The sequence below is a fragment of the Bacillus sp. YP1 genome (assembly GCF_000877815.1).
Lineage (GTDB): Bacteria > Bacillota > Bacilli > Bacillales > Bacillaceae > Bacillus > Bacillus subtilis.
The window spans coordinates 2,461,642-2,519,312 of record NZ_CP010014.1; the positions used below are offsets into that span (position 1 = coordinate 2,461,642).

A 57,671-nucleotide genomic window follows, 5' to 3' on the forward strand; every position below is an offset into this window, starting at 1 on the left:
GGTTTTTGGATAATATGCTCTGCTGCCCTTTTTCCAAATACCAGCGCTTCCAATAAAGAATTGCTTGCAAGCCGGTTTGCTCCATGTAAACCGGAGCATGCTGTCTCGCCAATCGCATAAAGTCCCGGCACTGTCGTTTCTCCCCAGCGATTAACTGAAACACCTCCCATTAAGAAATGCATTCCCGGAGCAACAGGAATTTTTCCGCTTTGAATATCAACCTCTGCTTTTTCACAAATAGCGGTGATGGTAGGGAAACGTGTTTCAAAATCAGAAATCGCACTGAAGTCTATATAAACGCGATTTCCTTTTGCCATTTCTTCGTGAATAACCCGTGAGACAATATCTCTTGGAGCCAGGTCACCTAAAGGATGCCGTTCAGCCATAATCCTGCGGCCGTTTTCGTCTACTAAACATCCGCCTTCCCCTCTGACAGCTTCTGAAACAAGCCCGTAGGAAACACCATTTTTCACAAGCAGTGTCGGGTGAAACTGAGTAAACTCCAAATCCGTTAATTCCGCCCCGGCCCGGTAAGCCAGAGAAAGACCGTCACCTGTGACAGTAGGATCATTTGTATGGTGAAGAAACAGGTTTCCACAGCCGCCGGCAGCCAGCACAACTTCGTCTGCGTGCCTTACCTTGAGCCGCCCTTTGCTGTCTTTTGTCATGACGCCGATACATCGTCCGTCCTCTATAAGTAAATCTGCTGCCATTTCATTCTCGATTAACTTGATTTTGCTGTTGATCCGTTTGAGCAAATAATCGATAAGCAGCCTGCCTGTTGCGTCTCCGCCTGCATGAAATATACGGTTGTATGAGTGGGCCCCTTCTTTTCCAAGACAAACACCGCCTCGTTCATTGCGGTCGAATGGAAATCCACGCTCCAATAGGCTTTGAACCATCATTTTTCCATCATGTAAAATGTCTGCTGCAATAGCTAGATTATTATGGCCGCACCCTGCGTATAACGTATCCTCCAGATGGGCTTCAATCGAGTCATCTTTTGCATAGGCCGCAGCAATCCCGCCTTGTGCATAGACAGAATTGCTGTTTTTGACGCTTTTTTTTGTGATAACAGTCACTTCGTATGAGGGCGGGAAAGCTGCAGCTAAGGAAAGTGCCGCCGCCCCTGAACCGATGACTGCAATCGTCTTTTTAGACATATGCCATCCTCCTGTTGTTTACACCTGTCTTGACACCTATATTTACACAAGGATAAAATAAACTCAAGAGTTTTTTATGGAGAACGGATGGAGGAAGACCGGATGATTTATTTAGATTATGCAGCGACAACGCCTATTTGTGAGGAAGCCCTTACCGTATATCAGAAGCTTAGTATGGATATGTACGGAAATGCCAGCAGCCTGCATGATGCAGGAGGAAAAGCAAAGCACATACTGGAGTACTGCCGTGAAAAAATCGCCAACATCATTGGCGGAGAAGCAAGCGGCATCTATTTTACAAGCGGCGGCACTGAATCCAATTTTCTGGCCATTCAATCATTGCTAAACGGCCTGCCAAAAAAGAAAAGACATTTTATTACAACTGCCATGGAGCATCAGTCCATTCACAATTGCGCTGCTTTTTTGGAACAGCAGGGATATGATGTAACAGTCATTGAACCGAATGAATACGGGCTTATTACCGAGGAAATATTACTAGCCCATATCCGGCCGGAAACAGGCCTTGTATCTATTCAGCATGCAAATTCTGAAACCGGGATCATTCAGCCCATTCAACGCCTGTCTTCATACCTGCACAATAAGGGGATTCTTCTTCATTGCGACGCTGTTCAAACGTTTGGAAAGATCCCGATCAATACAAAAAATCTGGGAGTAGATGCACTCTCAATGTCTAGCCATAAAATCCACGGTCCAAAAGGAGTAGGGGCGGTCTATATCCATCCGGATGTCCCTTGGAAACCAGTTTATCCTCTGACTACTCATGAATACGGATTCAGAGCCGGCACCGTAAATGTTCCCGGGATCGGTGCCTTCACTGCCGCTGCAGAATTGATCGTAAGCGAAATGGAAAAACAGATATCCCGCAATGAGGCATTAAGAACTTACTTTCTAGACCAAATCCGTATTCGGTCTCTCCCTGTAACCCTTGCGGCAGAGACTTCGCAAGCAGAATGTCTTCCGCATATTATAGGGTGTTTTTTTCACTCATTTGAAGGACAATATGTTATGTTAGAATGTAATCGGAGTAACATTTGCATTTCAACCGGCAGCGCTTGTTCTGCAGGTTACCACGGTCCGTCTGAAACAATGAAAGCATTAAGAAAAACCGAACAAGAAGCTCTGCAATTTATCCGCATCTCTTTTGGCAGGCATACAACAGCTGAACAGCTGGAACAGTTATTACATACGTTTACAGTGCTTTGGGAACAAAAGAAAGGAGAATTTGATATTGACCGAAGAATTAAAGCTAATGGGCGCCAACAGGCGTGACCAGCTTCTTCTGTGGCTGAAGGAATCTAAATCACCGCTGACAGGAGGAGAACTCGCAAAAAAAGCGAACGTCTCAAGACAGGTTATTGTACAGGATATATCGCTCTTGAAAGCGAAAAATGTACCGATTATCGCCACAAGCCAAGGGTATGTATACATGGATGCAGCCGCTCAGCAGCACCAGCAGGCAGAAAGAATCATAGCATGTCTGCACGGTCCTGAACGGACAGAAGAGGAACTGCAGCTCATCGTCGACGAAGGCGTTACAGTAAAAGACGTAAAAATCGAGCATCCCGTATACGGAGATTTAACTGCAGCCATCCAAGTAGGCACCCGGAAAGAAGTTAGCCATTTCATCAAAAAAATCAATTCTACGAATGCTGCCTACTTATCACAGCTGACCGACGGCGTGCACCTGCATACACTGACAGCACCTGATGAACATCGCATCGATCAAGCCTGCCAAGCCCTCGAAGAAGCCGGCATTTTAATTAAAGACTAAAAAAAGCCCTCTAGAGGGCTTTTTTATAATTGGTAAGACTGGTATGCACCCAGAAGCCTCACTTTGCAGCCGAGCGCTTCAAGCTCCTGCATGGCTCCTGGGATCAATACATCATCAAACGCTTTCTCAATATCAATAATAAAGAAATAATGACCTAATCCGGTTTTAGTCGGACGTGACTCAATTTTTGACAAGTTTAAATTTCTCCAAGAAAATGCAGACAGCACTCTATGCAGCGCCCCGGACTGATCATCCTGCGGCAGCATGACCATTAAGGTCGTTTTGGGCCTAGAACTCAATTTTGAATTCACTTCAAAAGATATGTTTTCATCAGGAGACAGGATAACAAATCTTGTATGATTGTCCCTATAGTCCTGTATATCCCGTTTCACGATTTTTAATTCGTATGTAGAAGCTGCCATATCATTGGCAATGACCCCGATATTCAGCTCGGGATGGTCACTGACAAACTTTGCTGCCGCCCCGGTAGAATTGGCGTATTCATATGGAACGGAAGGAAAATGTCGATGGAGAAATTTATGGCATTGCGCAATCGCGTGTGAATGCGAGTAAATTCTGTCGAGCTCTTTCCATGCATTCTCTCTTGAGGGATGAACGAGCAAGTGCTGATGAATCGGCAACGTCATTTCACCCACGATTGGCAAAGGCTGTTCATGTATTAAATAGTCTATTGTTAGATTAACAGATCCTTCTAAAGCATTTTCCAAAGGAACAAAAGCAAAATCAACTTCGCCTGCAACGGCTGCATCTATACACTCCGGAATGGTGCGGTAAGCAACATGTTCGGCGCCGTTTTGAAAACAAGAACTGACTGCTAGATGTGTAAATGTAGCTGCTGGACCTAAATAACCGACTTTCATGACGATTTTCTCTCCCTTATGCACCTGAACCTAATATTTCAACCTTTTCTACAAAATCAAACTTCCTGAGCTTATTCATTAATGTATGAATGTCTTCTTCCATTGCCGACGTACTGATAGACAGTGTCACATTTGCTCTGCCTTGAAGCGGAATGGTCTGATGAATGGAAAGAACGTTGCTTCCAGAATCAGCTACCGCCTGAAGAAGCTGAGATAACGCACCTGACCTATCCTCTAAATGAAAGAAAAGTGTGATAATTTGTTCTTTTACCATGGTGTAGAATGGAAAAACAGCATCTCTGTATTTATAAAACGCACTTCTGCTTAAATCGACCTTTTGAACGGCATCTGCTACTGAATCTGCTTTTTTTCGATCAAGCAGCTTTTTGACTTCCAATGTTTTTCTCATTGCATCGGGCAATACATCTTCACGGACAAGATAAAATGTCTCCTCTTTCATTTGCATCCCCCCTTTAAAATAGAGAGCCTGACACCAGGCTCTCTTTTCAGCCAACATTCATTAATCAATAAATTCAAATTCAAATTCCAGAAGCCTGATTATATCTCCATCCTTGGCTCCGCGTTCTCTGAGTGCTTCATCAACACCCATTCCGCGCATCTGTCTTGCAAACCGTTTAACCGATTCATCACGTGAGAAATCAGTCATCTTGAATAACCGCTCAAGGCTGTCTCCTGAAAGCACAAATACACCGTCTGGATCGCGTGTAATGTTAAATGGCACTTCTTCATTTTCCATTGTGTACATGACACGGTTTTGTGTAAGCTCTTCCTCGTCATACAGCGGGAATTCCGGTGTGTTCTCAAGCTGATTAGCAACCTCAAACAGAAGCTCACGCAGACCTTCTCTTGTCACCGCACTGATCGGGAATACTGGATAATCATCCGTCAGCTTTTCTTTAAAGGCTTCGAGATTTTCCGCAGCCTCCGGCATGTCCATTTTATTTGCAACGATAATTTGCGGACGCTCGGTGAGACGCAGATTGTACTCGCTCAGCTCCTGGTTAATCGTAAGATAATCCTCATACGGATCGCGGCCTTCTAAGCCTGACATGTCAATGACGTGAACAATAACCCTCGTCCGTTCAATATGGCGCAAAAACTGGTGGCCCAGTCCGACGCCTTGGTGTGCGCCTTCAATCAGCCCCGGCAAATCGGCCATGACAAAGCTGCGTCCGTCATCCGTTTCAACCATGCCGAGATTCGGGACAAGCGTTGTAAAGTGATAGTCCGCAATTTTCGGTTTTGCAGATGAGACAACAGACAGCAAAGTAGATTTTCCCACACTCGGGAACCCGACAAGTCCGACATCTGCAAGCACTTTTAATTCAAGAACAATGTAGCGTTCTTTTCCCGGCTCGCCGTTTTCTGAAAGCTGAGGCGCGGGATTAGCCGGTGTAGCAAAGCGGCTATTCCCTCTTCCTCCTCTTCCGCCTCTTGCAATGACAGCCCGCTGTCCGTGCTCTGTTAAATCAGCGATGACCTGTTTTGTATCATCGTCTGTCACAACGGTGCCCGGCGGAACTTTAATGACCATATCATCAGCATTTCGCCCGTGCTGGTTTTTGGACATGCCATGCTCGCCGCGAATCGCTTTAAAGTGTTTTTTGTATCTAAAATCCATCAGGGTGCGGAGACCTTCATCTACTTCAAAAACGACGTCTCCTCCCTTTCCTCCGTCACCGCCGGCAGGGCCGCCTTTCGGCACATATTTTTCACGGCGAAACGCAACCATACCGTTGCCGCCGTCGCCGCCTTTTACATATACTTTGACCTGATCTACAAACATAATGTCCTCCGTTCTAAACCGTTAAAAACTCCGCTAGTCCAACCCAATTTCAATCAGACATTCGTGACTCGTGATTTCAAAACGCATGATATCAACGTCCTCATATCCATTCTGCCGAATATCATCAAAAGCAGATGGATCGGCAAAGGCGCCGTGAAAATCAAGGTACAGAATCAGCTGTCTGTCAGGATGATCCGTTTGAAGCGAAACCGTTAAATGATTTTCACTCTCTCTGCTGACTGCTTGATCAAACAGATGAAACAGCTTTCTCATCAGTTTCGCCAGCTTTTGATCATAAGCCGACAAATCCTTAATTTCTCCGAGAACTTCATATTCAAGCGTCATATAATGGGTTTTCCAATTAAACGTAAGAAAATCAAACGCCAAATGCGGTGTTTTCAGGTTTGAGAGCTTTGATTCGTGCTTTGCGTCTATAACCATTTCTTCAATCATTTCAAAGACACGGTCATACTTCTGTAAGCTTAAGTTTCCTTTAATCAGCTGCAGCTTATTCATCCAATCATGCCGGGAATGGCCAAGCAGATGAATCAGTTCGTTTGTTAATGCCGTGTCGCTTATATTTTCTTCTTGATTTTTTGAAACATCCTTCATTTTCGCACTCCCAATCATTTAATTTCTTATTTAGGAGTCTGTATAAGTGTGTATTATGAATTATAACAGAGAAGGCTTTGTTAGAAAAACAATTGTTTTTCCCAGAAATATCATGTTCCTTTTTTCTGGCTTTGGTTGATTTGCAGCCAGGCAGAACATTTTATGTATTACTGCTTGGGGAACATATCCAGTGGGTTTGAGATGTTTATTCTCATTCTTGGCGGGGTCTGCTCGCACATACTCTGCATTTCATTCTAGGTGTTTACTCCGCATATTGCAAAAAAAACTCCAGTCATCATCGACCGGAGTTTTTTGAATCATTATTGAGCTACAGGATATACGCTCACTTTTTTGCGGTCACGGCCGAAACGTTCGAATTTAACAGTTCCGTCGATTTTCGCAAATAGAGTGTCATCTCCGCCGCGGCCCACGTTTTCACCTGGGTAAATTTTTGTTCCGCGTTGACGGTAAAGGATAGAACCGCCTGTTACGAATTGACCGTCAGCACGTTTAGCACCTAAACGTTTAGCCTCAGAGTCACGTCCGTTCTTTGTAGAACCTACTCCTTTTTTAGAAGCGAAAAACTGAAGATCTAATCTAAGCATGTAGCTCACCTCCTATATTATGTTTGTGGTCACACGCAAGTTGTCTTTGTAATCCCGTTCGATTGTCTCCAGCGAAACAATCATGCCTTCAATCAGCAGCTGAGCTTTTTGGCGTGCCTCTGGATCAAGAGATTCAGGGAATTCAAAATAAAAATAACCCCCGTCCTCCCCTATATCAAGAAGCGGCTCGAAGCCCGCGAGCACAATGACCGCGTTAACGGCTCCAAACACAACGGCTGTCACTCCGGCACAAACAAGATCTTGTCCATGTTCAGCAAAATTCGCATGGCCCGTCATTTCAAAAGACAGTATGCCTTTATCATGAGACCTCCTGATTGTTGCCTGAATCATGCTTACGCGTTGATTTTTTCAATCGTCACTTTAGTGTAAGGCTGACGATGACCTTGTTTTTTATGAACGTTTTTCTTTGGTTTGTATCTGAAAACAGTGATTTTTTTCGCGCGGCCTTGTTTTTCAACTTTAGCCGTTACTGTTGCGCCTTCAACTGTAGGGTTGCCGACTTTCACGTTGTCTCCGCCAACAAACAAAACGTCTTCAAAAGTAACTGTTTCACCTGCTTCAGCAGCAAGTTTTTCGATGTAAACAGTTTGGCCTTCTTCAACTTTGATTTGTTTACCGCCTGTTTTAATGATTGCGTACATTCTCTGCACCTCCTATTAGACTAAGACTCGCCAGATACCAGGGGGCTGTAAAAGCTCTTAACACCTGTACTGAGCGGTTGTAGCAATGGTGCTACATCCATAACATTAAAAAATATACCAAAATACAAGGCGTTTGTCAATCAGTTTTAGTAGGGCAGAAGCAGTTCCTCCATGGAAGAATTCGTCCGCTTATCGGCAAAGTAAGCGTGCAGCACTTCATTCTCGTCAAGCTGGCTGAGCTTTTGGCCTGATTTTTCTATAATAATCGGATGCTTACAGCCACGTTTGAACTCGGCCATCACATGATAGACTTTATCCTCCGCCTTTACTGTCAGCGGCAGAAGTTTCTCAAGCTCCCTGTTTTTTCCGTAATACCTTTCGAGGAGAAACCTCACATGGATATAGTGCCTTTGCCGATATTCCTCAAACAAGGAAACAGCCAGAAATACAAACAAAACCCATGCGCTGATCTGCAGAGGAATCACGAATAAAACCCAGCACCCGAGCAACAGGCAGAAGCAGAGCGACGTTTTTAGATTAAGCCGGTGAGCCTTTTGAAAAGGCAGCTGTTTGGAAAACAACAAAAATAACAGTTTTCCTCCATCCAGCGGCCAGATCGGCAGTAAATTGACAAATAAGATAGAAAGATTATAAAAGGTGAAGAGTTCAAAGGTATGCTGATGAATCACTGAGACTTCTGCAAGCATCCAGGCGGCAAACTGAAGCCAGATGTGCTGAAGAGGGCCGGCAATAATGACTGCAAACTCTTCCTTTAACGGCCGATTCCCGTGCTCTTCCACTTCGACCGTTCCCCCAAACGGCAGCAAAAAAACACGCTTGATTCTCCAAGAAAAAAATACGGCCAGAGCAGCATGCCCCAGCTCATGAATCAATACAATCAGGAGCAGACATAATAATGCTTTCATATGGCCTGTGAGCAAGCCCAGCGCCGCGATAATCCAAAGAAAAGGATGCACATGGATCTTTAAGATAAGGTCGAGCCATTTATTCAAATGTAATCACCTGAATCGGATCAATAAATTTATCGCCGTCTTTCATGGCAAAATAATAGACCCCTTTATTATGATCATCAAGCTTAATCGAACCGAGCTTTTTGCCTTTATCCACAAAATCATATAAAGCAACATCCACATCTTTGAGCTCGCCATAGATACTATAGGTGTTGTCAGCATGCTGCACCTTAACCGTCAGTCCCGTCTGGCTGTCTTTGCTGACTTCAACCACATAGCCTTCTTTTACACTATCAATCTTATCGCTGCTTGTTTCGACTTTAATTCCTTCCCCATTGTCCTGAAAATCCTGCTGTACTTTCCCAGATGCAGGCGCGATCAGATCTTTGCCTACTTCAATTTGCTGTTCCTTATTTTTGTGTTCAGGAGCCAGGAAAGCAAGCGGATTTCCGAATTTGGTTTCGAACCAATGGCTTGCTGAGGCAAATTGAAATTCAGTTTCAAAGGTTTTGGCTACGGCGGGTTTAATCTGACTGACGGGTCCAATGTTTGTTTTATAGGCTATAGCTGAAACGAGAACAAGGCAGGCCGACAGAAGACATTTCAGGATAATTGAATCTGTTTTCACCAATGGGTGTTTTCCGTTGAATGTTGGCATGTTATCTTCGTAGACCGGAAGTGTTCCATGCTTTTCCTGATCCGTTACCATCACCCAGGACGGGGGTTTCTGCTTTTCAGAAACTGTCTGAGTAGAGAAACGTTTTGAGCCGGAAAGCTGCTTTCTTCTTTTCTCTAATCGTTTTCTGATTTCATCTGCTCTGTGACTCATTGCCATCATCCTTTGCATTCGTTGGGTTTGTACATCATATGTCTTGTCCATGGCAAATATTCGGTTTAGTCAAGAACAAAGCAGGCAAAAACAAAAAACCTGACACAGCATATGCTTTGTCAGATTCTTCTCTTTGATTCTATCACATTAAGATCTTACTCCGAAAAATGACTTAATCTTAGCCATCATTCCTTTGTTTTGCTCTTCAAGCACCTGTAAAGGAACAGATTCACCTAAGATGCGGCGGGCAATATTGCGATATGCAATGGAAGCGCGATTTTTCGGGTCCATCGCAATCGGTTCACCATGGTTGGAAGCTTTGATGACTTCATCATCATCAGCCACGATTCCTAGCAAATCGATCGACAGATGCTGTACGATTTCATCGATATCCATCGTGTCACCGTTTTTCATCAGGTGATTTCTGATTCTGTTTACAACGAGCCGCGGCGGTTCAATATTTTCCTCTTGCTCCAGCAGTCCTATAATACGGTCAGCATCACGAACAGCTGAGATTTCAGGCGTAGTGACCACAATCGCTTTATCAGCTCCGGAAACGGCATTTTTGTACCCTTGCTCGATTCCGGCAGGACAGTCTATGATGACATAGTCAAATTCCTGTTTGAGCTCTTGGACCATGTTTTTAATTTGTTCAGGAGCAACAGCTGTCTTATCGCTCGTTTGAGCAGCGGGCATTAAATAGAGCAGATCATCGAAACGTTTGTCTTTTACGAGCGCCTGATGCATTTTGCATCTGCCCTCTACAACGTCTACCAGATCGTAAATAATTCTATTTTCAAGACCCATTACAACATCAAGGTTGCGCAGTCCTATATCAGTATCTACTAAGCATACGCGCTTCCCTAAAATGGCTAAGGCGGTACCGAGGTTCGCAGATGTTGTTGTCTTACCTACTCCGCCTTTTCCCGAAGTTATTACGATAGCCTCACCCAATTCACATTCCTCCCTCAAGCCTTGTTAGATCAGGTCTTAAATGAGCCAAATGTTGAAGGCGTTCAATGACCATATTTCCGTCTGTATCTAAATAAGCACATTCCATTTCGTTCCCTTTTTGAATGTGGTCTGGGGAGCGATTTAACACATGATTGATTCTTAATTGTGTCGGAAGCATTTCAGAGGCGGCGATGACCGCTTGATTATTTCCATTAAATCCGGCATGCGCGATTCCTTTCAGTGAGCCCAGAACAAAAATGTTCCCTCCGGCCCTGACTGTTCCGCCGGGATTCACGTCACCGATCAGGAGCAAGTCGCCTTTTACCTGCAGCACTTGGCCTGAACGGACAATTTTTGAAACAGAAATAATTTCGGCTTCCTCTCTTATCTGCTGTGCTTCTTTTTTAGTAATGACTTCACTGTCAATAGAATGAACAAACAAATCTTTCTTTGACGCAATCAATTCGGTTAGCTGTTCCTCTTGCTCCTTATATAAAAAGCGATTTCCCAGCTTAACATGAACGCTGATTTTCTGGCCTTTTCCATCGGTATATTGTTCAATTGACAGCATATTCTGAAGACCATCGAGAAGCTCATCAAAAGAACACGCATCATCCAGATGCAATGTTAGTCCATTCTTTGTTCCTTTTATTGTTACATATTGCTGCTTTTTGGTCTTCACAATATTCACCTCAACAACATACTCATTTCGTCAAAAAAAGATAAAATCCTTTTTACTCATCTCTCAATTCTTTCTTTAGACTCATAAAAAACAATCTAAATGGCAGAACAAGAATAAGAGCTGCTGCAATATTTAATAAAATTGTCGGTATAAACCGGTCAAGCACAAATCCGTTAAACGTCATAATGTCTTTATGAATCAAAGACTGAATGCCGAATACATAAAATTCGAGCAGACAGACAGCCAGAACTGCTATCAATATCACTACAAATGCGTTTGTATGTAACACTTTAAACGCTTTTGAAGCCAAATAGCATAGCCCTGCAAAACCAAACATGTAAACGCCTAATAGACTTGTATAGTTCATGTCATATAGAAAACCAAAAATAAATCCGTAAATCATCGCGTGTTTTTGGTTGATAAAAGCCGACATGAATATCAATACAAGCATCAAAAAACGCGGGGCGAGCACTTGGTCATCTGTAACGAAAGGAAAATGCACCAAATCTGTAAAAATGCTTTCCGCAGAAAAAACAAGCATCATAACGAAAGGGAGAAGGAAACGTTTCACGATCCTTCCTCCTCTGTATCGACAGTCGGCACGTCACGGTTAACAACGATCACATTATTTAAATCTGTAAGGTCAGCCGCGGGTTTTACATAAGCAACCTTCGTTAATCCATAGGAATCTGACTCGATATCAGTCACTTCACCGATTGTCAGCCCTTCTGGGAAAACACCGCCTGTCCCTGATGTTTCAATAAGATCGCCTTTTTTCACGTCTTGTTTATCCTTACGCTCAATAATTGTCATCTTAAGACGTTTTTTCTCTTTGTCATATCCTTCGATCAAGCCGTAGCCTTTGCTGCCTTTTTTTCCGGAAATTTTTGTCGCGACTCTGTTATTGCGGTCAGTATCGCTTAAAAGCTGAACAGCAGACGTAAAATTGTTAAGTCCGGAGCTTTTGATCTTGCCGATTAATGCGCCTTTTTCGTTTGTAACGGCCATATCTTTCGCTACGTTTTGCTGAGTCCCCTTGTTAATGGTGACCTGTTTCGCCCAGTTATCAGGGCTTCTGGCGATGACCGTTGCTAAAATCGGCTTGTAATCTTTAATCGATTTGACATGGCCAAGCTCGTCACGCAAGGATTTGTTTTCTTCTTCAAGCTCTTGAAGCTTGGCTTCATATTGTGTCTGTCCGTCAAGTTTTTCTCTTAGACGCTCGTTTTCTTTGTATGTGTTTTTTAAATCATTGATGTTCTCAAATATTCCTGCAAAAAATTCGGCAGGCGTATGAAAAATATTTTGAAATACTCCCGTCGTATCGCCGATCACTTTCTCAGGCCAGGTGGTATTGCGGCCGCCCTTCAGCGAAAATCCAATCATAGCCACCAATATGATAATACACAGAAGTAATAGCATTAACCGCTTATTCGGCATCGTGTTACACCTCTTCTATTGAACTCCCGATTATCTAGTTTTCCCTTTGAAAAGATGGATGTGCTCCAGTGCTTTCCCTGTTCCGATCGCTACACAATCAAGCGGGTCTTCGGCGATAAGGACCGGCATTTTTGTTTCTTCGCTGATGACTTTGTCCAAATTGCGCAAAAGCGCTCCGCCGCCGGTTAACACTATACCTCTGTCCATGATATCTGCTGCAAGCTCAGGCGGTGTTTTTTCGAGTGTGCTCTTCACTGCTTCGACAATTGTAGATACAGTGTCGCGTAGAGCGTTAGAAATCTCTTTTCCTGTAATTTCAATTGTTTTCGGCAAACCTGTCAGCAAATCGCGTCCGCGGATTTCCATGTTGTCGGATTCTTCAGGAGCTTCTGCGGATCCGATTTCCATTTTAATCGCTTCAGCCGTACGGTCACCGATCATCAGATTGTACGTTTTTCTGATGTAGTTGATAATCGCGTCATCCATCTCATCACCGGCTACACGGATTGACTGAGACGTTACGATGCCTCCGAGGGAAATAATCGCAACTTCTGTCGTACCGCCCCCGATATCAACAACCATGCTTCCAGTCGGTTCCCAAACTGGCAAATTGGCTCCGATTGCTGCGGCAAAAGGCTCTTCAATCGGATACGCGTCACGCGCTCCCGCCTGTCTTGTCGCATCGATAACAGCGCGTTCTTCAACAGCTGTAATGCCTGATGGGACACATACCATTACATATGGTTTTCTGGCAAACATGCCTTTATTTTTTATGGCCTGATTGATGTAATATTTCATCATCGTCGCCGTTGTTTCATAATCAGCGATAACGCCGTCTTTCATCGGGCGAAGAGCCACCACGTTGCCCGGTGTCCGTCCAATCATATTTTTCGCATCATTTCCGACAGCGACAATCGATTTCGTATCCGTCTGCAAAGCGACAACTGACGGCTCTCTCACAACAATTCCTTTTCCTTTTACAAAAACAAGCGTATTCGCAGTTCCAAGATCTATACCAAGGTCTCTAGCACCAATTCCAAACATATGTATGTATCTTCCTTTCTTAAAGCAAAAATACCCTAAAGGGAAAAACTCATAAACTCTATTATAGCTTAATTCGACGAAAAAAAAAGTGTTACAAATATCCTTTTTCCTTTAAACTCACAAATTTTTTATCCCCGATCACCAAATGGTCAAGCAGCTCGATGCCAATCAGGTTTCCGCATTCAAACAGCCGTCTTGTCACTTCAATATCTTCCCTGCTCGGCGTCGGATCTCCAGAAGGATGATTATGAACACAGATAAAGGAAGCGGCAGATCGTTTAAACGCTTCTTTAAACACCTCTCGCGGGTGGACAATAGATGAATTCAGGCTTCCGATAAATACGGTGCGTTTATGGATGACTTGATTTTTTGTATTTAAGTATAAACAGACAAAATGCTCCTGGGTTAAAAAGCGCATATCCTCCATGACAAGATTAGCGCCGTCTTCCGGGGAGCGAATAACGAAATGTTCTTCGTTGGCTAATTTATGAATCCGGCTTCCAAGCTCAACTGTAGCCAGTATTTGAATCGCTTTTACCATACCGATTCCCGGGATGCTTGACAGCTCTTCAACCGATGCTTCCTTGAGCAGACGCAGCCCGTCAAATGAGCGCAGCAGCCGGTTTGACAGGTCCAAAACAGATTCGTGTTTAGTCCCTGTCCGCAATAATATAGCCAAAAGTTCATGATTCGCTAAGTTCTCGGCTCCGACTTTCAGGAGCCGTTCTCTTGGCTTTTCTTTCATTGGGAAATCTTTGAGTTTTAATGGCAGATCTTGTATGACCAAGCACTCCTTTTCTTTCCCTTCCCGTTTATAGAACCGTCATGCCCTTATATCAAAATGGCGAAGAGCTCTCATTGTTTTTGATATAGGAAGGCCCATGACTGAATAATAATCTCCGTCTATTTTCTTTACAAAAAGCGCGCCTCTTCCTTGGATGCCGTATGCACCTGCTTTATCCATCGGCTCTTTTGTTTCAATATATGTCCAAATCTCTTCTTCACTGAGGGACCAAAACGCAACTTCTGTCTTATCATAAAAAGTCTCGCTGTGATTTTCAGCTTGAATGCTGACCGCGGTTATTACTGAGTGACTTCGGCCTGAAAGCCTCCGCAGCATAGAAGCAGCTTCTTCTTGATCCTGCGGTTTGCCAAGGCATTCGCCGTCAAGGCATACCATTGTATCAGCACCGATAACGATTGCATGCGGGTGGAGATCAGCTACAGCCTTAGCTTTTTGTTTTGCCAACCATTGGACGTTTTCTTCTGGTGAAAAGTTTCGATTTAATTTTTCTTCTACTTCACTGACAATAATGGAGTAGGGCAGCTGGAGAAGATCGAGGAGTTCTTTCCTGCGCGGAGATTGGGATGCAAGTATTAGCGGTTTTGTCATGTTCGTCATCCTTTCAGGGTTTGCTTAAGAAAAAAAGATACTCGTTTATCCTACCAAATCACGAGGCTTGTCACAATTTCAGAAAAATAACTTTTTCATGACAAAATAAAAAAAGCCTGTCACTAAAAGGACGAAGGCTCAGGGCACTATCTCTTATTTAACGACGGCTAACAGCTCCTGCTGAGCCTTCCATCCGGCTTCAGCACTTGGATCCTCTAATTCCTTTAAAGCCTGCAAAATCGCTTTTTTCTCTCCTGTTTCTGACGCTTTTGTTTCACCAAGAGACTTTTCTATTTTCTCTACACTCGCTTTTGTAATGTCTTCGCCGAGAATCGCCTTTGCTGCAAGCTCCGCTGTTTCCTTAAAAGAATCTGTCATATCTGACTCTATTGATAAGGAAAGCTCCTTGCCTCCCCAGGCTTCAAAATCACTGTCGATTAAAACCTGTCCTAACTGCTGTGAGACATCCTTATCACTGGCTAAGCCCGCGATGACATACGTATACCCGTCATCCTTTGACAGTGACACGGCGGAATATCCTTTTTCGGTCAATTGTTCTGTTAACGTTTCGGCACCCTTTTCATTTGAAAATTTTCCGGCTTGTACAGCGTATGTTTTATATGTACCTTCAGTTTGCGCCGCTTGTTTTTCTGTGCCTGAGGTTTGTTTATCAGCAGAAGTATCTCCGGCTTTTGCCGTTTGGCTGCCCAGAGAATCCTCTAAAGAGGCCGGTGCTGACGCTTCTTTATTCCCCGATATGCTTAACGCGAATAGCCCTAATCCAGTGCCAATGACAGCCGCGAAGGCAATCGTCGCAGCCACTCTTTTTACCGGTTTGGCAGCCCCGGTCTTTCCTTTTGCATAAAGCTTTGTTTTTTTCTTTTGAAAAGGAGGAACAACTTTAGGGTCCTCTTTAAACACCTTGTCCTCCTCGGAATCCCAATTGAATTCATCTTCATCAGGGTGTTCCTGGGATGCCGCAACCTCTTGTTCTGCCTGTCTTTTTTCCTCCCAATTTGAAAATGTCATGCTTTTATTCGCCTCTGTCTCAGGCGTCTCTTGTTCGTAAACCGTCTCTTCTTTTCCATTAATCGTCACCTTGAGGGCTTTTTCTGCGGCTTTACTGTTTTTTTTATTCTTTCTTTTTTTCAATTCCGCTTCCTCCCTTCATTTGCTTGACCGTTCTTGTCGGCTTTTCATGCTACACACTTTAGCACAGGCAAAGAAAAAAAGAACAAGACTTTTGTCGCCTTGTCCAAAAAACGTTCGTCAAATTTTTCAGCAGTCAGCCCAATGCCATTTTGATATAAAAAGAAATGATAGAGTCACCGTATAAATAGGCTAAAATGCTCCCTGCGGCTATAGCGGGGGCGAAGGGAAGCGGCTGCCTTTTAGCGAGTCTACCAGTCAGAACAGCTGCCGCTCCATATAATGCACCTATCAAAACAGAAAAGAAAAAGGCAGCTGCCAGCATCTTCACACCAAGCACAAAGCCAATCACCGCAAATAATTTAATATCTCCTCCCCCTACTCCCCCATGGGTGATTGCGGCAATTACAGCCAGAAACAGAAATCCGGCTGCCGCACCTAACAGGCCTGCATACCAGGTATCAAGCGGAGAAATCAATCTCGCGGCCGCCAAAAAGGGAAGAAAGAAAATCAATATTCGATTTGGAATCAGCATAAAATGAATATCTGTCACTGCAACAATAATGAGAAGAGAGATAAACACCACAGCGGGAAACAGTTCCAGCGACGTGCCAAAGCGTATTCCTGCGGCGGCAAATAAACACGCTGTCACAAGCTCTGCTGCGGGATACATAAAAGAAATCCTATGCCCGCAGCTTTTACATTTACCTTTTTGAAATAGGAATGACAGGATGGGAATTAATTCTGCAGGAGTTAATGTCCGCCGGCAAAACGGGCATGATGAACGGGGCGCAATAATAGATAGATGTAAGGGGATACGGCACCCGGCCGTATAGTAAAAAGAACCAAGGATCAGCCCGAAGATAAAAAGAATGGATAGCATAGACAACACACCTTTACTCACTGAGTTCTGGTATGGATTGTAGCAAAATGAGCATCCTGAGCTCCAATTGGGGATATTCAATTTTACACATAAAAAAAACGGCAGAATCTTTTTTTGATTCTGCCGGAGCCGGATGCTTTTATTTCAACCTTTTTCGAATGTCAGAAATAAAGTAAAGAGATCCGGTAATCAGCACAATTTCATTTGAGCCCTTTTTACTTTCTATGAATTTGATCACATCGTCTGGATCTTCACTCCAGCTTTTATTGCTGATTTCACTTGCATCATAGAGATCTTTTGCAAGGGAAGCACGCGGGAAATCAAAAGAAGCAAAATGAATCGCATGAGCAATGGTTTCCAGTCTTTTAATCATGTTCTGATACGGTTTGTCCTTTAACGCGCTAAACACCACAGAAATGCGTGAATTGGCGAAACGCTGCTTCATCGTTTCCGCCAGCTTTTCAACACCTTCTTCGTTATGCGCACCGTCTAAATATACCGGAGGATGTTCCTGAACAAGCTCTAACCTTCCCGGCCAAGCAGCCTTCACAAGCCCGCTCCTTAACGCTTCGTCACTGATATGGGCGATATTCTCCTTATTGAGCCACTCCGCAGCCAAAATGGACAAAGCAGCATTTTGTCTTTGATGGGTGCCAATCAGAGATGTCCGAATATCTTCATAGCATTTCTCTTCCGTTTTGAATGAAAACTGTTCTCCTGCAGGCAGAGCCTCTTCATTGAAAATAACACATGCATCATGCAATGACTGGAACGGCGCAGCATGCCGTTGAGCTTCATGGCGGATGACCTGTAAAGCTTCCGGCTGGGTAACTGCTGTAACGATTGGAATACCTTCTTTAATAATACCGGCCTTTTCTCCTGCAATTTCTTCAATGGTGTTTCCCAAAATGTTCATATGATCGTGTCCGATGCTTGTAATCACAGTTAAGAGCGGTTCAACCACATTAGTAGAATCGAATCTACCGCCCAGACCTGTTTCAAAAATAACAAAATCGACCTTATGAAACTCTGCAAAATATAAAAACGCACAAGCTGTCATAATTTCAAATTCTGTCGGCTGTCCGTATTCCGTTTGATCAAGGGCTTCAACGTGCGGTTTCATTTGATTGACGAGTGCTGTCCATTCCTCATCTGAAATCGGTATCCCGTTTACGCTGATCCGTTCATTAAACGTAATAATATAAGGCGATGTAAATGTTCCAACCGTATATCCGGCTTCCTGCAGCATAGAACGGATAAAAGCGACAGTTGACCCTTTACCGTTTGTTCCTGCGACGTGGAACGCTCGGATTTTTTTTTCAGGATGTCCTAACCGCGCCATCAGCTGTTTCATTCGACCAAGTCCGGGCTTCACCCCGAATTTTAGCCTCCCGTGAATCCAGCTGCGCGCATCTTGATATGCAGTAAACAATGATAATCCCCTCTTTTATAAGACAAGGCGGTTTCTCTAGAAACCGCCCCGGCTTTTCATTAACCCTTCAGCTCAGCCATTCGTTTTTGAACAGCGTCACGCTTCGCCACATAATCTTTTTCTTTTTCACGTTCTTCATCAATTACGTGTGCAGGCGCTTTTTTCATAAATCCTTCATTTCCAAGTTTCTTTTGGACACGCTCAACTTCTTTTGTCAGTTTATCAAATTCTTTTTGCAGACGGGCAATTTCTTCATCAATATTGATTAAGCCTTCAAGCGGAAGAATAACCTCTGCTCCTGAGACAACGGCCGTCATCGCCTTATCAACAGCCTCAATATCGGTGCCGATTATAAGCACGCTCGGATTCGTAAAGCGTTCAACATATGAACGGTTCGCTTCGAGGCGGGCTGCTATTTCGTCTGTGCTTGTTTTAATGTACAGTTCAACCTGCTTGCTCATTGGCGTATTGACTTCACTGCGGATATTGCGCACAGAACGGATCAGCTCAACAAGAAGCTTCATGTCAGCTGCCGCTTCAGTATCGGTATGCTCCGGCACTACTACAGGCCATTGACTTACTGTAATCGATTCCCCTTGGTGAGGAAGGTGCTGCCAAATTTCCTCCGTTAAGAATGGCATAAACGGATGGAGCAGACGCATCGTTTGATCAAGTACGTAAGCAAGGATGGAACGGGTAGTTTTCTTAGCCGCTTCGTCTTCTCCATAAAGCGGAAGCTTCGCCATTTCAATATACCAATCACAGAAATCATCCCAAATAAAGTTATATAAATGGCGTCCTACTTCACCAAATTCATATCGATCAGCAAGCTGGGTCACGTGCTCGATCGTTTCATTTAATCGCGTTAAAATCCACTTGTCAGCGACTGACTTTTCGCCTGACAGATCAAGTTCATCGTACGTCATGCCATCCATATTCATTAATGCAAAACGGGAGGCGTTCCAAATTTTATTGGCAAAATTCCAGGTCGATTCCACTTTTTCATAGCTGAAGCGCAGATCCTGGCCAGGAGAGCTTCCAGTCGCAAGGAAATAACGCAGAGAATCGGCTCCGTACTTGTCAATCACATCCATCGGGTCGACACCGTTGCCAAGAGATTTACTCATTTTCCGGCCTTGCTCGTCACGGATTAAGCCGTGGATTAAAACATCTTTGAACGGGCGCTCGCCTGTAAATTCAATGCCTTGGAAAATCATGCGTGATACCCAGAAGAAAATGATATCGTACCCTGTCACGAGAACATCTGTCGGATAGTAGCGTTTAAAGTCTTCAGCCGTTACATCAGGCCAGCCCATTGTGGAGAAAGGCCATAGCGCAGAACTGAACCATGTATCCAGTACGTCTGTATCCTGTTCCCAATTTTCGCTGTCTTCCGGCGCTTCAAGCCCGACATATAGCTCGCCTGTTTCTTTATGATACCAGGCAGGAATACGATGGCCCCACCACAATTGACGGGAGATACACCAGTCGCGGATGTTTTCCATCCAGTGTAAATACGTTTTTTCGAAACGGTCAGGCACAAAATTGACCTTTTCTTCTTTCTTTTGCAGCTCAATCGCTGCATCAGCAAGCGGCTGCATGCGCACAAACCATTGTGTAGAAAGATAAGGCTCCACAACAGCCCCGCTTCGTTCACTATGGCCGACAGAGTGCATATGATCCTCGATCTTGAAGAGAACTCCCGCCTCCTGTAAATCTTTCACGAGCTTTTTGCGGCATTCAAAACGATCCATGCCTTGATATTGCAGAGCATTTTCATTCATCGTGCCATCTTCATTCATGACAAGAATGCGTTCTAAATTGTGGCGGTTGCCAAGCTCGAAGTCGTTCGGATCATGAGCAGGCGTAATTTTCACGGCACCTGAACCAAATTCCATATCAACATAGTCATCACCGACAATCGGAATTTCACGATTTACAATCGGCAGGATCACCGTTTTTCCGATAAGGTGTTTATAGCGCTCGTCTTCAGGGTGAACGGCAACAGCTGTATCACCGAGCATTGTTTCAGGACGTGTCGTCGCAATTTCAATTGAGCCTGAACCGTCAGCAAGCGGATAGCTCATATGATAGAACGCGCCTTGAACATCCTTGTAAATCACCTCAATGTCGGATAGGGCTGTTTTTGTCGCTGGGTCCCAGTTAATAATATATTCGCCTCTGTAGATCAGGCCTTTTTCATAAAGCTTAACGAATACTTCTCTTACCGCTTTGCTCAAGCCTTCATCCAGCGTAAAACGTTCACGGGAATAATCTAGGCCAAGACCTAATTTCGCCCACTGGCTGCGAATAAAGTCAGCATATTCTTCCTTCCACTTCCACGTTTCTTCGAGGAATTTTTCACGGCCTAAATCGTAGCGGGATTTGCCTTCTTCACGAAGTTTCGCCTCCACTTTAGCCTGTGTTGCGATGCCGGCATGGTCCATGCCTGGAAGCCACAGCACATCATAGCCCTGCATGCGTTTCATTCTTGTTACAATGTCTTGCAGCGTTGTGTCCCATGCGTGGCCAAGGTGAAGTCTTCCTGTTACGTTTGGCGGCGGGATGACAACAGAGTATGGCTCTTTTGTCTGGTCACTACCCGCTTCAAAAAATTTGCCTTTTAGCCAAAAATCATATCGGTCTTTTTCAACCGCTGCCGGATCATATTTCGTCGGCATTGTTTGTTCATTCGTTTCCATCATAACCCTCCAGCATGTTTAAAAATGGCTGAGAACGAAAAAAGAGCTCTTCATCCCTGTAAAAGGACGAAAAGCTCTTTCGCGGTACCACCTTTTTTCATGAACTCTATCAGTTCATGCACTTATAACGGATAACGGGTGTTTCCCGAATTTCTCTACTCTTCTTTCAAGAAATTATGCTCCCGGGCGACCTTCCAATCAGACAACATAAGAAGCCTTTCAGCAAACGGCTTCTCTCTCTGCATGCGCCTTTTTTGTACTCTTCCCGTTCTAAGCAGGTGTATTTATCAGCTCATTGTATACATTATTTATGTTCTTTATTATAGTAAAAGTGTTTTTGATTCGTCAATCATCTTTTCCAAAAACACCGCTTTCTATACAGATGGGCAGGCACCTATTGCCCAAGTTTACATATGATGCTTGTAAATGCGTAGAGGAGGATGCACCGTGAAGAAACGTTTCAGCTCTTATTCGCTGCCGCCATGGGTAAGGCAAATTCGGCTTGTATCCGCACAAGTGATTATTCCCATTACGATTTTTCAAGGAATCAGAACCATTTTCTTTCCGACAACCTTTGATGTTTTGCTGCTCGCAATCCTAATCTTTTTAGCTTGCGCCCTTCATTTAGAATGGATATAAACAAACAAGTCCGCGCCATTAAGACGTGGACTCGTTTTCAGCCTGAAATTTTTTCTCTTGTTCAATCTGATGGATTTTCATCACAAACGGCTCTATATTTTTCATTTGCCAATAAGCCTTTAATAATTGTGTACATTCCTCTTTTTCATGCTGTCTTTTCCCAGTTTGATAACCGTTCAGCACCTTGTACATGGCTGCCGGATATGCCATATAGCTGAGAAAAAGACTGACTTCCGCTTCACGCAAAGGGAATGATTTCGTATATCCATAAAACCATTCGACGCATTCCGGACAAGCTTTCGGAAAGCCTCTGAACATTTTTGTATAAAAGCCGAGCAGGTCGTTTTGCGGCGGACCGACAGATGCTCTTTCGAAGTTTGTAAAATATCCGGTCCCAGCATCATTATACAGAAAATGGTGTATAGACAGGCTGCCGTGGTTCATTACAACCCTTGAAACGTCCTTTTCCTTTGCAGACTCATACCAGTCCTCCAGCCGTTCCAGCGCAAAATTCACCGCGGAAATGGTTTCAGAAAAATAGGTTATGGCCTGGAGTTCAAAGGGAGAAAGGTACCATTCCTTCTCCGCTCTATCCACAAACTGCTCATAGAAAATTTTATCTTGTTCCCACTTTTTTTTCGTTTGCCCGTAATAACGTTCAATCTCATCACGTCTAACCTTTAGTTCCTGTGCAGTTCTCTCGTGAAGACGGGCTGTTTCCCTAAATAAATAAGCATGTTTCTGATCCCGTTCTTCCTCTTGGTCAAATTGGAGCCAAGGCATTAAATAGTAGGTATCTCCGTATTGTATGCCTGCTGAGAAAAACTCACCGCTATTTGTTCTGTACACGGGAACGAATGAACGAAAGCCTTTTTCCTCAATCGCCACCATATGATCTGTAAAATGCTTGCCGCGACCCTCTTTCAATTTTTTCAGGGCAAATACGCCGTAGTCTGTATACACTTTCCAAACAAGAGGACTGACAGGCTCAATAAATTGAGCAGTCAGTCCGTATTCCTGAAGAACCGATTGGGTATCTTCCATTTCATTCACCACATTTTCCGATCGCTTACGGTTTACGCATGGCTATTTTTATATTGAGGAATATAGAGAATCTGTCCTGCTTTTAATTCATCATCCAAGGCTAAAGAATTCATCCTGATCAGCTGCTGGGATGTAATTTCATACCGTTCGCATAAACGCTCGATCGTATCTTCCTGCTGCACAATACAAATTTTCATTCTCGAAAACTCATCCGCTTCTTTTGTAAAGAGTTTTGTTAAATAAAGAGAATTATCACTTTCCTTTGTTTGAGGTTCCTTCGTTTCAGCAGCAGGAGCAACCCTAGGAACAGCATCCGTTTCCTTCCTTTCAGTCTCAGAAGATTCAGGCAGCTGGAAGGATTGAAAAGGTGTTTCTTCCTTAGGCTCTTCAGGTGATGGTGTTTTTCTCACTTCAATTTCGAAGCTCTCTTCCTCTTGTTCTTCCTCCTCCAGCAGCTTAGGCGCTGAATAAAAAGAATCCTCCTCTTCTTGTTCAGGCAGGAAGGTACGGTATGCCGGTTCAGGCAATTCTTCTTGAGATGCCTCCTCCGAGCTTGTTTTTTGATTGAAATGGAAATGTAAATCGGCATTGTCATTCTCCATATATACAGCTGAAGCTGTTTCTCTGCTATCTTCTACGGAGAGAGCGGCCTCTGATACACTCTCCAAAGCTTCATCCGGTTCCGCCTCTTCTTGGCAAAGCGCAGGATCAGCCTGATCCGATTGAGCTGCTTCTTCATTTTGAGCCTCTTGGCGCAGCGCATATTCATGATTAGGAGACACTGTTGTTTCCGCTTTTTCCTCTGCAATCACAGTCTCTGAATGAAGCTCAGCTTCCAAAGCAGGCGATTCTTCTGCTCCAACGTGTTCACGAAGCTCAGTCTCCGCTGGAGAGTCTGCTTCTTCACGAACATCCGCTATTGCAGCTGCCGGCTCTGCCGTTTCTTTTTTTGCTTTAACGATCTCTTGAATCTCTATTTCTGAAGGATCAGGTTCTGGCTCAGATTCTTCTGTTTCCGATTCAGCACGAACCTCCGTTTCCGGCACAGCAAGCTCTTCTGACTCTTCTTCCTCTTTCACATCTTCTCTGGCCTCTGGTTCTGAAGCAACCGATTCAGGCGGCTCAGATTCTGCTTTTTCTGTCTCCAGTTCTTCACGGAGCCCCGCTTTCGAGATAAAAAGTTCTGGCGGTTCGGCTGGCGGTTCATGCTGAAGAACTGCTTCCTCTGCCGATGATGCACCCGGTTCTTCTACTACACTATGTGCCGGCGGCTCTGAAAGCTCTTCCTCCCTGAATGCCGCAGGAGCTTCATATAAAGGTATCTCCGGCTCTTTGTCTTGCGTATCGTCCAAAAGCCCTTCGATCGCTAAATCAGCTTGAATTGTTAAAATGCGCGAATCCGTCAATTGATAGTCAAATGCGTCAATAAAGACGAAGACATCCTGTAAATGGCTCACTTTATTTTTCGGAATGGTAATATCCACAGGAAAACAGTGAGTCAGTTCCGCACTTCCATCCTCTCTCTTTCTGACTTGTTCAACAAACCGCTTATCTGTATAAATCTCTTCGGTATGTTTGTTTTGATCTATGTTGTACTCACCTGTAAGTTCAAGCGATCCTATGATTGATACATAATCATTTACTTCCTGAACCCTAATATCAGGATCTAATGAAATAGAAAGCAGTTCAGAAACTTCCTGTCCTTTTTGGAAACAGATCGATTCTTCTACAGAAAATTGCAATCGATGATTTTGCGGCAAGTTCATATCCTCCTTTCATCTAATCCTTAAAATTAGATGTCACTAAAGGTGTATGTATGAACTGGAGAAAATATGAGTGGCAGAGCACGAAAAAACCGGCACAAGGAGTCCTTGAACCGGTTTTCACTCTTATCTGCGGCTGATCTCAGCAAATACTTTCTCAGCTGCCTGGATTGTGTTTTCAATATCTTCATCAGTATGGGCCGTTGAGAGGAAAAGACCTTCGAATTGTGATGGCGGAAGGAATACCCCTTCATTTGCCATCCCTTTATAATAGCTTGCGAACAGCTTCAAATCAGATGATTTCGCCGTTTCATAATTGATGACTGGTTCGTTTGTAAAGAAGAAACCGATCATCGAACCTGCACGGTTAAAGGTATGCGGAATGCCATGAGCCTCGGCGGCTTTTGAAATTCCTTCTTCCAGTCTGTCGCCTTTTTTGATGAATTTCTTGTAGGAATCAGGTGTCAGCTGTTTCAATGTCTCTAAGCCAGCCGTCATCGCAAGCGGGTTGCCTGACAATGTACCAGCTTGATAGATCGGGCCGCTTGGAGCGATCTGCTCCATGATTTCTGCCTTTCCGCCATAAGCGCCGACAGGAAGTCCGCCCCCGATTACTTTTCCTAAACAAGTCAGATCAGGCGTTACGCCGAAGTAGCCTTGAGCGCAGTTATAATCGACCCGGAAGCCAGTCATCACTTCATCAAAAATCAGCAGGGAGCCGTACTGCTCAGTGATATCACGCAGACCCTGCAGGAAACCTTCTTGCGGCGGAACAACACCCATATTTCCGGCAACTGGCTCTACAATGACTCCCGCAATGTCTTCACCGAATTGCTGGAAAGCAAGCTTTACACTTTCTAAATCATTGTACGGAACGGTGATGGTGTTTTTCGCAATGCCTTCAGGCACCCCCGGGCTGTCAGGCAGACCGAGAGTGGCAACACCTGAACCAGCTTTAATCAAGAGAGAATCGCCGTGTCCGTGGTAGCAGCCCTCAAATTTTAAAATCTTGTTGCGGCCCGTATAGCCCCTTGCCAAACGGAGGGCACTCATTGTAGCCTCTGTTCCGGAGCTTACCATTCGTACAATTTCTACAGATGGCACACGATCAATGACGAGCTTAGCCAGTTCATTTTCTACTTCAGTCGGAGCACCGAAGCTTGTCCCGTATTCAGCCACTTTTTTGAGGCTTTCTACGACGCGGTCATTTGTATGCCCTAAAATTAAAGGCCCCCATGACAAGACGTAGTCAATATATTCATTCCCGTCAATATCAAAGATTTTCGAGCCTTTTCCGCGCTCCATAAAAATCGGGTCCATGTCTACCGATTTAAATGCGCGAACGGGACTGTTCACACCGCCCGGCATGAGTTTTTGCGCTTCTTTAAAAGCCGTTTTTGATTTTTCATAGCTTCTCATCTGCCTCAACTCCTGTCAACTGAATAAAATTACTCCGCAAGCCATTTCGCTGCGTCTTTCGCATGATACGTAATAATCAGGTCGGCACCCGCGCGCTTCATGCTTGTCAAAATTTCCAACACAATTTCTTTTTCTTTGATCCAGCCGTTCTGCGCTGCAGCCTTCACCATTGAATACTCTCCGCTTACATTATAAGCGACGAGCGGCAAAGTAAACTCATTTTTTACGTCACGCATGATATCCATATAAGAAAGCGAAGGTTTGACAATCAAAAAGTCCGCGCCTTCCTCGACATCTGATTGTGCTTCGCGGAGTGCCTCCATACGGTTGGCAGGGTCCATCTGATATGTTTTGCGGTCTCCGAATTGCGGTGTGCTGTTTGCTGCATCACGGAACGGACCGTAAAACTCGCTAGAATATTTCACAGCGTAAGACATGATTGGAATATTGACGAATCCTTCTTTATCAAGTGCTTCTCTGATCACTGTAACAAATCCGTCCATCATGTTTGATGGCGCAATGATATCCGCACCTGCTTTCGCTTGGCTGACAGCTGTCTGCGCCAAAAGTTCCAGCGATTCATCATTGAGGATGACCCCGTCTTTGACCAGTCCGCAATGGCCGTGGTCTGTATATTCACACAGGCACGTGTCAGCGACAACAACCATTTCAGGGAAGTGTTCTTTAATTTCTGTGATGGCTTTTTGGACAATTCCGTGATCATGGTACGCTTGTGTTCCGCAATCATCTTTTTCTTCCGGGATGCCGAACACGATAACAGATTGAATGCCCAGTTTGACCAGCTCCGCTACTTCATCCTTCAATAAATCTAATGATACATGGTAAACATCAGGCATTGACGGAACAGCTTTTTTGCCTTCCAGCCCTTCAACGACAAAAATCGGATAAATAAAATCTGATGGATGCAAACGTGTTTCCTTTACCATTTCCCTCATTGCTTTTGATGTCCGCAGGCGGCGGTGTCTATTAAATGATTGACTCATATTCTCTCTTCCTCTCTTGACATGCTGCACATTAACTCAAGCATGCCATCTATTGTAAATGTATCAGGCGTATGCGATGTGATGCCGTACGTCAGAAGGGCATCATTTGTTAAAGGCCCAATGCTGATACAGGCCGTCCCATTCGCCTTCCACTTTTTTAATTCTTCTCCCAAGACATGCATAAACGTATGTACGGTTGATGAACTCGTAAATGTTACATAGTCAAAGGAATATTGACCCGCAGCGTCTTTCAGTGCCTCAATGCCTTCTTCATCCGGAATCGTTTCGTAGAGAACCCATTCCTTTACTTCAAAACCGAGCGGGACAAGCTCTTGTTTTATCACATCACGTGACAAATTCCCTTTCATCACGGTAATGGGCTCCCCCGGTTCAGCATGCTGCTTAAGAGCGTCAGCCAATTGTTCAGCAATATACTCCTGTGGCATCACATCAACCGATACGTTATGCGTTTTTAAACGGCGGGCGGTTTTTTCACCGACGGCTGCAATTTTTTTATGCGCAGGGAGAATAAGCTGATTTTCCTTCAGATAAGAAAAAAAGAAGTCTGCCCCGTTCACACTTGTAAAAACAAGCCAGCCTGGCGCGGCAAGATCCTCTCTTACCTGTTCCGCAACATCATTCGGCAAAGCGCGGCGAAACGTAATCAAAGAGGTTAAAACCGCTTTACCGCCAAGCGCCTCCACTTTTTGCTGAAATGATGTTGCCTGTGCCTTATTCCGGGTGACAAGCACTGTTTTTCCTTTCAACGGAAAATCATTTTCCATCCTCATCAAGCTCCCGTTTTACACGATCAATTAAATCTTTTGCTCCTTTGTCAGCCATAAGAGCGGCACAGCGCTTTCCTACTTCCTCCGGATCGTTTCCGGTGACGGTTTCTTTAAAAATGATTTTGCCGTCAGGTGAAGCGACAAGACCTGTCATTTCAATTTCATCCTGTCCATTTAACACGGAGTAGCCCGCGATCGGAACCTGGCAGCCGCCCTCCATCGCGTTTAAAAAAGCACGTTCTGCTAAGACAGTCCGTTTTGTATATTCATCTGTAAACTGAGAAAACAACGCCAACAGCTCTTCATCCGATTCTCGGCACTCAATCGCCAGGGCTCCCTGCCCCACAGCAGGCAAACAGCGCTCAGGCTCAAGGAATTCGGTTACGACATCTTGCTTCCAACCCATTCTAGAAAGGCCGGCAGCCGCTAAAATAATCGCGTCATAATCCTCTGTTTCCAGCTTTTGAAGTCTTGTATCTATATTACCTCTAATCCATTTAATTGTAAGGTCAGGGCGCTCAATCAAAAGCTGCGCGCTTCTTCTTAAACTGCTTGTGCCAATGACAGCACCTTCCTTCATTTCTGAAAGCTTTACGCGATTCTTTGAAATAAGGGCATCACGCGGGTCCTCCCGTTCAGGAATACAGCCGATCACAAGGCCTTCAGGCAAAACAGCAGGCATGTCCTTCATGCTGTGCACCGCCATATCAATCTCTTCGTTTAAAAGCGCCTGTTCAATTTCTTTGACAAACAGCCCTTTTCCACCCACTTTTGAGAGTGTAACATCGACAATCCGGTCGCCCTTTGTCACGATCTCTTTAATTTCAAAAGCAAACGAAGGATTGATTTCCTTCAGTTTTTGAATAACCCATTTTGTTTGAGTCATAGCGAGTTTGCTCCGTCTGGAACCTACTTTAATCGTTCTCATCATTTCTTTCCTCCCGAATCTGCTTGGGACATCGTTTAACTGAACCAATGGAATTGCGACAGGCTTCCAAGCAGGAAATAATTGATCATCAGCACCAGAAAACAAGCCGTATTCCACAGTGCTGCGACCTTTCCTTGCAGCTCCTTAATCAGCCTGATATAAAGATAGTAGCTGTACAGCAGCAGGACGACAAACGAACCAAGCACTTTGGCGTCAAACCAATACAGCGTTTCTAGTGAGACATACGCCCAAATGACGCCGAGAATCAAACTCAGCAGCAGCATCGGAACCCCAATGACATTTAAAACATACGCCATATAATCAAGCTTAGATAAATCTTCTATTCTCAACAGCCATTTTCCCCACTTTTTCTTTTTCAGCAGATGATATTGAAACATATATAGCACAGAAAAAACGAAAGAAAGGGAAAAAGCGCCGTATGAAAGAATCGCCATTGTAATATGAATCACCAAAAGCTCGGATACAAGCTGCCCGGAAAAAGCAGCTGACTGCTGCTCTGTCGGTGAAAATGTGTGAATGGCGATCATAGAAAATCCTATAACATTTGTAAAAAACACGATAAAGTCAACACGTAAAAGCTTTGTCAGTACAAGTGACAGCGTGACAAGCACCCAGGCATAAAAATAAAGCGCCTCCGTCACATTTAATACCGGAAACCGCCCCGTCACCCACATAAAATAGGCCAAATACACGGTTTGCAGAGTCCAGACAATAGAAAGCAACCAGAAGGCCATTTTTCCAGCCTTCCGGTTGTGTTGAAGAAAATCTATAAAATAAAAGAGTACACTTAACGCGTAAATGACGATTGTCCCCTCATTAAGTCTTGCCATTGCAGTATCAATCATTCAGCTTTCACTCACTTACAAGTGGGCTAAAGCCCGCTTTTGATTCAGCCTTCTTAAAAGAGTGGACCTTCTGGCTGCTTTCAACGGTTTTCATCATTTGACGGCCCGCAGCTTCTTCAATATCAAAAATCTGCATAAACAACGCGAGCTTTTCTTCAGAATCAGCATCTGCCGCAAGCTCTTTCACCTTTAAAATCGGATCACGAAGCATTTGGTTAATAATACTTTTGGTGTGTTTGTTCAACAGTTTTTTCTCTCTTGTGCTTAAGTGAGGCAGCTTACGCTCAATGCTGTCCATCGTTTCTGACTGGATGGCAAGCGCCTTTTCGCGCAATGCAGAAATAACAGGCACAACACCAAGTGTATTCATCCATTGTTTAAATTCCACAATGGTTTCTTCAATTAACAGTTCAACTTTTTCAGCTGTTTCTCTCCGCTCTTTCATGTTCGCTTCTACAATGCCTTCCAGATCGTCGATATCATAAAGAAAAACACCTTCAAGATCATTCAGCGCCGGATCAAGATCTCTAGGCACGGCAATGTCGACCATAAACAGCGGACGTCCCTTGCGAAGCTTATTCGCGTTTTCCATCATCTCTTTGGACACGACAAATTCACTTGCACCGGTTGAACTGATTAAAATATCAGCCTCCGCAAGCGCGCTTTCAAGCTGATTCAAGCTTCTCGCTTCACCTGAGAAACGGTCTGCAAGCTCCTTCGCTTTCAAGTATGTTCGGTTAATGACAGTGACCTTGCCGATTCCCTGTCCGTGCAGGTTTTCCGCAGCAAGCTCGCCCATTTTTCCCGCACCGAGAATCAATATGTGCTTGCTTGAAAGATTTCCGAAGATTTTTTTAGCAAGTTCAACTGCAGCATAGCTTACTGACACCGCATTTGAGCCAATGTCTGTTTCGGCGTGAGTCCGTTTGCCCACTGTAACTGCCTGCTTAAACAGCTCATTAAAAATAGTCCCGATCGTTTTTTCTTGCTGAGCTGTTTTAAAGCTGTCGCGTACCTGTCCGAGAATCTGCGTTTCGCCAATCACCATAGAGTCAAGTCCGCAGGCTACACGGAATAAATGCTCAACAGCGGCATCGCTCTCATAAAACGTTAAGAACGGTGACAGCTCTTCTTTGCTTAATTGAAACCAATCAGCTAAAAACTTTTTTATATAATAACGGCCGGTATGGAGCTGGTCGACTACCGCATAAATTTCAGTGCGGTTGCAGGTTGAGACAATGATGTTTTCAAGAATGCTTTTCTCTTCTTTCAGCTGCACCATTGCTTCCGCCAGCTCATTCGGCTGAAAACTTACTTTTTCACGTATCTCAATAGGGGCGGATTTATAATCTACTCCCACAACAAGTATATGCATCGCTCTAATTACACCCCCAACACCCAATCTTAATTTATAATCATTCTAACATAGAACTCATTATTTATAATAATTATAACATAGTTTCTTTCACAAAATGTGAACAGATTTTAAAATTCTTATGCTATATTAGAAAAAGCTTCAGGAAAAAGAAGCATTCCTATTGACAATACCAAAAACAGCAGAAATTTACTACACATCAGCTCTAAAAAACAAGAAGGTGATATGCATGAAACAAAAATCAATTTTATTCCCTTGTCTGCTGCTTGCCGCTTCTGTATATGCATGGCTAGAAAGCGGTCAAGCCGAACTGTTTTCAGGGCAGGATCAATGGCCTGTTCTCCTCATGTTATTAGGCGCAGCCTTTGTATATCAAGGAAAAAAAGAAGCCGTTACACCCCATTTTTTTATTGGTTTACTTCTCTTCGGGATCGGTTTACACTTTTTTTCCAAGCCGAAATGGGTATGGTGGCCGGATGATTTTGAAATGCTCCTCTTTATGATCGGCTTCTCACTTCTCGTTTCAACCGTTCAAAAAAAAGAATATGTATATGAAGCTGTGTCGATGATTTGTTTTTCCCTGTTTTTGTACTTTTTCAAACAAATTATGGCATGGCTTGAGTCTGCGCATATTCCAACAGCGCTTCTGAAGGAGTATTGGCCGTTTGTCTTTATTGGAATCAGTTTATTGTTATTATTGATAAAACGAAAAAAATCTATACGATAAATAAAACCGGTAGAGGATCCTCTACCGGTTTATCATTTTTTTGATCGCTCCCCAAGCTTCGTCTTTTCCCTTTTTCGTTTCTGAGGAAAAGAGAATCAGCTCGTCTTCCGGATCAATATTTAATGTTTGTCGGACAACCTTCGCGTGTTTGTCCCATTTGCCTTTCGGGATCTTATCCGCCTTTGTAGCGATAACAATAACAGGAATGCCGTAATACTTTAAGAATTCATACATCTGTACATCATCATTAGATGGCGCATGCCGCAAATCAACGATCTGCACCACAGCTTTTAATTCCTCGCGTGTCGTGATATAGGTTTCAATCATTCTCCCCCATGCTTCACGCTCAGACTTTGACACTTTGGCAAAACCGTAGCCCGGCACATCCACAAAATGCAACTCATCATTGATAATGTAGAAATTAAGCGTTTGTGTTTTTCCCGGCTTTGATGACGTTCTCGCAAGATTTTTGCGATTGATTAATGAATTGATAAAAGACGATTTTCCTACGTTCGATCTTCCGGCCAATGCGATTTCCGGAAGCCCCCCTTCAGGGTACTGTTCCGGTTTTACTGCACTGATCACGATTTCTGACTTTGTGACTTTCATTTCTTCTCTCCTACTAAGGCATGTTCCAAAACCTCGTCTAAGTGGGACGCCAATATAAATGTCAGCCCCTCCCTGACGCTTTCCGGAATATCCTCTATATCTTTTTCATTATCTTTTGGCGCAATAATGGTCGTTAATCCCGCTCTATGTGCGCCAAGCGCTTTTTCCTTTAAGCCGCCGATCGGCAGCACGCGCCCGCGAAGCGTGATTTCCCCAGTCATGCCGACTTCACGCGAAACCGCCCGTCCCGTTAAAGCAGAAACAAGCGCTGTTGCCATCGTAATACCGGCTGACGGACCATCTTTTGGCACCGCACCCTCTGGTACATGTATATGAATATCATACTTCTCATGAAAGTCAGGTTCAATGCCAAGTTCTTCTGTTTTGGATCGCACATAGCTGAATGCAGCCTGAGCAGACTCTCTCATAACATCTCCGAGCTTTCCTGTCAGGATTAATTTCCCTTTCCCCGGAGAAAGCGATACTTCAATCGACAGCGTATCTCCGCCAACGGTTGTATAAGCAAGCCCTGTCACTACACCAACCTGATCCTCTGTTTCAGCTTGTCCATATCTGAAAATACGTTTTCCGATAAAGTCTTGAAGGTTCTTCTCAGTAACCGTAATCCGTTTTCGCTCTTCAGCAACAATGGCTTTTGCAGCTTTACGGCAAATCGCGGCAAGCTGGCGTTCAAGGCTTCTCACACCAGCTTCTCTCGTATAGTAGCGGATAATATCAAGAATCGCCTGATCACGCAGCTGCAGGTTGCTTTTCTTCAGCCCGTGTTCTTTGATTTGCTTTGGAAGCAAGTGATCCTTTACGATTTCAAGTTTTTCTATTTCTGTGTAGCCTGCGATATTAATAATTTCCATTCTGTCTCTGAGCGGACCCGGAATTGTGGCCAAATTGTTCGCCGTTGCGATAAACAGCACTTTGGATAAATCAAAGGTTTCTTCAATATAGTGATCACTGAAGCTGCTGTTTTGCTCTGGATCAAGCACTTCAAGCATAGCGGATGATGGGTCTCCTCTAAAATCAGATGACATTTTGTCAATTTCGTCTAATAAGAAGACCGGATTCAGCTTGCCCGCTTTTTTCATCCCTTGAATAATCCGTCCAGGCATTGCTCCGACATAGGTCCGTCTGTGTCCGCGTATCTCTGATTCGTCCCGAACTCCTCCGAGTGAGATTCTGACGAATTTGCGTCCCAAGCTTTTTGCAATTGATTTGGCTAAAGACGTTTTTCCGACACCTGGAGGTCCTGCCAAACAGAGAATCGGGCCTTTCAGGGATTTGGTCAGCTTCTGGACAGCCAAATATTCTAAAATACGTTCTTTTACTTTTTCAAGCCCGTGGTGCTCTTCGTCCAAGAGACGTCCTGCTTCTTTCAAATCAAGCTTATCATCTGTTTCATCCGTCCACGGAAGAGCAACCAGCCAGTCGATATAGTTGCGGATCACAGAGCTTTCCGCAGAACTTGACGGAATTTTTTCATATCTGTTCAATTCTTTAAGCGCTGTTTCCTTCACATGATCAGGCATGCCTGCTTCTTCGATTTTTTCCGTCAGCGTCTGAACTTCGCCAGTTTTGCCTTCTTTATCGCCAAGCTCTTTTTGAATCGCCTTCATTTGTTCTCGCAAGTAGTATTCCTTCTGCGTACGCTCCATCGAACGTTTGACGCGCTGGCCGATTTTTTTCTCAATCTCCAGCACTTCTTTTTCATTATTAATAAAATCAATGACCTTGTTCAGCCTGTCTTTGACATCAGCCGTTTCTAAAATATCCTGCTTATCCTTTAGTTTAAGGGGCAGATGAGAAGCAACGATGTCTGCCATTCTGCCCGGCTCTTCGATATCAGTAACCGCGGCGTACGTTTCGGCCGAGATTTTTTTAGAAATTTTTATGTACTGATCAAAGTGGTCTAGCAAAGTCCGCATCAATGCTTCGTCTTCTGTATCTTTTGAATCATCTTCATGAATAAGTTGAATGTCGACCGACGTGTAATCCTCGTGTTCATTGTATTTGACGATATGGGCGCGCTTGAGGCCCTCCACCAACACACGAATCGTACCGTTCGGAAGCTTCAGCATTTGCTTAATTTTTGTATAGGTGCCGACAGTGAAAATCTCGTCTTCACCAGGTTCGTCTATCGAAATATCCTGCTGAGTGGCTAAAAATATCATATGATCATGCATCATTGCCTGTTCAAGAGCTTGAACCGACTTGTCACGTCCTACATCTAAATGCAAAACCATCGTCGGGTACACTAATAAACCTCTTAAAGGGAGGAGCGGGATGCTGCGTTTTAATTCTTCTGCCATGTGACTGACACCTCCGTGACTTTAGTATGAACCATTATAATACAACTTTTTCATCCTTGTACAATAAACGGCATGGTTCCATTTTCTATAAAACAGTCTCCTCGTAGTATACCCTTTCTTTCTGATATGAAAAAGGAAAAGATGTCCTTCATGAAAAAAACCCTATTATCAAAATAGGGTTTAAACAGATTCTTTATTGATTTCAATATGAAACGGTTTTTGTTCCGTTGGCGGATTCACTAAAATTTCATCAAGCACTTCTTGGAACGTCTTCACTGCAATAATCTCGATCCCGTCAATCTGCTTTAAGATGGCCTGCTGATTTTCATATGGGATAATCACCTTTTTCGCACCGGACTGCTTGGCCGCTTTTATTTTCGGAATGACGCCTCCAATGGGTTTCACAAGACCGTTCAGGCTGATTTCGCCCGTCATCGCAACGGTATTGTCAATAGGAATTTTGTGTATCGCCGAGAAAATCCCCGCCGCCATCGCAATGCCTGCTGACGGCCCATCAATCGGAATCCCTCCTGGGAAATTGATGTGAATATCATAATCAGAAGGCTTCATTCCCATTGTCCGGAGCACGGTTAATACATTTTCAACCGAACCCTTCGCCATGCTTTTTCGTCTGATTGATTTTGATTGGCTGCCGATGCTTTCTTCTTCAGCTATTCCTGTGATGTTAATTGATCCTTTATCTTGAGCCGCGGTTACACTCACTTCGATTTCCAGAAGCGATCCGCTGTTAGGCCCATAGACTGCAAGCCCATTTACAATGCCAACCTGTGGTTCAACACCGATTTTTTGCTCGTGCTTTGGAGTAAGCTGACTGGAGTGAATGACCCATTCGATATCCTCAATCGTAATGTCCTTCCGATTCTCCGTTACAGCCATCCCCGCTGCGATTTGAATCATATTGACGGCTTCCCGCCCGTTCCTCGTGTAGCTGGTCAAAAGATCTAGGCCTTCTTCGGAGATATTTTTTTCAATTTTATCCGCTGCTGTTTTAGCAACCGTTTTCAGCTCGTCCTTTTCAAGCTCGCGGAAAAAAACCTCCAAACAGCGGGACCTGATAGCTGGCGGAATCTCGTTTGGCATTCTCGTGGTCGCGCCAATCAAGCGAAAATCAGCCGGCAGCCCATTTTGAAAAATATCATGAATATGATTCGGAATTTGTGTATTTTCCTCACTGTAATACGCACTGTCTAAAAAGACTTTTCTGTCCTCAAGCACCTTCAGCATTTTATTCATTTGAATAGGATGCAGCTCCCCTATTTCATCAATAAACAGCACACCGCCATGGGCATGGGTGACAGCCCCCTGCTTCGGCTGCGGAATCCCAGCCTGTCCCATCGCTCCGGCCCCTTGGTATATCGGGTCATGGACAGAGCCGATGAGCGGATCGGCAATTCCTCTTTCATCAAAACGGGCTGTTGTCGCATCGAGTTCCACAAAAACAGCCTGCTCTTTAAACGGTGATTGTTTATGTTTTTTTGCTTCTTCCAACACAAGCCGCGCAGCAGCCGTTTTCCCAACTCCCGGTGGCCCATAGACAATCACATGCTGAGGATTTGGCCCGCATAAAGCCGCCTTTAATGCTTTTATGCCGTCTTCCTGTCCGACGATATCTTGAAAGCTTTTGGGGCGGACCTTCTCAGATAATGGCTCGGACAAGCTGATAGCGCGCATTTTCCGAAGCTGCTCCATTTCCTTCTTTGATTCTTTATCTATCGTGACCTTTTGTGTCCTTTGATTTTTAAGCAAATTCCAAAAATACAAACCAATGATGATCCCAAAAAACAGCTGAATAAATAACGCGATCCCTGTCCAACTCATGGTGGTCCCTCCTGAAAAACAATTTATGTATCCAATTCATTCCTCTGATTGCTAGTATCTCCCATAGGAGGCGGGAATAAACGTTTTTCCGGAAGAGTTTGCATGCAAAAAAAACCTCCTGAGTGTTACCACTCAGGAGGTTTGTGCTTATCTTTATGCAGATGTTTTATCTTGGCTTACCTCAGTGCCGTCTTTTAATAAGAGGCGAGGAGGCTCTCCGTGTGTCACAGTTGCCCCGGTAATTACACATTTTTCAATGTCATCACGAGAAGGCAGCTCAAACATAACATCAAGCATGATGCCTTCAATGATAGAACGGAGTCCGCGTGCTCCAGTCTTGCGTTCAATTGCTTTTTTAGCAATTTCAGAAAGCGCTTCTTCTTCAAACTCAAGCTCAACGTTGTCAAGCTCAAGCATTTTCTTGAATTGCTTAACAAGAGCGTTTTTCGGTTTTGTTAAGATCGCAACCAATGCTTCTTCGTCAAGCTTTTCAAGGCTTGCAATAACCGGAAGACGTCCGATAAATTCAGGAATTAACCCGAAACGGAGCAAATCTTCAGGAAGCACTTTTGAAAGAAGATCTTCTTTCTCAAGATCAGCAGCTTTATTGTCGGCACCGAATCCAATCACTTTTTGGCCTAAACGGCGTTTGATGATTTGTTCGATACCATCGAAAGCTCCGCCGCAAATGAACAAAATATTTGTTGTGTCAATTTGAATGAATTCTTGATGAGGATGCTTACGTCCACCTTGAGGCGGCACGCTTGCCACTGTACCCTCAAGAATTTTAAGCAATGCCTGCTGTACACCCTCACCTGACACATCACGTGTGATAGACGGGTTTTCAGATTTTCTAGCCACTTTATCGATTTCATCAATATAGATAATGCCTTTTTCGGCTTTTTCCACATCATAATCAGCAGCTTGGATGAGCTTCAAGAGAATATTCTCTACATCTTCACCCACGTATCCAGCTTCAGTCAAAGATGTAGCGTCTGCAATCGCAAACGGCACATTTAAAATGCGAGCCAATGTTTGCGCCAGAAGGGTTTTACCGCTTCCCGTAGGGCCGATTAATGAAATATTACTTTTTGAAAGCTCAACATCATCAACTTTGCTGTTAGAGTTAATGCGCTTATAGTGGTTATACACAGCAACAGCAAGTGATTTCTTCGCTTGATCTTGGCCGATGACATATTCATTCAAAATTTCGCGAATTTCCTGAGGCTTTGGTACGTCTTTAAATTCTACTTCTTCTTCTGTTCCGAGTTCTTCCTCTACAATTTCAGTGCAGAGTTCGATACATTCGTCACATATATATACACCAGGTCCAGCTACAAGCTTACGAACCTGATCTTGTGTTTTTCCACAGAACGAGCATTTTAATTGTCCTTTTTCCTCGTTAAATTTAAACATTCTTTCACCCCTTAATCTTGTCTCACTTTTTCTTTTACCGGCAGAGCAAAAGAAAATGATTCTTGAAACGAACGAGTATGTATTGCATTTTACCATACTTTCCAAAAAGACGGTAACAATGTGTTTCTGACTTGCACATTCTATATGTATGACAAAAAACAGCCCTGCATTAACTATATTGCCCCAAGAAAAAGAGATAACTCATAATTGTACAAAACAAGGCACGAATGATTCGCGCCCTGTTTTATTAGTACTATTATTATGCACCATATTAACGGTTTTCTACAAGAAAATCAATTGCTTTGCGAACTTTTAAATCTTCTTTCATCGCGTCAGTAGAACCGATGGCTTGTTTAATATTTTCAACAGGCATGTTGTATGCTTCAGCCATTTTAGTAAGCTCAGCATCAACTTCCTCATCTGATACTTCAAGGTTTTCCGCTTTCGCAATCGCCTCAAGAGTCAGGTTAGATTTTACGCGTTTTTCAGCATCTTCTTTCATTTGCTCTTTAAGCGCAGCTTCATCTTGACCTGAGAATTGAGTGTAAAGCTCAAGGTTCATGCCTTGCATTTGCAGACGCTGTTCGAATTCTTTCAGCATGCGGTCAAGCTCAGTGTCGACCATTGCTTGCGGAACATCGATTTCAGCATTTTCAGAAGCTTTCAGAACAAGCTCTTCACGCAATTTAGCGTCAGCTTCGTTTTCTTTTGCTTCTTCTAAACGTTTCTTAGTTTTTTCAGTTAATTCAGCGAGTGTTTCCACTTCTTCATCGATATCTTTTGCGAATTCATCGTCAAGCTCAGGAAGCTCTTTCGCTTTGATTTCGTGAATTTTCACTTTGAACACAGCTGGTTTGCCTGCAAGATCTTCAGCGTGGTACTCCTCAGGGAATGTCACTTCAACATCCTTCTCAGCACCTGCTTCAAGGCCAACTAATTGATCTTCGAAGCCAGGGATGAATGAACCAGAACCTACTTCTAGAGAGTAGTTTTCAGCTTTTCCGCCTTCGAATGCTTCGCCGTCAACGAATCCTTCGAAATCAAGAACAACTGTGTTTCCTTCTTCAACAGCGCCTTCTTCTTTTACAACAAGCTCAGCTTGACGCTCTTGAAGCGCTTTTAGTTCGTTTTGAACATCTTCGTCAGTTACAGTTGTGTCGTCTTTTTCAATGCCTAAGCCTTTGTAGTCGCCAAGCTTCACTTCAGGTTTTACTGTTACTTTCGCAGTGAAGATTAAGCTTTCGCCTTTTTCGATTTTTTCAACATCGATTTCAGGACGGTCTACAGGCTCGATTCCAGCTTCTTCAACCGCTTTAGGGTATTCTACAGGAAGAAGAATATCCAAAGCATCTTGGTAAAGAGCTTCTACGCCAAAGCGCTGTTCGAATAATCCGCGAGGAATTTTACCTTTACGGAATCCAGGAATTGAAACTTGTTTTACTACTTTTTTAAATGCATCATCAAGTGCTGTTTTAAACGTTTCAGCATCAACTTCAACCGTTAAAACGCCTTCGTTGCCTTCTTGTTTTTCCCATTTTACAGACATGTGTTTCCCTCCAAAAATCTATTCAGGTTGTCTCGGTCTTCCATTCTAAAGCAATCATACGGCTTCGTCCAACAAAAACAAAGCTGCCAAAGATCAGAATCATTATGTATAGATATTAATAATGAACTGCAAAGCCTGTCCAACCGTATTTCTTATAACCCGTTATACACAAATACAACCACTATATTATAACATAACACATAGCGCTTTCAACTATATGGCGCGATTTACAAATAAGAAATTTCTTCAATATCTTTTAACATTGTGCAAGCTTCATCGAGTTCTCTGTCGGTAAATTCATACATCATATGAAGTTCTTCGCTTTCAATTTCAATCCCGTGCATCTCGTAACCGACTTTATGAAGGGCAGCCGCCCAAAGGTCAGCCGACAGCAATTTCGGCTGGAACGGATATAAAACGTACAAATGTCTTCTCCACAATTCCTCTACTGCTGCATATAAGGTTGGATTTTCATTTCCAAGTGTCTCATCCAGCACCCTGAGAACACGGTGCAGAATCGGCGCGGCATCAGGCGGAACAATCTCAGACGGTTCAATTGTCAACGACTCGCCAAATTTACTAATGTGTACAGGCTTACTGTACTCATGCTCAGCCAACAGCATGACAATCATCGTTTTGATAATCGGATGGGCTGAGGGGTCTTGGAGGATTGTTTTGAGCAATCCTGTATACTTTGCTACGTTACGGTCTTTTAAGGAATGAATGAGATTCATTTGCTCCTCAGGGCTTGCCAGCACTTTCTCGGTGTCAATTGTATCCTCATATTCTTCGGCCCAAGCCTCGTCCTCACGATCCGGATCGGTCATTTTCCGGCTGAAATCCAGCAGCTTATAAAATTGCTCGGCGCTTTCTGCCGGCAGCTGATTTTCTTCCAAAACGGCTTCAATGGTGCTTTTGACTTCCTCGTATTTTTTGAGCTGAATTAAGATGGTCATGTACACCTGCAAAACCGTAAAATAATGGCCATAACCTTCTTTGAGCATCTTCTCGCACACGCTTTTTGCCTCTTCCAACTCGCCCAGCTCTAAAAAGCAGATGGCCATCCCTAAGTGAAGATCGGCTTCAGTATCATCATATTTCATCGCTTCTGAAAACAGTTCGAGCGCTTCTTGATACTTTTTTTCCTTTAGTGATGACATCCCTTTTTCCACAAGGCGGTCTTTCAGATGAGGAAAAGGAATAATTTTTGCGTTCTTCTTGTCATGCGTCATACCTATATTCCTTTCAGGCATTTATTTTGTTCAAGTGTATCAACACCTGTGAACAAAAACAAGAAATGAAAGGTTTCACCAGGCAAAAAAAGCCGCCGGACAAATACCGGCCGCTTTTTCAGTCTTGAAGCCAAGAGCTTCTTTGTGATTCAAATTGCTTGATTTCATCTTCCAGCAGCAGCGTTAATGAAATTTCATCATATCCGTTGATCAGCATCTCTTTCCAATGCGAGTCAACTTCAAATGAAATTTGATTGCCTTCACTGTCATGAATCAGCTGATTTTCAAGGTCAACAGTCATTTGCAATGACTTGTTTTCATACTGGCCGACAAGCTGTTTCCAATTGTCATATGGCATGCGGATCGGAAGCATGCCGTTTTTAAAGCAGTTCTGATGAAAAATATCAGCAAATGACGGCGCAATGATAATTTTAAACCCATAATCATCAAGTGCCCACGGAGCGTGTTCACGCGATGACCCGCAGCCGAAGTTTTCTCCTGCTATTAAAATGGAAGCTCCTTGATAAACAGGCTGGTTTAATTCAAATTCAGGGTTCGGTTCACCATTCGCATCATATCTCCAGTCAAAGAATGCAAAACGCCCGTAGCCTGTTCTTTCAATCCTCTTCAAAAATTGCTTAGGAATAATCTGGTCTGTATCCACATTGATCCGATTTAATACGGCCGCTTTCCCCGTATGTGATTTCAAAGGTTCCATCTCGCGCACTCCTTACACAACTGTTTTTTCCTGATAAAACTTTCTGACATCAACGAAGTGTCCGTGAATGGCAGCCATCGCAGCCATTGCCGGGCTGACGAGATGTGTTCTTGCACCTTTTCCTTGTCTGCCCTCGAAGTTGCGGTTAGAGGTTGATGCACAGCGCTCTCCCTCAGGAACAACATCATTATTCATACTCAAACACATGCTGCAGCCTGACTCTCTCCATTCAAATCCAGCTTCCAAGAAAATCTGGTCAAGCCCTTCTTTTTCAGCCTGAAGCTTCACGCTTTGGGATCCGGGCACCACGATGGCCCTTACGCTGTCAGCTACCTTCTTCCCTTTGATCATGTCAGCAGCCTGTCGAAGGTCAGTCATGCGGGAATTTGTGCAGGAACCGATAAATACGTGCTCCACTTTAATGTCTTCAATTTTTTGGTGAGGAGTCAATCCCATATATTCATAAGCACGAATCGCTTCTTTTTTATCGTCTTCTGCAGAAAAGCTTTCCGGCGCAGGAACTTCAGAATCGACAGGAAGAACCATTCCCGGGTTAATGCCCCATGTCACCATAGGGGAAATTTTGTTGCCGTCAAGGACGATAGATTTATCATAAACAGCGCCCGGGTCTGTGCGCAGCGCCTTCCATTCCTCTACGGCCTTGTCAAATTCTTCGCCTTTTGGCGTGTACTTGCGATTTTTGCAATATTCAAACGTCACCTCGTCAGGTGCAATCAAACCTGCTCTTGCTCCTGCTTCAATTGACATGTTACAAACAGTCATTCGTTCATCCATCGTCATATTTCTGAATACTTCCCCAGTGTATTCAATGACGTAGCCTGTGCCGAATTTCACACCGTATTTGCCGATGACAGCAAGGATGACATCCTTTGCCGTTACCCCTTTTTGAAGCGTTCCATCTACGCGCACTTCAAGTGTTTTTGGACGCTGCTGCCAAAGTGTCTGTGTGGAAAGGACATGTTCGACTTCACTCGTCCCGATTCCAAATGCAAGAGCGCCGAAAGCGCCATGTGTTGATGTATGACTGTCACCGCACACAATCGTTTTCCCTGGAAGCGTTAAGCCCAGTTCAGGGCCGACGACATGGACAATCCCTTGATCCACGCTGTGAAGATCGGCAAGGCGCACGCCAAATTCCTCACAGTTTCTTTCAAGCGCCGTTACCTGGCGTTTCGCAACTTCATCCTTTATCTCAAAACGATTGACAGTCGGGATGTTGTGGTCCATTGTCGCAAATGTGTTTTGGGGTCTTCTGACCTTTCTTCCCTTTTGTCTCAAGCCTTCAAATGCCTGAGGAGACGTCACCTCATGAATGAGGTGCAAATCAATATAGAGAAGATCCGGCTTTCCCTCACCATGTTTTACAATATGCTGATCCCAAATCTTTTCGATGATTGTTCGAGGCATCATCTTTTATTTCCTCCCTCTACCTAGAGCTAAGACCGCTTAACGTAAGCTGTCACACATTAGAAATTGTATTTTCACTCATGATTGCTGCCTTAACTTCCTCTGTAATGGCCTGAGTGCTGCTGAACTCTTCACCCCGTGCCAAGTCTCTTGTTCTTTTTCCGGAAGCCAAGACTTTGTTTACCGCATCTTCTACAGCTTTCGCTTCCTCTTCAAGCCCGAAAGATGTTCTCAAAAGCATTGCCGCTGACAATATGGCTGCGAACGGATTTGCCATCCCTTTACCAGCAATATCAGGCGCGGAGCCATGAACAGGTTCAAACAGATGAAGACCAGAGCTTGATAGGCTGGCTGACGGGAGCATTCCGAGCGAGCCTGTAAGCATGGACGCTTCATCGCTTAAAATATCACCGAACATATTTTCAGTCACCACGACATCAAATTGATTCGGTGCATAAATTAGCTGCATGGCCGCGTTATCCACAAGCATGTGCTCAAGCTTCACATCAGGAAACTCTTGTGCAACGTCCTCAGCCACTTCACGCCACAGCCGGCTTGATTCAAGAACATTCGCTTTATCTACAGAGGTCACTTTGCCTTTTCTGGCTGCCGCCATTTTAAAGCCCTCTCTGATCACTCGTTCAATTTCCGTTCGCTTATAAAACAGTGTATCTACTGCTTCCTGCTCACCTTCAGTGTTTACATAACGTTTGCTCGGCTGGCCGAAATACAAGCCGCCTGTGAGCTCACGAACGATAACGAAATCAACATTATCTATATATTCTTTTTTCAAAGGCGAAGCGTCAGAAAGGCTTTCAAATACCTTCACAGGCCGCAAATTCGCAAACAAATCAAGCTGTTTTCTGATGCTGAGCAGCCCTTTTTCCGGTCTCAGTTCCGAAGGATTTTGATCCCATTTCGGTCCGCCAACAGCACCAAGCAATATCGCGTCTGCATTTTTACAAGCAGCAACGGTTTCCTCCGGGAGGGGGTTATGATGTTCATCAATAGCCGCCCCTCCAATCAGGCCATATTCAAATTCAAATTCATGGTTAAAGCGTTCGGCAACACTTTTCAGTACGTCTGTCGCTGATTCTAATACTTCAGGGCCGATCCCGTCTCCGGGCAATAGAGCAATACGTTTCTTCAAGTTAACCGTTCTCCTTTCTTTTATGATCCGACAGCTGTGTGGTTTTTCAACCCACTCATATTCGACTGGAAAACCAATTGACGGTTTACTGCGTTCAAATAAGCTTTCGCTGATGCTTCTAATACGTCTTGCGCTATGCCCCGCCCTGCTGATTCTTTTCCATTCACCAAAACTCTTACATACACCTGGGCAAATGCATCTTCGCCTTTTCTGTTAGACTGGATGCGGTAGTCTAAGAGCTCCACGTCCTTATCGATGCAGCGCTCAAGCGTATTGTAGATTGCTTCCACGCTTCCAGCTCCAGTTGCAGCTTCCTGAATAAGCTCTGCGTTTTCTTGATTTTTCAACGAAAGAGTAGCCGTAGGGACCTGACTTGTTCCGTAATGTACTTGCAGAGAAAGAAATTCATACCCAATCTTGCGATCTGTTACTTTTTCTTCTAAAATAAGAGAAACAAGATCCTCATCAGTGATTTCTTTTTTCTTCTCAGTCAACTCTTTGAACATCGTAAAGAATTTATTAATCTCTTCACTGTCAAATTGGAATCCTAAAGCAGTCAGCCGATCTTTAAATGCGTGGCGTCCGGAATGTTTACCTAGAACAAGCGCATCTGCGGTTACACCGACAAGCTCCGGTGAAATAATTTCATAAGTCGATTTTTCTTTTAAAAAGCCGTCCTGATGGATGCCTGATTCATGAGCAAATGCATTATCTCCAACAACCGCTTTGTTGCGCGGGACAGCCATGCCTGTCAGTTTGCTTACTAAATCACTTGTTCTCTTAATCTCGTTCAGTGTAATGCCTGTTTCGACTTGGTAGAAATCTTTTCTGGTATGGAGGGCTACGGCAATTTCCTCTAATGCCGCGTTTCCGGCTCTTTCACCGATCCCGTTCACAGCGCATTCGATTTGATCAGCGCCGTTTTCAATCGCAGCAAGAGAGTTTGCGACTGCCATTCCTAAATCATCATGACAGTGGGCTGAAAGCTTTGCTTTGTGAATGTTCGGAACGTTTTCCTTCATATATCTAAAGATATTTCCGTATTCCGCCGGAGCCAGGTAGCCGACAGTGTCCGGAAGATTGATAACACTGGCGCCTGCGTCAATCACTTTTTCGACGATTTCTGCTAGAAACGGCAGTTCAGTGCGGCAGGCATCTTCAGCTGACCATTGCACAATCGGAAAACGTTCTTTTGCGTATCTCACCATTTCAACCGCTCTTTCAATGACTTGCTCACGTGTCATTTTCAGCTTGTGCTTCAAATGAATGTCCGATGTGGCGATAAATACATGAATTCTTGGTTGAGCGCCATCCTTTAACGCTTCCCAAGCAGCATCAATATCACCTTTTACACAACGGGCCAGACCAGTTACTGAACAAATTTTAATGGTTCTTGCGATTTCCTGAACAGCTAAAAAGTCACCTCGGGACGAAGCGGGAAATCCCGCTTCAATGATATCTGCCCCGAGTCTTTCGAGCTGCTTAGCTATGGCAAGTTTCTCCTGTGTATTCAAGTTCACTCCAGGGGACTGTTCACCATCACGAAGCGTCGTATCGAAAAAATTAATTTTGCGCAACGGAGACCACCGCTTCCTTCTTCTTGCCTTGTTTCACAAACGGCATCATTTCACGAAGCTTTCTTCCCACTACTTCGATTTGATGTTCGTTCTCGCTTGCATTGATAGCGTTGAAACGAGGACGGTTTACTTGGTTTTCGACGATCCACTCTTTTGCGAATGTACCGTTTTGGATATCTTTTAATACTTCTTTCATAGATTCTTTTACTTTAGCGTCCACAACGCGAGGACCTGATACGAAATCTCCCCACTGTGCTGTGTCAGAGATTGAATATCTCATTCCTGCAAGTCCTTCTTCGTACATAAGGTCTACGATTAATTTCAGCTCATGAAGGCACTCGAAGTATGCAAGTTCAGGCTGATAACCTGCTTCAGTTAATGTTTCAAATCCGGCTTTGACAAGCGCGCTTAATCCGCCGCAAAGAACTGCTTGCTCACCGAACAAATCTGTTTCTGTTTCTTCTTTAAATGTCGTTTCTAATACGCCCGCTCTTGCGCCGCCGATTCCTTTTGCATATGCGAGGGCTTTGTCTCTTGCTTCTCCAGTCACATCTTGATAGATTGCGAACAATGCAGGTACGCCAGCTCCTTGCTCATATGTTCTTCTTACCAAGTGTCCCGGTCCTTTAGGCGCCACTAAGAATACATCTACATCCGCCGGAGGAACAATTTGATGGAAATGAACGTTAAATCCATGAGCAAATACTAATGATTTTCCTGCTGTCAATTCATCTTTGATTTCAGCTTCGTAAACTTTTTGCTGCTGCTCATCCGGAAGCAGAACCATGATGATTTCGGCTTGGGCTGCCGCTTCTTTTACTGAAAATACTTTATGTCCGTCTTCTTGGGCTTGAGTGAAAGATTTTCCTTGTCTAACACCGACGATCACGTCTACTCCGCTTTCTTTAAGGTTCAGGGCATGTGCGTGGCCTTGCGAACCGTACCCGATAACCGCTACTGTTTTTCCAGCCAATACGTTCTCTTTGATATCACCGTTATAATATACTTTTACCATTTTAATCTCTCCCTTGTTATGTTTTATACAATAGATATTGTTTTATTGGATGACGCCTTTTGCTGGGTTCCCCTCGCAAAAGCCGTTGTACCTGTTCTCGCGATTTCTTTAATGCCATAAGGTTTTAATAACTCAATAAGCGCTTCAATTTTGTTAGATTCACCCGTCACCTGAACAACGATGCTGTCTCTGCTGACATCAACGACAGAGGCTCTAAACGGTTCTATGATTCCATTAATCTCTGTTCTCGTTGAAGGTGCGGAGACAACCTTGATTAAGGCCAGCTCCCTCTGGACAATCGATTGATTTGTGATGTCTGTGACTTTCAGCACATCAATCTGTTTGTTGAGCTGTTTCGTTAACTGTTCAACATCATTTTCACCTTCAACATGAACGACGAAGGTGATTCTGGAAACGCCGGCTGTTTCTGTGTGTCCAACTGTAATGCTTTCAATGTTGTAATGCCTTTTTGTGAATAGACCGGTGATCCGGTTTAACACCCCGGAGCGGTTCACCACAGTCAATGTGATAATTCTTTTCAAGGTTTCACCCCCACCATTTCATGCAGCCCTTTCCCCGGAGCCACCATCGGGAATACTTTTTCTTCGCTGGCAACCCGCACGTCAATGACAACAGGTTCTCTTGATGTTAATGCCTCTTCCAGCTTTTCCTTTGCTTCCGCTTCTGATGAAATTCTGATGCCTTTAATGCCGTATGCTTCGGACAATTTGACGAAGTCAGGCTGAGAAGCGAATTTAGATTCTGAATAACGTTCTTCATAGAAAATTTCCTGCCACTGTCTGACCATTCCGAGACAAGCGTTATTTAAAATCACTACCTTGACCGGAAGATTTAATTCGCGAATAACATCGAGTTCTTGAAGCGTCATTTGGAATCCGCCGTCTCCGACAACCGCGACAACAGTAGCATCTTTTTCGGCCAGCTGTGCGCCGATCGCCGCCGGAAGACCGAATCCCATCGTTCCAAGTCCGCCTGACGTGACCCATTTATCTGCTTTTTGGAACGGATAAAATTGCGCTGACCACATTTGATGCTGGCCTACATCTGTTGCGACAATGGCCTCTCCTTTTGTAAATTGATGAATATATTCAATCAATTTCTGAGGTTTAAAACCTTCTTCTTCATTATCTACATACCAGAGCGGATACTCTTCTTTCCATTCTGCGAGCTGTTTTTTCCATTCGCTTGAATCGCTTTGTTTGCCGTCTTGTTTGATCAGCTCCTGCAGGACAATTTTGCTGTCTCCGACTACAGGAATCTGTGTTTTCATGATTTTTCCGATTTCAGCTGGATCAATATCGATGTGGGCTATCTTTGCGTTTCTGGCAAAGTGTTTCAGGTTTCCTGTGACACGGTCATCAAAACGGGCGCCGATACTGATTAATAGATCACATTCATGAAGAGCCATATTGGCTGTATAAGTACCGTGCATTCCCGCCATCCCTAGGAAAAGCGGATGGTCAGCCGGGAAGCCTCCGAGCCCCAAAAGGGTGTGTGCCACAGGGATTTGCTGCTGTTCAGCATAATTTTTTAATTCTTCTGACGCTTTTCCGTGCAGTACGCCCGCACCCGCCAGGATCACCGGTTTTTTCGCACTGCTCACGGCTTCCACAAGCTTGCGGATCTGCAAATAATTCGGCTCTGTTGTCGGCTGGTATCCCGGGAGATTCATCTCATGATCGTAGCTGAATTCTCCTTCAATTGTTGCTACATCTTTCGGAATATCAATCAATACAGGTCCGGGTCTTCCAGTTGTTGCAATATGGAACGCTTCTTTAATGATGCGCGGCAGATCTTCCGGCTGGCGAACCTGGTAGCTGTGTTTTGTTACTGGCATCGTAATCCCTAAAATGTCTGCTTCCTGAAATGCATCGCTCCCGATTACAGAGGTTGCTACCTGCCCTGTAAAGACAACTAACGGCAATGAATCAATCATGGCATCAGCAAGGCCTGTAACAAGGTTTGTCGCTCCCGGCCCTGACGTGGCAATGACGACACCCGGTTTTCCGGAGACCCTTGCGTATCCCTCCGCTGCATGAATTGCTCCTTGTTCGTGACGGGGAAGGATATGTACCAACCCTGAATTGTATAGCTTATCGTAAATCGGAAGCACAGCCCCACCCGGATAACCGAAGATCATTTCTACTTTCTCTTTTTTTAATGATTCAATCAGCATTAATGCTCCGCTCATCGTCTGTGTACATTTGGCAGATGCTGAATCCACCTGTACATTAGTCCTCATTTTAGTTCCTCCTTTTGGATTTTCATCCTTTAAAGATCATCTTTTCATTAGCTAGACAGCTGATTATTCAATAAAAAAAGCCCTTCCGCCCACAATCAGCCGCGCAGTAACTGCGATAGCTAAAAGGGGCGAAAAGGCTTTTCTTTCCGCGGTACCACCCTTGTTTACGGCCTTAGTCGGCCGTCTCATGGATATTTCTATCCGCTTTAGTAACGAGTGAATCAAGTTCACCCGGCCAAGTCCTACTGTCATTTCAGACTGGCACTCTGAGGCGAGTTCACCTTGTAAAGCTTCGCCGGTTCTCAGCTAACCCGGTTCTCTGTGGAAAGCTTTTTCAAGGCTACTTATCCTCATCTGCGCTTTTCATATTCAGCCTTCGGAACGGCTTTCCAGCTGTTCAAGAAGGTCGTTTGTTTTTCATTTTTTTAGAATCATACTGCGATGATTTTCGCTTGTGAAGCTTGCGTTTATCTTTTGTTGAACTCATATTACGCCGCTTTGGACGCAGTGTCAACAGCATTTTTTAAAATTATTAGACAATTTTGATTAATCAATCTATATTGTATACGCTTTCATTATTGGTACAAAAGGAATTGCAAATGTTAAAAGTTTTTATAATTTTTTTATTAATCTATCAAGAATACACCAGAATTATTTAATTTTATATAAACATGTAAGATTTTATAACACGCTATGGTTCGTATATGGATTGAGTCTGACAGATCATCTTGCAATCCATTTCAAGTTCGGATAGGCACCCCTATTATTCCCCGGCATACATTAATGGTATCTTGCAAAGAAAAGGTGATACGATGAATAAATCATTAGCAGACATGCAAGGATTCCCTGCAGGCTTTCCAAGCTTCCCGAGCTTTCCGCAGCAGTATTATCCTGCTGTCCCTCCCTTTTACCAGCAAAGCCATCAGCCATTTGGAGGCTACGGATACGGACAGCCGTTCAGCCAGGCATATAGCCCGTTAACCACTCCCTCTGCTATGTACTCCTCTTATCCATACACTTCAGATTTTTTCGGGCAGCAATTTTCAGGCACTGGCTTCAGCGGCCATAGCGGCGGGTTCAGTATTCCGGCAACACATGTCGGCGGTTTTAGCGGAACAGCCGGTGTGCATGGAGGCTTTAGATATTAAAGAAAACTGCAAGGGCCGAACAACGTTTTCGGCCTCTTTGTTGCTTTCAAGCATCTTTTGAAGCTCATACATTCCAAAAAGGCTTCAATACTGTCAGATTATCTGTCTTTATAGTTGGAAACAGGATCGAATATGATTAAGATGAATGTTTGAGGAGGAATAAAATGTATATAAAACTAGATGATTTAACTGGACATCAGGTGGTGTCACTGGTGAATGAGCATTTACATAGCATGACGCTTATGTCCCCGCCGGAAAGCATCCATGCCTTAGGTTTAGAGAAACTAAGAGGCCCTGGAATAACATTTTGGAGTGCATGGGAGGGTGATGAACTAGCCGGTTGCGGAGCGCTAAAAGAACTGGACAGCTGGCACGGAGAAGTCAAATCAATGCGAACATCTGCATCACATTTAAGAAAAGGCGTTGCCAAACAAGTTCTCCAGCATATCATTGAAGAAGCCGAGAAGCGAGGCTATGAGCGACTTAGCTTAGAAACGGGTTCAATGGCTTCATTTGAGCCGGCAAGAAAATTGTATGAAAGCTTCGGTTTCCAGTATTGTGAACCGTTTGCAGACTACGATGAAGATCCAAACAGTGTGTTTATGACGAAGGAATTGTGAGACGATTTTATAAGGATAGATAAGTGCAGGGGAAGGTCTGTCTTATCTATCTTTTTTTATTTTCACACATTTTTCACCTTTATGATACACGCCAATGTTTTCAATTTTGTTTAATTCAAAGAACAGCGGGAATTACAAACGACATGAACGATATCATGCAAATTCATAAAGGAGGAGATTGATATGAAAAGCATAGTTGGTGTATACGAAACTCCGCAGGAAACCATCGCAGCGATTGAAGGCTTACTCACAAAAGGCTATGATTCTGATGACATTTCTGTTGTGACAAGCCGGCGAGATACAGATTATTTGGAGTCACGTACAGGAACAGAAGTCAATCAAGCCATCGATGCACATCAGGGCGAATCTGAATCTTTTTTCGATAAACTGAAAGATTATTTCACAATGGATGATACTGATACACACAGCAAAGCATTATCCGACTTGGATATTAAAACTGATGAAATAGACAAGTATCAAGAAGATTTGGATGACGGAAAACTTCTGGTAGCCGTCGATACAGATGCAGATGTAATTGCTCCTATTGATAACGGCAATGCCCTTTCAGGCGGCTTTTCAAGCACAAATGAATTGGATTATACAACGAAAGAAGAAAAAACGATGCCGCTCCGGGAAGAACAGCTGAAAGTCGATAAGGAAGACGTTCAAACCGGCGAAGTAGAAATAGGAAAAGAAGTGAAAACAGAAAAAAGAGATATGGACATTCCTGTGAGACATGATGAAATTTATGTCGAACGCCGTCCAGTGGATGAAAATAAAACGGACGCTGCTCCCGTCAACGATTCGGAAGAGATTAGAGTTCCAATCGTTGAGGAAAAGCTTGAAGTGACTAAAAAACCGGTTGTCACTGATGAAGTGGTTGTCGGCAAACGCACTGTTGAAGAAAATGAACATATTTCTGAAACTGTGAAAAAAGAAGAACCTCGTCTGAATAAAGAAGGAAAAGTTGACGGCTTGGATGATGATCCGTTAAATAACAAATGAAAATCATAACACGACAACAAAAAACCTCAAATCCAATTAGGATTTGAGGTTTTTCTTTTGGTACGTCCCAGGAGAGATTCGAACTCCCGACCGACGGCTTAGAAGGCCGTTGCTCTATCCAGCTGAGCTACTGGGACACGTTTTGTTTTTTGTTTTCGCTTTAACTATCAGCGACAAGATTTATTATATATGGGATGCAACAATAAGTCAACGGTTTTTTAGAATTTTTTTCATGAGGAAGAAAATTTTCTTCCTCATGACATTTTCATAGTGTGACTCGGTTTTGCAGATCCTTAATTTCATTGCCTGCTTGGTCGTAAAAACGGACTGTCGCAGCATCATTTTCTAATGTCAGTATAGCATAGCTTTCTGTCCTGCGCACCCTCGGAAGCCGGATGCTGCCTGGGTTAATCATCAGTTTTCCGCGCAGCACTTCGCTTCCCGCGATGTGCGAATGCCCGAAGCAGATAATATCCGCTCCGAGCTCCTCTGCACGATAGTATACGTTTAACAAGGTCTGTTTTATACCGTGAAGGTGGCCGTGTGTGACCAGTATTTTTCTTGAACCGGCAGTCAGTAGAAGCTCGTCCTTAAAATCGCCGGCAAAATCGCAATTGCCTTTTACAACCGCATAAGGCTCCAATGCAGGATGCCTCGTTTCAAGCTCAGAGTCCCCGCAATGAATCATGAGATCAACTTCTGCCTCATGCCGTTTCGCAATGGTTTGGAGTTCTTCTTCAAGCCCATGGCTGTCACTGATAATCAGCACGTTCATGTACAAGCTTCCTCCTTATGCCTCCAAAAGCTTAGACAGCTTTTTAAGCGCGTCAGCCCTATGGCTGATTTTATTTTTTTCATCACTTGTCAGTTCAGCCATTGTCTTATCTTTATCTTTCACGATAAAAATTGGGTCATAGCCAAAGCCATATTCTCCTCTCGGTTCTTCAGCAATATACCCTTCAACATGGCCTTCGACTGTTTTTGTTTCCTCTCCGGGAATACTCACGGCCAGTGCGCAGCGGAAACGGGCGGTGCGCTGTTCTTTTTCGATACCTTTCAGCTCGCTGAGCACTTTTTCGATATTTGCCTGGTCGTCTTTCTGTTCCCCTGCATAGCGGGCTGAATAAACCCCGGGCCTGCCGCCAAGATTATCGATGGATAGACCGGAGTCGTCCGCAATCACCATTTTGTTTACTGCTTTGGCAACAGCTTCCGCTTTCAGAATGGCATTTTCTTCAAATGTATGGCCTGTTTCTTCAATTTCTTCTGTGAATCCAATTTCAGCTAAAGATTTGACATCATAGCCTCTTGGCTCAAGAATTTCTTTGAATTCCTTCACTTTTCCCGGATTATGTGTCGCAATAATTGCTTCTTTCATGATGATCAAGCCTTTCTGTCTTTATTTCAGTTCTGGCAGAGAATCACCCAGCACTTCTTTTTGCTTGTCAATCAGCTCTTGAATTCCTTTTTCCGCAAGACCCAGAAGACCGTTCAGATCCTCTCTAGAAAAAGTTGCCTCTTCCCCGGTTCCCTGCAGTTCCACAAAACGGCCGCTGCCTGTCATGATGACATTCATGTCAACTTCAGCAGAGGAATCTTCTTCATAATTTAAATCTAACAAAATTCCCTGTTCCTTATCAATTCCAACAGAGATTGCAGCAAGAAAATCAGTGATCGGATTTGTCTTGATTGTTCCTGCTTTGATCAGCTTGCCAATCGCAATCGCCATAGCAAGAAATGCGCCTGTAATGGAAGCTGTTCTAGTTCCTCCATCAGCTTGAATAACATCACAGTCAATCCAAATCGTCCGTTCACCGAGCTTTTCCAGATCTACAACAGCTCGAAGCGCGCGGCCGATCAGGCGTTGGATCTCCATTGTTCTGCCGGAAATTTTCCCCTTAGAAGATTCTCTGATTGTTCTTTGGTTTGTTGCCCGCGGCAGCATGCTGTACTCTGCTGTAATCCAGCCTTTCCCTCCGCCCCGCAAAAACGGCGGTACGCGGTCCTCAACAGACGCGTTGCAGATTACCTTTGTATTCCCTGCTGTTATTAGAACAGAACCTTCCGGATGGCTGATAAAATCCAAATCGAATGTGATTGGACGCAGCTCATCGTGTTGTCTTCCGTCATGTCTCATGTTTTACCTCCGATTGTATGTACATAAACCATTTTTGTCCCGGAATTGAATAAAGAAAGAGGCAGCCGGAACGCTAACCTCTTTCTTTCTAGTATATCAAAAATCCCAATTTAAAAACTACCCGTATTCACTTGAGATGGTCTGGAGACCGGTTCTGTGAGCTTTTCGCCTTTTTCATTTACCAGCTCTGATTTTCCGTTCACTTTAACAGACACGCCTTTTATATCCGGCTGCTCCGTTAACGTGAGCACAATGCTGTTCAGCACTTCTGAAGAAATCATTTTCGTCTTCTCATCGGCGCTGCCGAATATAGATTGATTGAAATCCAACGTCACGCGCCCGTCTTTGATTTTCGGTTTGCTGACCAGCTTTACATCTTCACTGAAGTCTGTTAACAGCCCGCTCACCTTGCTTGGGCCTTTAGCCAATTCATTAATGGCTGCTGTGATGTCGTCTTTTTCCGAATTGTCGATTCGTTTCGTCACCGGCACGTAGTATTCACTGTCTTCATTTTCCGCCAAATAGTAGACTGTCAGCGGATGGGTAGCAGTGAGATCATTTACACCGGCTGTCTCCAAATTAATGCCGTCTTTGCGGCTTAAATCATCTGAGATTGGTGTCCCTCCTACAGGCATCTCCTTCAGTTCATGCCCGTTTATTCTCAGCTTCACTTTATCTATCGAACTAAATTGCGTCAGCGTCCACGTCACAGACTGAACGATTTTCTGTTCGTCTTCTTTCTTATAATTTTTGAACTCATTAGAGAAATCAGCTATCGCGGTTCCATCTTTTTTGATGTCAACGTTAACAGTTGTGTCAGCCGGCAATACCGCTCTGAAGCCATTCGGAAGAATTTCTGACACAGGCCCGCCCTGTACGAGGTATTCAAGCGCCTGCTTAGCCGTGCTCTCACTTTTAGGAAGAGGCAGCGTTTGCGCAACAACATACCCGTTTTTATCAATGAGATAAAGCTCCCTCATGACAGTAGATGAGGCCTGATCCGCTTTTGCGGTATCGCTTTTTTCACTTTCTGTTTTTTTGGCTGCTGTTGTATTTGAATTGGCACCCGCTTCATCGTTCACGAATGTAACGTCTTGAGGCGGATCAATTTCCTCGGCTGCCTTATCAGATTGAAACAAACCGCATCCGGATAAAAGCAAGGCAGAGGTGAGACAAGTGGCACCAATGACTGCAGGTCCTTTTTTCAGCATACTTTTCCCTCCTAAGGATGTTTGTACTATTATGTATACGAGCCTCTTTAGGAAATAGACCGAAGAATTCCGGCAAAACAGAAAAAAACCCGCAACATAACGTTGCGGGGAAAACTATCTTCTAATCGGTTCTTGCAGTGAGATGCATTCCACATGGCCCACCTCATGGCCAAACCAATCGTCTGCGATTTTCGCAAACTGATCACGCGCTCCTGTTGTCAAGAACTGATGATCCGGGGCATTCGCAGACTGGTTCAGCAGCCCTTTATACGAGAGAATCGTGCTGACTTCCCGGGCTGTTTCATCGCCGGACGAAATAATGTTAACGTGTTCTCCCATATATCTTTGAATGGCTTCTTTCAAAATGGGATAGTGGGTGCAACCTAAAATCAGCGAATCAATCGATGTATCTTTTAACGGATACAGCGAGGTTTTGACAATCTCGTCTGCTGTTTTGTCGAGAAACTTCCCGCTTTCCACAAAAGGCACAAGCAGCGGGCAGGCAAGGTTTTCAACCTTCAGATCAGGGTTTAATGCCAAAAGCGCCTCTTCGTATGCATTGCTCTTAATCGTATTCTCTGTGCCGATGACACCGATATGCTGATTATCCGTCACTTTTATCGCTGCTCTCGCACCAGGCTGGATCACTCCGACCACCGGTATACCGACGCTTCGCTGGATGTCATCCAATGCGATCGCTGTTGCTGTATTACAGGCGATCACCAGCATTTTGATGTGGTGGTTTTCGAGTAAATAATTCGTCAGCTCCCACGTATATTGAAGCACCTCTTCTTCAGGGCGCGGCCCATAAGGACACCGTTTCGTATCCCCGACGTAGATAATATTTTCTTTAGGTAGCTGTCTCATGATTTCCTTCGCAACGGTTAAACCGCCAACCCCGGAATCAATGACTCCTATTGGTTGTTCCAACAAAATCGCCTCATTTTCTCTTCATTTCATGCTGCAGTTTCATCAAAGATTTTTCGAAGATGGCTATTTCTTCATCTGTAAACGATTCGAACATATCACGCAGATATTCCTGTCTTTTTGTAATGACCTCTTGGATAATCCGTTCTCCTTCAGGCAGCAGATGTATCCGGACAACACGTCTGTCCGCCGGGTCCTTGACCCGCTCAACAAGCTCATTTTTTTGCATGCGGTCGATTAAGTCCGTTGTCGTGCTGCATGCCAGATACATTTTGCCCGATAATTCACCGATTGTCATATCTCCTAATTCATAAAGCCATTGCAAGCCGACAAATTGCGGCGGCGTAATCGCATATTGGTTAAGGATTTCTCGTCCTTTTTGCTTAATGATCGCGGCAATGTGGCGGAGTGACTTTTCAATATCCGCAACATGCTCCAAAGGTTTTGATGTCATTTGTCCATCCCTCACTCAAGGATCTCTTACGCACAAAAGCGTTCCGTGTCTATTTTCCTTCTTTTTTGAAGAAAATGCAAGACTCGCAGGAGAGAAATAGAGGACTTTAGTCAAACAACATCAAGAAATAAAATTTAATTTATGACTTGCCTACGTTTTGCACAGCATTCCAAATATGGTTTCGAATGTTCCAAACAAACAGCAATAACCGGCTCCTTCCAAAAGAAGGAATACCGGCAAGGATTAAAGCTCTAGCTCACCCATTCTAAGAAGCTCAACAACGGCTTGCGAACGCCCTTTCACACCCAATTTCTGCATGGCATTTGAAATATGGTTTCGAACGGTTTTCTCACTGATAAATAGCTCGCTTGCAATCTCCTTTGTTGTCTTATCTTGAACGAGCAATTCGAACACTTCTCTTTCTCTTTTCGTTAGCAGCGGCTTCGATTGAAATTCTTTCTCCTTCAAGTATTGTAACCCTCCTTGCTAAGGTGAGAGCGAATCAGAAACGAATGGGTTTTGATATAGTCGAGATATCATATGTAAGAAGGGCGCAGGAGGTGACGTTTACAAGATAATTAGTTTATCGTGTATGAAGAAGCGTTTCTTTCTCCTCATCTGTCCAGCTGACAGCTTTGCCGCTTTCCTTTGAGACTTGAACCATCACGACTGCCCCGGTGAAGCAGGGTTCGCCTTCGAGGTTCTCTCCGAGATAGTGCAAGGTAAGAGATGAACTGCCGACTGCGCTTGTTTTCACATAGATGCGCAATTCTTCATAAGGCATGACTTGGCGCAAATAATCGCATTGCTGGCTTGCCACGACTGTCATGGTCTGTTTGTTTTCACTCATCATATTCAGCTTTTTAAAATAAGAAATCCGCGCCTCCTCAAAATATATAAAAGGGGTTACATTATTCATATGCCCAAACATGTCTGTCTCGGAAAATCTTACGGATACCTCATTAAAAAAAGAAAAGGATGTTTTCCATTCTTGAAACGGCATATCAATATAAGCGGGAAGCTTCATCTTTTTTCATCTCCTTATTGTTTAAAAAAACCTCTCCCATGCGGAAGAGGTTTTTTCTTCTTATACTCTGTCGCTTCCGAAGAAATTGCGGAACGCTTGTAAGTTTGTATCTCTATTCAAGGCTGCAATCGAAGTGGTAAGCGGAATCCCCTTCGGACAGGATTGAACACAGTTTTGCGAGTTACCGCAATCTTGAAGGCCGCCTTCATCCATTAATGCTTCTAATCGTTCAGATTTATTCATAGCGCCTGTCGGATGCGCGTTAAACAGGCGGACTTGCGACATCGGTGCAGGCCCCATGAACTTCGATTTGCTGTTCACATTCGGGCAAGCTTCGAGGCAGACGCCGCATGTCATGCATTTTGATAATTCATATGCCCATTGACGGCGTTTTTCTGGCATTCTCGGCCCTGGTCCTAAATCGTACGTACCGTCAATCGGTATCCATGCTTTAACTTTTTTCAATGAATCAAA

Annotated in this window: 59 protein-coding genes, 1 tRNA gene and 3 other annotated features (2 of these 63 only partly in view); of the genes, 8 read left to right on the top strand and 52 right to left on the bottom strand. The window is 44.0% G+C overall.

Features of this window, described 5'->3' with window-relative positions:
* Positions 1–1,163: the 5' portion of an L-aspartate oxidase gene (gene nadB, locus QF06_RS12130; RefSeq protein ID WP_041850178.1), read on the bottom strand. It extends 433 nt beyond the left edge of the window; the window shows 1,163 of its 1,596 coding nt (coding positions 1–1,163); the start codon lies at positions 1,161–1,163; its stop codon lies off the left edge, out of view.
* A gap of 102 nt (positions 1,164–1,265) precedes the next feature.
* On the opposite strand from nadB, the gene nifS reads away from it, so the two are divergent.
* Together nifS and QF06_RS12140 are read left to right on the top strand one after the other, a co-directional pair.
* Entirely contained in the window at positions 1,266–2,453 is a 1,188-nt protein-coding gene (gene nifS, locus QF06_RS12135; protein ID WP_041850179.1) for a cysteine desulfurase NifS, read from the top strand.
* Positions 2,413–2,955 carry a transcription repressor NadR gene (locus QF06_RS12140; RefSeq protein ID WP_004398582.1) on the top strand — a complete coding sequence of 181 codons (543 nt, stop codon included), beginning with the start codon at positions 2,413–2,415 and terminating at the stop codon, positions 2,953–2,955. The genes nifS and QF06_RS12140 overlap by 41 nt, the downstream gene beginning before the upstream one ends.
* Before the next feature lie 23 nt (positions 2,956–2,978).
* Here QF06_RS12140 and pheA read toward each other — a convergent pair whose 3' ends face one another.
* Genes pheA through spo0B form a run of 4 tightly spaced genes read right to left on the bottom strand, consistent with a single transcriptional unit; the run spans position 2,979 to position 6,255 of the window.
* Positions 2,979–3,836 carry a prephenate dehydratase gene (gene pheA, locus QF06_RS12145; RefSeq protein ID WP_041351759.1) on the bottom strand — a complete coding sequence of 286 codons (858 nt, stop codon included), beginning with the start codon at positions 3,834–3,836 and terminating at the stop codon, positions 2,979–2,981.
* Positions 3,837–3,852: 16 nt separating this feature from the next.
* Complete coding sequence (gene thrR, locus QF06_RS12150) at positions 3,853–4,296, bottom strand: transcriptional regulator ThrR (RefSeq protein WP_003222630.1); 444 nt, start codon at positions 4,294–4,296, stop codon at positions 3,853–3,855.
* 60 nt (positions 4,297–4,356) lie between these two features.
* Positions 4,357–5,643 carry a GTPase ObgE gene (gene obgE, locus QF06_RS12155; RefSeq protein ID WP_003229675.1) on the bottom strand — a complete coding sequence of 429 codons (1,287 nt, stop codon included), beginning with the start codon at positions 5,641–5,643 and terminating at the stop codon, positions 4,357–4,359.
* A gap of 33 nt (positions 5,644–5,676) precedes the next feature.
* Positions 5,677–6,255, bottom strand: coding sequence for a sporulation initiation phosphotransferase Sop0B (gene spo0B / locus QF06_RS12160; RefSeq protein WP_004399131.1), 579 nt, complete (start codon positions 6,253–6,255; stop codon positions 5,677–5,679).
* Between the two features lie 77 nt (positions 6,256–6,332).
* Between spo0B and QF06_RS21880 the strand changes: the two genes are divergently transcribed.
* Entirely contained in the window at positions 6,333–6,455 is a 123-nt protein-coding gene (locus QF06_RS21880) for a hypothetical protein (protein WP_003229671.1), read from the top strand.
* Positions 6,456–6,575: 120 nt separating this feature from the next.
* Here the strand turns inward: QF06_RS21880 and rpmA are convergent, their stop codons facing one another.
* The 16 genes from rpmA to valS form a co-directional block, all read right to left on the bottom strand.
* On the bottom strand, positions 6,576–6,860 hold the full coding sequence (rpmA, locus tag QF06_RS12165; RefSeq protein WP_003222623.1) for a 50S ribosomal protein L27: 285 nt from the start codon (positions 6,858–6,860) through the stop codon (positions 6,576–6,578).
* Positions 6,861–6,872: 12 nt separating this feature from the next.
* Positions 6,873–7,211, bottom strand: coding sequence for a ribosomal-processing cysteine protease Prp (locus tag QF06_RS12170; protein ID WP_003229669.1), 339 nt, complete (start codon positions 7,209–7,211; stop codon positions 6,873–6,875).
* A 2-nt stretch (positions 7,212–7,213) separates the two neighbouring features.
* Positions 7,214–7,522: a 50S ribosomal protein L21 gene (gene rplU / locus QF06_RS12175; protein WP_003229668.1), complete on the bottom strand. Its 309-nt coding sequence runs from the start codon at positions 7,520–7,522 to the stop codon at positions 7,214–7,216.
* Positions 7,523–7,535: 13 nt separating this feature from the next.
* Positions 7,536–7,611: a sequence feature (ribosomal protein L21 leader region), on the bottom strand.
* Between the two features lie 57 nt (positions 7,612–7,668).
* Positions 7,669–8,535 (bottom strand): stage IV sporulation intramembrane metalloprotease SpoIVFB, encoded by an 867-nt coding sequence (spoIVFB, locus tag QF06_RS12180; RefSeq protein ID WP_004398649.1) that lies wholly within the window; start codon positions 8,533–8,535, stop codon positions 7,669–7,671.
* The gene (gene spoIVFA / locus QF06_RS12185) at positions 8,528–9,322 is read right to left on the bottom strand and encodes a stage IV sporulation protein SpoIVFA (protein ID WP_029727118.1); all 795 of its coding nucleotides are present in this window, start codon (positions 9,320–9,322) and stop codon (positions 8,528–8,530) included. Before spoIVFA ends, spoIVFB begins: the two co-directional genes overlap by 8 nt.
* Before the next feature lie 147 nt (positions 9,323–9,469).
* Entirely contained in the window at positions 9,470–10,276 is an 807-nt protein-coding gene (gene minD / locus QF06_RS12190) for a septum site-determining protein MinD (RefSeq protein WP_004398624.1), read from the bottom strand.
* 1 nt (position 10,277) lies between these two features.
* Positions 10,278–10,958, bottom strand: coding sequence for a septum site-determining protein MinC (minC, locus tag QF06_RS12195; protein WP_004398901.1), 681 nt, complete (start codon positions 10,956–10,958; stop codon positions 10,278–10,280).
* 52 nt (positions 10,959–11,010) lie between these two features.
* A complete protein-coding gene (gene mreD / locus QF06_RS12200; protein WP_004398811.1) occupies positions 11,011–11,529 on the bottom strand; it encodes a rod shape-determining protein MreD in 519 nt (172 codons plus the stop codon).
* Complete coding sequence (gene mreC, locus QF06_RS12205) at positions 11,526–12,398, bottom strand: rod shape-determining protein MreC (protein WP_009967915.1); 873 nt, start codon at positions 12,396–12,398, stop codon at positions 11,526–11,528. The genes mreD and mreC overlap by 4 nt, the downstream gene beginning before the upstream one ends.
* 30 nt (positions 12,399–12,428) lie before the next feature.
* Positions 12,429–13,442 (bottom strand): cell shape-determining protein MreB, encoded by a 1,014-nt coding sequence (gene mreB, locus QF06_RS12210; RefSeq protein WP_003229650.1) that lies wholly within the window; start codon positions 13,440–13,442, stop codon positions 12,429–12,431.
* 91 nt (positions 13,443–13,533) lie between these two features.
* On the bottom strand, positions 13,534–14,229 hold the full coding sequence (gene radC / locus QF06_RS12215) for a RadC family protein (protein ID WP_041850180.1): 696 nt from the start codon (positions 14,227–14,229) through the stop codon (positions 13,534–13,536).
* A gap of 36 nt (positions 14,230–14,265) precedes the next feature.
* Positions 14,266–14,835: a Maf family nucleotide pyrophosphatase gene (locus tag QF06_RS12220; RefSeq protein ID WP_004398496.1), complete on the bottom strand. Its 570-nt coding sequence runs from the start codon at positions 14,833–14,835 to the stop codon at positions 14,266–14,268.
* Positions 14,836–14,988: 153 nt separating this feature from the next.
* Positions 14,989–15,987, bottom strand: coding sequence for a stage II sporulation protein SpoIIB (spoIIB, locus tag QF06_RS12225; protein WP_041850181.1), 999 nt, complete (start codon positions 15,985–15,987; stop codon positions 14,989–14,991).
* Between the two features lie 133 nt (positions 15,988–16,120).
* The gene (locus QF06_RS12230; RefSeq protein ID WP_080332541.1) at positions 16,121–16,867 is read right to left on the bottom strand and encodes a prepilin peptidase; all 747 of its coding nucleotides are present in this window, start codon (positions 16,865–16,867) and stop codon (positions 16,121–16,123) included.
* A gap of 139 nt (positions 16,868–17,006) precedes the next feature.
* Positions 17,007–18,299 (bottom strand): bifunctional folylpolyglutamate synthase/dihydrofolate synthase, encoded by a 1,293-nt coding sequence (locus QF06_RS12235; RefSeq protein WP_041339279.1) that lies wholly within the window; start codon positions 18,297–18,299, stop codon positions 17,007–17,009.
* 59 nt (positions 18,300–18,358) lie between these two features.
* Positions 18,359–21,001 (bottom strand): valine--tRNA ligase, encoded by a 2,643-nt coding sequence (valS, locus tag QF06_RS12240; RefSeq protein ID WP_041850183.1) that lies wholly within the window; start codon positions 20,999–21,001, stop codon positions 18,359–18,361.
* Positions 21,002–21,060: 59 nt separating this feature from the next.
* Positions 21,061–21,283: a binding site (T-box leader), on the bottom strand.
* Positions 21,284–21,448: 165 nt separating this feature from the next.
* Here valS and QF06_RS12245 point away from each other — a divergent pair.
* Positions 21,449–21,640, top strand: coding sequence for a hypothetical protein (locus tag QF06_RS12245; RefSeq protein ID WP_003222590.1), 192 nt, complete (start codon positions 21,449–21,451; stop codon positions 21,638–21,640).
* A gap of 18 nt (positions 21,641–21,658) precedes the next feature.
* Here QF06_RS12245 and cotN read toward each other — a convergent pair whose 3' ends face one another.
* The 8 genes from cotN to hemA all read right to left on the bottom strand — a co-directional run bounded on the left by cotN (position 21,659) and on the right by hemA (position 30,827).
* Positions 21,659–22,684 carry a spore coat protein CotN gene (gene cotN / locus QF06_RS12250; protein WP_033882934.1) on the bottom strand — a complete coding sequence of 342 codons (1,026 nt, stop codon included), beginning with the start codon at positions 22,682–22,684 and terminating at the stop codon, positions 21,659–21,661.
* A gap of 32 nt (positions 22,685–22,716) precedes the next feature.
* Complete coding sequence (spoVID, locus tag QF06_RS12255; protein WP_033882931.1) at positions 22,717–24,444, bottom strand: spore coat morphogenetic protein SpoVID; 1,728 nt, start codon at positions 24,442–24,444, stop codon at positions 22,717–22,719.
* A gap of 129 nt (positions 24,445–24,573) precedes the next feature.
* Positions 24,574–25,866, bottom strand: coding sequence for a glutamate-1-semialdehyde 2,1-aminomutase (hemL, locus tag QF06_RS12260; protein ID WP_033882929.1), 1,293 nt, complete (start codon positions 25,864–25,866; stop codon positions 24,574–24,576).
* Between the two features lie 29 nt (positions 25,867–25,895).
* Positions 25,896–26,870, bottom strand: a complete 975-nt coding sequence (gene hemB / locus QF06_RS12265; RefSeq protein WP_015483525.1) for a porphobilinogen synthase — start codon at positions 26,868–26,870, stop codon at positions 25,896–25,898.
* A complete protein-coding gene (gene hemD / locus QF06_RS12270) occupies positions 26,867–27,655 on the bottom strand; it encodes a uroporphyrinogen-III synthase (protein ID WP_014477560.1) in 789 nt (262 codons plus the stop codon). Before hemD ends, hemB begins: the two co-directional genes overlap by 4 nt.
* Entirely contained in the window at positions 27,645–28,589 is a 945-nt protein-coding gene (hemC, locus tag QF06_RS12275; RefSeq protein ID WP_015251536.1) for a hydroxymethylbilane synthase, read from the bottom strand. The genes hemD and hemC overlap by 11 nt, the downstream gene beginning before the upstream one ends.
* Positions 28,590–28,621: 32 nt before the next feature.
* Positions 28,622–29,452, bottom strand: coding sequence for a cytochrome c biogenesis protein (locus QF06_RS12280; protein ID WP_003222575.1), 831 nt, complete (start codon positions 29,450–29,452; stop codon positions 28,622–28,624).
* A gap of 7 nt (positions 29,453–29,459) precedes the next feature.
* Positions 29,460–30,827 (bottom strand): glutamyl-tRNA reductase, encoded by a 1,368-nt coding sequence (gene hemA / locus QF06_RS12285; RefSeq protein ID WP_004399038.1) that lies wholly within the window; start codon positions 30,825–30,827, stop codon positions 29,460–29,462.
* A gap of 229 nt (positions 30,828–31,056) precedes the next feature.
* Between hemA and QF06_RS12290 the strand changes: the two genes are divergently transcribed.
* Complete coding sequence (locus QF06_RS12290; RefSeq protein ID WP_041850184.1) at positions 31,057–31,554, top strand: hypothetical protein; 498 nt, start codon at positions 31,057–31,059, stop codon at positions 31,552–31,554.
* A 21-nt stretch (positions 31,555–31,575) separates the two neighbouring features.
* On the opposite strand, the gene yihA is transcribed toward QF06_RS12290, so the two are convergent.
* From yihA to ilvB, 13 genes are all read right to left on the bottom strand, one after another.
* Positions 31,576–32,163, bottom strand: coding sequence for a ribosome biogenesis GTP-binding protein YihA/YsxC (gene yihA / locus QF06_RS12295; protein ID WP_003229621.1), 588 nt, complete (start codon positions 32,161–32,163; stop codon positions 31,576–31,578).
* Positions 32,160–34,484, bottom strand: coding sequence for an endopeptidase La (gene lon, locus QF06_RS12300; protein ID WP_003229618.1), 2,325 nt, complete (start codon positions 34,482–34,484; stop codon positions 32,160–32,162). Before lon ends, yihA begins: the two co-directional genes overlap by 4 nt.
* 180 nt (positions 34,485–34,664) lie before the next feature.
* Positions 34,665–36,323, bottom strand: coding sequence for an ATP-dependent protease LonB (gene lonB, locus QF06_RS12305; protein WP_014477564.1), 1,659 nt, complete (start codon positions 36,321–36,323; stop codon positions 34,665–34,667).
* Positions 36,324–36,476: 153 nt separating this feature from the next.
* Positions 36,477–37,739 carry an ATP-dependent protease ATP-binding subunit ClpX gene (clpX, locus tag QF06_RS12310; protein ID WP_003229613.1) on the bottom strand — a complete coding sequence of 421 codons (1,263 nt, stop codon included), beginning with the start codon at positions 37,737–37,739 and terminating at the stop codon, positions 36,477–36,479.
* Positions 37,740–38,010: 271 nt separating this feature from the next.
* Positions 38,011–39,285: a trigger factor gene (gene tig / locus QF06_RS12315; RefSeq protein WP_014480469.1), complete on the bottom strand. Its 1,275-nt coding sequence runs from the start codon at positions 39,283–39,285 to the stop codon at positions 38,011–38,013.
* Positions 39,286–39,512: 227 nt separating this feature from the next.
* The gene (gene ddcA / locus QF06_RS12320; protein ID WP_029726367.1) at positions 39,513–40,517 is read right to left on the bottom strand and encodes a DNA damage checkpoint antagonist DdcA; all 1,005 of its coding nucleotides are present in this window, start codon (positions 40,515–40,517) and stop codon (positions 39,513–39,515) included.
* A gap of 118 nt (positions 40,518–40,635) precedes the next feature.
* Positions 40,636–41,235, bottom strand: coding sequence for a 3-isopropylmalate dehydratase small subunit (leuD, locus tag QF06_RS12325; protein WP_041850185.1), 600 nt, complete (start codon positions 41,233–41,235; stop codon positions 40,636–40,638).
* Between the two features lie 12 nt (positions 41,236–41,247).
* Complete coding sequence (leuC, locus tag QF06_RS12330) at positions 41,248–42,666, bottom strand: 3-isopropylmalate dehydratase large subunit (RefSeq protein WP_003229604.1); 1,419 nt, start codon at positions 42,664–42,666, stop codon at positions 41,248–41,250.
* Between the two features lie 49 nt (positions 42,667–42,715).
* On the bottom strand, positions 42,716–43,813 hold the full coding sequence (leuB, locus tag QF06_RS12335; RefSeq protein ID WP_015251530.1) for a 3-isopropylmalate dehydrogenase: 1,098 nt from the start codon (positions 43,811–43,813) through the stop codon (positions 42,716–42,718).
* 20 nt (positions 43,814–43,833) lie between these two features.
* Complete coding sequence (locus QF06_RS12340; RefSeq protein WP_041850186.1) at positions 43,834–45,390, bottom strand: 2-isopropylmalate synthase; 1,557 nt, start codon at positions 45,388–45,390, stop codon at positions 43,834–43,836.
* Entirely contained in the window at positions 45,377–46,405 is a 1,029-nt protein-coding gene (ilvC, locus tag QF06_RS12345) for a ketol-acid reductoisomerase (RefSeq protein ID WP_003222549.1), read from the bottom strand. Before ilvC ends, QF06_RS12340 begins: the two co-directional genes overlap by 14 nt.
* A 23-nt stretch (positions 46,406–46,428) precedes the next feature.
* The gene (gene ilvN / locus QF06_RS12350; RefSeq protein WP_004399096.1) at positions 46,429–46,947 is read right to left on the bottom strand and encodes an acetolactate synthase small subunit; all 519 of its coding nucleotides are present in this window, start codon (positions 46,945–46,947) and stop codon (positions 46,429–46,431) included.
* A complete protein-coding gene (ilvB, locus tag QF06_RS12355; protein ID WP_043940173.1) occupies positions 46,944–48,668 on the bottom strand; it encodes an acetolactate synthase large subunit in 1,725 nt (574 codons plus the stop codon). The genes ilvN and ilvB overlap by 4 nt, the downstream gene beginning before the upstream one ends.
* Before the next feature lie 121 nt (positions 48,669–48,789).
* Positions 48,790–49,034: a binding site (T-box leader), on the bottom strand.
* 446 nt (positions 49,035–49,480) lie between these two features.
* On the opposite strand from ilvB, the gene cotQ reads away from it, so the two are divergent.
* The 3 genes from cotQ to QF06_RS12370 all read left to right on the top strand — a co-directional run bounded on the left by cotQ (position 49,481) and on the right by QF06_RS12370 (position 51,441).
* The gene (gene cotQ, locus QF06_RS12360) at positions 49,481–49,816 is read left to right on the top strand and encodes an inner spore coat protein CotQ (RefSeq protein ID WP_038827685.1); all 336 of its coding nucleotides are present in this window, start codon (positions 49,481–49,483) and stop codon (positions 49,814–49,816) included.
* A gap of 164 nt (positions 49,817–49,980) precedes the next feature.
* Complete coding sequence (locus tag QF06_RS12365; RefSeq protein ID WP_038827686.1) at positions 49,981–50,436, top strand: GNAT family N-acetyltransferase; 456 nt, start codon at positions 49,981–49,983, stop codon at positions 50,434–50,436.
* A 183-nt stretch (positions 50,437–50,619) separates the two neighbouring features.
* A complete protein-coding gene (locus tag QF06_RS12370) occupies positions 50,620–51,441 on the top strand; it encodes a YsnF/AvaK domain-containing protein (RefSeq protein ID WP_041850187.1) in 822 nt (273 codons plus the stop codon).
* A gap of 63 nt (positions 51,442–51,504) precedes the next feature.
* On the opposite strand, the gene QF06_RS12375 is transcribed toward QF06_RS12370, so the two are convergent.
* From QF06_RS12375 to sdhB, 10 genes are all read right to left on the bottom strand, one after another.
* A tRNA-Arg gene (locus tag QF06_RS12375) sits at positions 51,505–51,578 on the bottom strand.
* A 128-nt stretch (positions 51,579–51,706) separates the two neighbouring features.
* Positions 51,707–52,216 carry a metallophosphoesterase gene (locus QF06_RS12380; RefSeq protein WP_041850188.1) on the bottom strand — a complete coding sequence of 170 codons (510 nt, stop codon included), beginning with the start codon at positions 52,214–52,216 and terminating at the stop codon, positions 51,707–51,709.
* Positions 52,217–52,231: 15 nt separating this feature from the next.
* Complete coding sequence (locus QF06_RS12385; RefSeq protein WP_015251523.1) at positions 52,232–52,828, bottom strand: XTP/dITP diphosphatase; 597 nt, start codon at positions 52,826–52,828, stop codon at positions 52,232–52,234.
* A gap of 12 nt (positions 52,829–52,840) precedes the next feature.
* A complete protein-coding gene (gene rph / locus QF06_RS12390) occupies positions 52,841–53,578 on the bottom strand; it encodes a ribonuclease PH (protein WP_003246039.1) in 738 nt (245 codons plus the stop codon).
* Between the two features lie 110 nt (positions 53,579–53,688).
* A complete protein-coding gene (gene gerM, locus QF06_RS12395) occupies positions 53,689–54,789 on the bottom strand; it encodes a spore germination protein GerM (RefSeq protein ID WP_021480263.1) in 1,101 nt (366 codons plus the stop codon).
* A gap of 114 nt (positions 54,790–54,903) precedes the next feature.
* Positions 54,904–55,722 (bottom strand): glutamate racemase, encoded by an 819-nt coding sequence (racE, locus tag QF06_RS12400; protein ID WP_015251521.1) that lies wholly within the window; start codon positions 55,720–55,722, stop codon positions 54,904–54,906.
* 7 nt (positions 55,723–55,729) lie between these two features.
* Positions 55,730–56,170: a MarR family winged helix-turn-helix transcriptional regulator gene (locus tag QF06_RS12405; RefSeq protein ID WP_003229573.1), complete on the bottom strand. Its 441-nt coding sequence runs from the start codon at positions 56,168–56,170 to the stop codon at positions 55,730–55,732.
* Between the two features lie 243 nt (positions 56,171–56,413).
* Complete coding sequence (gerE, locus tag QF06_RS12410; RefSeq protein ID WP_003184172.1) at positions 56,414–56,638, bottom strand: spore germination transcription factor GerE; 225 nt, start codon at positions 56,636–56,638, stop codon at positions 56,414–56,416.
* A 115-nt stretch (positions 56,639–56,753) separates the two neighbouring features.
* On the bottom strand, positions 56,754–57,197 hold the full coding sequence (locus QF06_RS12415) for an acyl-CoA thioesterase (protein WP_015251520.1): 444 nt from the start codon (positions 57,195–57,197) through the stop codon (positions 56,754–56,756).
* A 60-nt stretch (positions 57,198–57,257) separates the two neighbouring features.
* A protein-coding gene (sdhB, locus tag QF06_RS12420) for a succinate dehydrogenase iron-sulfur subunit (protein ID WP_014477584.1) crosses the window boundary here: on the bottom strand, positions 57,258–57,671 show its 3' portion. 348 nt of this gene lie beyond the right edge of the window; 414 of the gene's 762 nt are visible here — the last part of the coding sequence; its start codon lies off the right edge, out of view — the gene reads right to left on this strand; its stop codon occupies positions 57,258–57,260.

Coding starts and splice junctions, on each gene's coding strand:
- nifS (WP_041850179.1), top strand. CDS start 1,266: ATGATTTATTTAGATTATGCAGCGACAACGCCTATTTGTGAGGAAGCC.
- pheA (WP_041351759.1), bottom strand. CDS start 3,836: ATGAAAGTCGGTTATTTAGGTCCAGCAGCTACATTTACACATCTAGCA.
- thrR (WP_003222630.1), bottom strand. CDS start 4,296: ATGAAAGAGGAGACATTTTATCTTGTCCGTGAAGATGTATTGCCCGAT.
- obgE (WP_003229675.1), bottom strand. CDS start 5,643: ATGTTTGTAGATCAGGTCAAAGTATATGTAAAAGGCGGCGACGGCGGC.
- spo0B (WP_004399131.1), bottom strand. CDS start 6,255: ATGAAGGATGTTTCAAAAAATCAAGAAGAAAATATAAGCGACACGGCA.
- rpmA (WP_003222623.1), bottom strand. CDS start 6,860: ATGCTTAGATTAGATCTTCAGTTTTTCGCTTCTAAAAAAGGAGTAGGT.
- QF06_RS12170 (WP_003229669.1), bottom strand. CDS start 7,211: ATGATTCAGGCAACAATCAGGAGGTCTCATGATAAAGGCATACTGTCT.
- rplU (WP_003229668.1), bottom strand. CDS start 7,522: ATGTACGCAATCATTAAAACAGGCGGTAAACAAATCAAAGTTGAAGAA.
- spoIVFA (WP_029727118.1), bottom strand. CDS start 9,322: ATGAGTCACAGAGCAGATGAAATCAGAAAACGATTAGAGAAAAGAAGA.
- mreC (WP_009967915.1), bottom strand. CDS start 12,398: ATGCCGAATAAGCGGTTAATGCTATTACTTCTGTGTATTATCATATTG.
- mreB (WP_003229650.1), bottom strand. CDS start 13,442: ATGTTTGGAATTGGTGCTAGAGACCTTGGTATAGATCTTGGAACTGCG.
- QF06_RS12220 (WP_004398496.1), bottom strand. CDS start 14,835: ATGACAAAACCGCTAATACTTGCATCCCAATCTCCGCGCAGGAAAGAA.
- QF06_RS12230 (WP_080332541.1), bottom strand. CDS start 16,867: ATGCTATCCATTCTTTTTATCTTCGGGCTGATCCTTGGTTCTTTTTAC.
- valS (WP_041850183.1), bottom strand. CDS start 21,001: ATGGAAACGAATGAACAAACAATGCCGACGAAATATGATCCGGCAGCG.
- cotN (WP_033882934.1), bottom strand. CDS start 22,684: ATGGAAGATACCCAATCGGTTCTTCAGGAATACGGACTGACTGCTCAA.
- hemL (WP_033882929.1), bottom strand. CDS start 25,866: ATGAGAAGCTATGAAAAATCAAAAACGGCTTTTAAAGAAGCGCAAAAA.
- hemB (WP_015483525.1), bottom strand. CDS start 26,870: ATGAGTCAATCATTTAATAGACACCGCCGCCTGCGGACATCAAAAGCA.
- hemD (WP_014477560.1), bottom strand. CDS start 27,655: ATGGAAAATGATTTTCCGTTGAAAGGAAAAACAGTGCTTGTCACCCGG.
- hemC (WP_015251536.1), bottom strand. CDS start 28,589: ATGATGAGAACGATTAAAGTAGGTTCCAGACGGAGCAAACTCGCTATG.
- QF06_RS12280 (WP_003222575.1), bottom strand. CDS start 29,452: ATGATTGATACTGCAATGGCAAGACTTAATGAGGGGACAATCGTCATT.
- hemA (WP_004399038.1), bottom strand. CDS start 30,827: ATGCATATACTTGTTGTGGGAGTAGATTATAAATCCGCCCCTATTGAG.
- QF06_RS12290 (WP_041850184.1), top strand. CDS start 31,057: ATGAAACAAAAATCAATTTTATTCCCTTGTCTGCTGCTTGCCGCTTCT.
- yihA (WP_003229621.1), bottom strand. CDS start 32,163: ATGAAAGTCACAAAGTCAGAAATCGTGATCAGTGCAGTAAAACCGGAA.
- lon (WP_003229618.1), bottom strand. CDS start 34,484: ATGGCAGAAGAATTAAAACGCAGCATCCCGCTCCTCCCTTTAAGAGGT.
- lonB (WP_014477564.1), bottom strand. CDS start 36,323: ATGAGTTGGACAGGGATCGCGTTATTTATTCAGCTGTTTTTTGGGATC.
- clpX (WP_003229613.1), bottom strand. CDS start 37,739: ATGTTTAAATTTAACGAGGAAAAAGGACAATTAAAATGCTCGTTCTGT.
- tig (WP_014480469.1), bottom strand. CDS start 39,285: ATGTCTGTAAAATGGGAAAAACAAGAAGGCAACGAAGGCGTTTTAACG.
- ddcA (WP_029726367.1), bottom strand. CDS start 40,517: ATGACGCATGACAAGAAGAACGCAAAAATTATTCCTTTTCCTCATCTG.
- leuD (WP_041850185.1), bottom strand. CDS start 41,235: ATGGAACCTTTGAAATCACATACGGGGAAAGCGGCCGTATTAAATCGG.
- leuC (WP_003229604.1), bottom strand. CDS start 42,666: ATGATGCCTCGAACAATCATCGAAAAGATTTGGGATCAGCATATTGTA.
- ilvC (WP_003222549.1), bottom strand. CDS start 46,405: ATGGTAAAAGTATATTATAACGGTGATATCAAAGAGAACGTATTGGCT.
- ilvB (WP_043940173.1), bottom strand. CDS start 48,668: ATGAGGACTAATGTACAGGTGGATTCAGCATCTGCCAAATGTACACAG.
- cotQ (WP_038827685.1), top strand. CDS start 49,481: ATGAATAAATCATTAGCAGACATGCAAGGATTCCCTGCAGGCTTTCCA.
- QF06_RS12365 (WP_038827686.1), top strand. CDS start 49,981: ATGTATATAAAACTAGATGATTTAACTGGACATCAGGTGGTGTCACTG.
- QF06_RS12370 (WP_041850187.1), top strand. CDS start 50,620: ATGAAAAGCATAGTTGGTGTATACGAAACTCCGCAGGAAACCATCGCA.
- QF06_RS12380 (WP_041850188.1), bottom strand. CDS start 52,216: ATGAACGTGCTGATTATCAGTGACAGCCATGGGCTTGAAGAAGAACTC.
- rph (WP_003246039.1), bottom strand. CDS start 53,578: ATGAGACATGACGGAAGACAACACGATGAGCTGCGTCCAATCACATTC.
- gerM (WP_021480263.1), bottom strand. CDS start 54,789: ATGCTGAAAAAAGGACCTGCAGTCATTGGTGCCACTTGTCTCACCTCT.
- QF06_RS12405 (WP_003229573.1), bottom strand. CDS start 56,170: ATGACATCAAAACCTTTGGAGCATGTTGCGGATATTGAAAAGTCACTC.
- QF06_RS12415 (WP_015251520.1), bottom strand. CDS start 57,197: ATGAAGCTTCCCGCTTATATTGATATGCCGTTTCAAGAATGGAAAACA.